Below are 57,671 nucleotides of genomic sequence, written 5' to 3' on the forward strand. Positions count from 1 at the left end.
GTTTGATTTCCCTAGAAATGGTTGAAGGTGAACGATTCAGTCTCCAAGCGATATAACGTTTAGAAAAACCTTCACGTAACAATGTATAAATCTGATATCGTTCTTCTTGGGTAAGATGAGTATAGTTCATGATGCAACTTTGACTTTGGTCGGTCGGAAGCAAAATGCTAGCTCATCTTGCTTCTTTCCAATAATTTAATCTCTGTTGCACTTCATTTGAGAATCTAAGTTTCTATAAAGCATTGTTATAAATAAAGATTGACTCTCTGCTACTTTTTTGTACACTGCGTTGCAACTGTCATAGAACAGTCATTATTCTTATAACAAAGAGAGAATCTCTAAAATGCTTAAAAAACTTGCGCTTACTACAGCACTGATTGCGAGCTTCGGGACTGCACATGCTTACCAAGGTGAAATTGGTGGCACCATTGCTGTCGTTGATCCTGATCATGGGGATACTGCAACAGGTTTTGGTGTAGATGGCATCTACTACTTCAACCCTGTTCAAGTCAAAAACAATCCGCTGAATGAAGCTGCTTTTTTAAACCGCTCCAGTAATCTCAATGGCGCAGTTTCTTATATTGACTATGATATCTATGAAGTCACTGCTTTTAATGTTGGACTCGAATATTTTGTGCCAAACTCAGATTTTTATATCAACGGGAATATTGGACAAACCAAACATGAAATGGATGATGTTGAAGATCTAGATACAACAATTTATTCTGCTGAGCTTGGCTACCTTCCCGTTCCAGGCCTATTGGTTGCAGTCGGTTTATTCGGATATGATAATGATTATGGCGACGATGTAGACCCAACCTTACGTGCAAAATATGTCACCCAAGTCGGCACCTACGACATGAATTTTGAAGGTGGTGCATCTTTTGGCGATATTGATGCTTATAACTTAGCTGCTGACTTATATTTAGATAAAACCTTGAGCGTTGGTCTCGGTTTTTCTGATACAGACGAAGAAGATGCTGACGTATTTACCATTCGTGCGAAAAAATTCTTCACACAACAGGTTAGCCTAGAAGGTTCAGTTGACTTTGCTGATGAAGGCAATATATTCGGTTTACGTGGTGCTTACCGCTTCTAATTGAAACAAAAATGTATTTAAAAAAACCGCTCTATAGAGCGGTTTTTTAATGTTGTTCTAAATACAAAATGCGAAGTTGTACACTGACATTGCCACGAAATTCATTTTTATCCAACTCATAGACCAAACGAACTTGATGATTCATCTCATTAAACTGGTATTTGTCCGCTGCATTAAAAGCAATAGCATCAACCACCTGACCATTATCTAAAGCAAGGCGTAATTTTAAATGCACTTCTTTCAACCAACGGAAATCTAAAATCTGAAAATTTCCTTCAAAAATCGGGGCTGGAAACTTTTGCCCCCATGGGCTGAGTTGTTGCAAAATATCGACCGTCTCAACCTGAATATTTTGCGCAGGGAGCTCACCATCAGTCCATAAAGTGGCTGTAAATAAACGTTCATCCTGAGCTGCCATCAGTGCTTCAAAAGCCTGTTTAAACTCTTCAAAATGGCTTTTTTGAATGGTTAATCCTGCTGCTGCTGCATGACCACCAAAGTGGCTGACCAAATATGGATATTGCTCAGCAACACACTCAATGGCATCTCGAATATGAATCCCTTCTATCGAGCGCGCTGAACCTTTGATATGTATCCCGTCTTCATCTGCTGCAAACACAATACTTGGACGGTGAAACTGTTCTTTTAAGCGCCCCGCAACAATGCCTATCACCCCCTGATGCCAATGTGGCTCGAACATCAGTAAGGCCGCAGGTAAAGCCGTATCATCCAGTTGAATCTGATCTAAGGCTGTTAAAGCCTCCTGCTTCATCGTCGCTTCAACCTGACGACGCTCCACATTCAACTGATTCAGTTGCTCCGCCAATGGATAAGCTGTAGCAAAGTCCTGTGCCAATAGACATTCAATCCCAATATCCATGGTTTCCATACGACCTGCCGCATTAATACGTGGTCCCAGTACAAATCCCAAATCTTGCGCTTTTAAAGTTGTAGCCTCTCGCCCTGCAATCTCGAGTAATGCACTGATGCCGGGACGACATAAATGCTGCTGAATTCTCTTCAGCCCGACATCGACCAAAATACGATTATTGTAATCAAGACTGGCAACATCGGCATAAGTTCCCAAGGCCACCAAATCCAGATACTGACTCATGACGGCCGAAGACTTATTGAGTTTTTTACGATAGCTCGATAAGTTGGCTAAAACATAAAAGGCAACCCCCACACCAGCCAAAGCTTTACTTGGAAAACCACAGCCCAACTGGTTTGGATTGACTACCGCTTCAGCATTCGGTGTGGGTTTAGTGGTCAAGTGATGATCTGTAATAATCACTTGCATACCATGATCTTGCGCTTGTTTCACACCGTCATGGCTGGAAATACCATTATCAACCGTAATCAATAAATCAGGTGTAAAGGTGGTAAATGCCAAATCTGCAATCGCTGGGGTTAAGCCATAACCATATTTAAAGCGGTCTGGAACCAGATACTCTACCTGTGCCCCCATCTCACGCAAAGCCAAGACCATCAAAGCCGTACTGGTTGCACCATCTGCATCATAATCGCCGACAATGACGATTTTGTGATGCTGATCCATTGCAGCATCTATCAACTGAATAGCTTCGTTTAAGCCTTTCATATTAGGTGCTAGTAGATGCTTAAGCTTTAATTCCAGTTCTTGTGCTGACGCTACACCACGACGAGCTAAAATTTCTGCAATAAACGCAGGAACATCCTGAAATAATTCAGGACGGCTAATGAAGGGTCTTTGCTTAATTTGAATGGATGACATTTATGGCATCAAACGCTTCAACACCCAAACATCGTGCTGTTTTTCATAACTTAAGCGGTCATGCAAACGGTTCGGGCGCCCCTGCCAAAACTCATAGTAGTCTGGCTCAAGACGGTAGCCACCCCAAAATAGTGGTTTATTCAGTTCCGATTTACCTTCAACTTGACTTTGCAATTGCTCAAAACGTTGTTGCAATACCTCACGACTTTCAATTACGCCACTTTGGGGTGTACTGATATGTGCCGCAATTTGGCTATCTCGTGGACGCTTATGATAGTAGTCTGTCGATTCCGCTTCAGAAATTTTGACCACTTTACCCCCAATGCGAATTTGACGCTCCTGCTCCTGCCAATAGAACAGTAACTCTGCATACGGATTTTCAGCCAAATCATTGCCTTTTTGGCTATCATAATTGGTATAAAAATCATATCCAGCTTCGGTTGCACCTCGTAAGAGAACAGTCCGCACATGTGGACGACCCTGCCCACTCGCTGTTGCCAGCGACATCGCATAAGGCTCATGCAATTGTGCTTCTAGTGCATGGTTGAACCAAAGTAAAAACTGGGCATGTGGATGGATTTCTACTCGTGCTTCGTACAACTCACCTTTTTGGTAACTTAAACGAAGTTCGCTGAGATCTTTAATTAAATCAGTCATTTTTCAACTCCTTTCTAAGCTGCATTCGCACGTACGGCATCAGCCAATGTATGAGCTAAAGTACTAACTTCATCCAAATCATCCCCTTCCACCATGACACGAATCACAGGTTCAGTCCCTGACTTGCGGATCAACAAACGACCACGACCTTTGAGTTGTTGCTCTGCTTTATCAAATTCAGCCACCAAAGCAGGCACTGCATAAGGATCAAACATCGCCTCTAAACGGACATTCACCAACACATTCGGTAGAAGTTTAAATTCAGCAACCAGTTCATGCAGGGCTTTCTTCTGCTCAACCATCACCGTCAACACTTGCAACGCGGCAATGATGGCATCGCCTGTCGTACTTTTATCTAGTGTTAAAATATGTCCAGATGGCTCACCGCCAATAACCCAACCTTTTTCCTCTAGACCTTGTAGGACATAACGATCTCCCACTTTGGCACGTAATAATTCAACACCTGCTTTTTCTAAGGCAAGCTCTAAGGCCATATTCGACATCAGAGTACCCACAATTCCTGCTGGCTTTTTCTGCGTTTGCGTTGCGAGGATATAGAGGACATGATCTCCATCAATCAACTTGCCTGTTTTATCCACCAAAATAACCCGATCTGCATCACCATCAAATGCAATACCCAAATCAGCTTTATGCTCAACGACAGCTTTTTGTAAGCTTTCTGGATGGGTCGAACCACAACCCTTATTGATATTTAAACCATTTGGTTCATTGTGAATAGCAATGACTTTCGCACCCAATTCACGAAAAACTGCTGGTCCTACATGATAAGCAGCCCCATTGGCACAATCCACCACAATCGTTAAGTCATTTAAATCGTAGTGGTATGGAAAGGACGATTTACAAAATTCAATATAACGACCTTGTGCATCATCAACGCGAACACTTTTACCTAGGTTTTCAGTATCTTCAATGAAAATATCATTTTCTAATTCAAGGTTGATTTCTTCTTGTAGCGTATCTGGGAGTTTCTTCCCTTCACTGGAAAAGAACTTAATCCCATTATCAAAATATGGGTTATGCGAAGCAGAAATGACAATCCCTAAATTTGCATGTAGAGCACGAGTCAAATGAGCAATAGCAGGGGTTGGTAGAGGCCCCAATAAATGTACATACACACCCGCAGCATTAAGACCCGATTGAAGTGCAGATTCCAAAATATACCCAGATAAACGCGGGTCTTTTCCCATGACCACCACCGGTTTAGCTTTTTTACTATGACGCTTAATCACTTTACCTGCGGCAAATCCTAACTTCAGCGCAAATTCAGGAGTAATAGGGAGAACGCCAAATTTTCCACGAATACCGTCGGTACCAAAATAACTCATGTATGTCTCACTTCTTAATGGGTGATTTGCATCATCCTTTTTCATTGTGAAATACTTTACACCAAAACGAAAAAGCCGTCATTTTTATGACGGCTTTTACATTAAACAATTGGTATAGCTGAATTAGCCAACGCGGTAGTTCGGTGCTTCTTTGGTAATTGTCACATCATGGACATGTGACTCAGACATGCCCGCAGATGTAATTTTCACAAACTTCGCATTTTGACGAAGATCTTCAATCACAGATGAACCCGTATAGCCCATAGAAGAACGTAAACCGCCCATCATTTGGTGTACGATGTTACCCATCGGGCCTTTGTATGGCACACGACCTTCGATCCCTTCTGGAACTAACTTTTCGGCACCTGCTTTAGAGTCTTGGAAATAGCGATCCGCAGAACCTGTTGCCCCTGCCATCGCACCCAATGAACCCATACCACGATAGGCTTTATAGTAACGACCTTGGAAGAATTCAACTTCACCTGGCGCTTCTTCAGTTCCTGCAAGGAGTGAGCCAACCATAATCGTGCTCGCACCAGCGCCAATCGCTTTTGCCATATCGCCAGAGAAGCGGATACCACCATCTGCAATCAATGGAATTTGGTCTTTCAATGCATTGGCAACGCTATCAATCGCAGAAATCTGCGGCATACCAATACCAGCCACAATACGAGTGGTACAGATTGAACCTGGCCCAATACCGACTTTAACTGCGTCAGCACCTGCATCCAATAAAGCCAAAGCGGCATCGCCAGTGGCAATGTTACCGCCAATCACTTGGACTTGCGGGTAATTCGCTTTTACCCAACGTACACGCTCGATTACACCCGCAGAATGACCATGTGCAGTATCCACGACAATCGCATCCACACCCGCCTCAACCAGTGCTTCAACACGGCTTGGTGTTTCTGCACCTGTACCAACTGCAGCACCCACACGTAAACGGCCGAGGTCATCTTTACAGCTGTTTGGATAACTTTCCGCTTTACGGAAATCAGTAACCGTAATTAAGCCTTTAAGTTCGTTGTGTTCACCCACAACCAAAACTTTTTCAATACGATGCTTTTGCAATAATGCTTGAATATTTTCTTTCGATTCACCTTCACGCACTGTCACCAAACGATCTTGGCCCGTCATGATATTGCTTACAGGTTGCTCAAGGTTCGTTTCAAAGCGTGTATCACGACCAGTCACGATACCAACTACTTTGCCATCCTTCACAACAGGTACACCGCTGATATTGTTGGCTTGAGTAATCGAGATCAATTCACGCACTGTGGTTTCAGGTGTTACAGTGATTGGATCTTTCACCATTCCTGCTTCAAATTTTTTCACACGACGGACTTCTGCAGCTTGTGCAGCAATATCCATGTTCTTGTGTAAAATACCAATACCACCGTTTTGCGCCATCGCAATCGCCATACGCGATTCAGTCACCGTATCCATTGCTGCTGACACAAGTGGGATATTTAAATTAATGCCGCGCGTGAATCGTGTCTTTAAAGAGACATCTTTTGGGAGAACAGTAGAGTAGGCAGGGAGTAATAGGACATCATCAAAAGTTAACGCGTCTTGAACGATGGTCAACATAACAGTCTCACTGGTAATTTCCGTGCGCTATTATAAACAAAAATAGCCTTAAATTTCATTGCAATTGCAAAAATTATTTTTTTGTCTTAGAAAAGAATATGATAAAACACGTATTTTATTTTTGAGCTATCATTTTCATGCTTATTTTTTTATTTCTTCTTTTGCAAAGGATTTAGGTCATATTTAAAAATGAAAAAGTAGAGCCTTAGCTCCACTTTTTGCAATTAGCATACCTGATTAAACCCTTCATCATTGACCGATAAGCCTGCGTCTAGTTGCACAAAAGGAATCATATTGTGTGCACGTCGTGCTTTGTTGCATTGATCGTCAGCAATCTGAACTTCTTTACATGATGAACTCCGTTGTTCATACATACCACAACTCACCTGCTCACCAATGGTTCCATCTAGTGCAATACAACGCGGGTTTGCTTGATTCGTTCCCACCATACATGAGTACACAGCCGTCACAGGCTCGACATAGTGCTCAGGCATGGGAATACCTTCGGCCCAATAAAATGAGACTCTAAAAAAGGCACAACATGCCCCACAGCTTAAACAGGCATCTTCCGTCGGAACTTGAGACAACATCCTTTATATTCTCGTTTTCAAAAAACTTTTTTGGAAGAAAATATTAAAAAAATTGTGGTCGCCAAACAAGCAAAATTTACGACTATTTTGTCACTTAAGTGGGACAGGTAAATACACTCTCGTCCATCAAATCTGTGCCACATTCCAAACCTTCAATCCAGTCTAAGAACTGATGGATCTGCTCTTGACCAATAAAAGGAGTCCCGTGTTGTGGTACGATCATTTCGATATCCATCGTGCGGACCATGTTGACCCATAAACGGATCACTTTGTTATTACACATATAACGCTGATGGAAGCCTTTCATTTTAGGAATATGTGCAGCAAAATTTTCCAAAGGTTTAGATGCATCATCCACCATTGATGCCCCCATATCACCTGAAAACAAAATCTTGGCAATCGGGTCATAAAACTGAAAATTGCCTACCGAATGTAGAAAATGGGCAGGTACAGCAATAATGGAAGATTGACCTAAAGTGATGACTTGACCATAATCAGGCAATTCCACCAACCGGTCTAACCAGTTGCCTTTCATCCGCTCACTCATAAATGCAGAGTTCAAATGCGGTAAAAAACGTGCCCACAGTTTAGAAGCCACAACTTTTGCCTCGGTATACACTAACCAACGTGGCATTGAAGTGATAATGTCCGGATCTTGATGTGAAGCCATGACATAATCAAGATTGGTCAAACGAGTATATTTATTCAACTCCATCGTGAGTGGTACATAGGTTAAATCCCCACCCGGATCTAACACTGCAGCACGTTCATGGTCAATAATTAAAAACTGGTTCGCCTGAACGCCTTCACCTTTAACCAAACTGGTAAAGCTAATACATTTATGTGTGCCATCATCATATAAAACCTGTGACGTTGTACGGTCAAATGCCATACCAATCCCCTCAAAATACTGTTTTTCTTAAACGACTTTTTAATGCCTACAACATATATGGATTTACACAAACTTACAATGCATTTGCGACCAATATCATTTGATATATCAATAAATTGAGGATGGTTTAACAATAAAAAATCCCGATTTTTTAAGTCGGGATTGGTGATTTTTATAGTGAATTAGAAGAAATAATGCTGTACTAGTGTAGAAATACCCACAACTAAAAAAATCGCTGCACCAATTTTATGAATCAACGAAATCGGTAATTTATCTGCCAATTTATCGCCAATAAACACAGCGGGTGCATTGGCCAACATCATACCGAAAGTCGTACCCAACATGACCCAAAAAATACTGTCAAAACGTGCAGCCAAAGCTACTGTCGCAATTTGAGTCTTATCGCCAATTTCCGCTAAGAAAAATAAGATAAAGGTTGCGCCAAATACCCCAAACTTTTGCCATTTATTAATGCTTTCAGTTTCGTCCCCCAATTCATCGGGGATCAACATCCAGATCGCCATCCCAATAAAGCCAAGTGCAAGTATCCACAATAGAATTTCGGGGCTAAGTACTGTCGTAATCCATTGGCCCAACACCGCAGAGATACCATGATTGATCGTCGTCGCAAGTAAAATTGCAATTAAGATCGGGATGGGTTTACGGAAACGCGCTGCAAGTAAAAGCGCAAGCAATTGGGTCTTATCACCCATTTCAGCAAGGGCAACAATTGAAGTGGAGATGAGGAATTCATACATAGTTGAATGCTCTGGCTAGCAAAATATACCGATGACCTACCCCTCCTGCTAGCCAAAATCAAATAGATTGATGCAGAGTGGTAAATCAAAGGTCTTGCCAACAAAAGCACGACTGAAAAGTCGTTTTTGGTTCTTTGCTATGATGACCATGTTCTGTTGAACAATTATGTTGATCATCACCCCTTTACTTTGCGTAAAGAGCGGCTACTCCCCAATGAAGTGATAGCATTTTACCAAACAATCAGAACTTTTTGAATCTCTATATCCAAATTTTTTGGTAAGTCCACATCAACACACGAGCAATACCCAATATAAAAGCTAAATTTACACTTAAACAAAAAAAACCAAAAATACCCCAGCCACTTGCACCACCAACACTTTGGGCTTGATACTCCATGGCCAAAACCATAGTCGCCGCAAGCACCTCCAACCCCATGACGATATACATCACCCAGTCTGATGAAAAATCTAAGAAACTTACCCACAAACCCATTAATACAAAAACAATCAATAATATAGGCAATACAATTCGATAGATAACCAGCATCCTTGCACCTCATCTCAAATAGAATCTTTATCAGTCTAAAATTATTTTAAAAGAAAGCCTGAATCAATAAAATCACACTTATTATTATCCCAAAACATAAAAACCCCGCCTAGGCGAGGTTTTCTAAATTTAAATCATATCAGATCAACAAGCTACGGATGTCTTTTAGTAACTTGGTGAGTTTATTGGTAAAGCGTGCTGCATCTGCCCCATTGATCACACGGTGATCATAAGACAAGGACAATGGTAACATCAGCTTAGGATCAAAACCTTGCCCATTCCATACCGGTTGCATCGTTGCAGGTGAAATACCCAAGATTGCAACTTGCGGCCAGTTCACTAATGGCGTAAATGCTGTGCCACCGATTGCACCGAGACTTGAAATGGTGAAGTTTGCGCCTTGAAGATCTTTCGGCGAAAGCTTCTTATCACGGGCTTTTTGACCCAGTACACCGAGCTCCACCGCAATTTCTTTGATAGACTTTTGGTCTGGATTACGCAGTACAGGAACAGTCAAACCATCTGGTGTTGCTACAGCAATGCCCATATGAATTTCATTACGCAACAGTACAGATTTGCCATCATCAGCCAAGTGACCTGCAAAATCACGCTCTTCTTTCAACAGGTGCGCAACAGCTTTAATAATGAAAGCCATAATGGTCAAGCTAATGCCATCTTTCTTAAAGTTGCCTTTAAGATCATTACGCCAAGCTTCAAGCTCAGTAATATCCGCCAAATCAAACTGAGTGACTTGTGGAATATAGTTGTTTAAAGACAACTGAGGAATAGAGACTTGTTGCAGACGTGTCAGCACTTTCTCTTCTACACCACCAAACGCACTAAAGTCCGGCAGTTTCGGTAAGCCCGCAGTGGCAGCAACCGCCGCAACAGGTGCTGTTTGCGGTGCTGTCAAGCGACCTTTCACATAAGCAAAAATGTCATCTTTCATTAAACGTGCATGTGGACCAGAGGCTTTGACTTCTGCCAGTACTACCCCCAACTCACGCGCCAATTTACGTACCGCAGGACCCGCATAGACTTTAGCATTGGCTGCATTTTGCTCTTTGGTCAGCTTATCTGCGCCTTGAACTAGTGGTGCAGTCTGTACAACAGGCGTCTCTACTGGCGCAGTTGTAACTTGAGCAGTTATAGGTTTCGCTGGTGTCTGAGCAACAGCTTGAGCTACTGGTGCAGAGGCTTGCCCCTCAGCTTCAATAGTCACCAAAGCCACGCCTTCTGAGACATTTTGACCCAATGCAACATGAATCGCTTTAATCACACCTGCTGTCGTACTTGGTACTTCAACCGTTGCTTTGTCTGACTCAACCACGATGATACTCTGGTCTTTTTCAACCGTATCACCGACTGACACCAAAATTTCAGCAACAGCCGCTTTGTCTACACCCAAGTCAGGCACTGCAATTTCAACTGCACCTACAGGCGCAGCAGCAACTTGTGGTGCCGCTTCAGCAGGCTGAGCTTCAGTGGCTTGAGGCGTTGCAACTTGCGTAGGCTCAGCAGTCGCTTGTGTAATTGAAACTGCTGTTTTTACAGTCAGAATCACCACACCCTCTTTAACACTGTCACCCACTTGAATGCTAATTGATTGCACTGTACCTGAAACCGTACTCGGGACTTCAACGGTGGCTTTGTCTGATTCAACCACAAGGATGCTTTGATCGACAGCAATCTCATCGCCAACCGACACCAAAATTTCACCAACAGTTGCTTTTTCTACACCGATGTCTGGCACTTGCACATCAATCACTTGTGATGCTGTAGTCGCAGCTGGTGCAACCGTTTCAGCAACAGCAGGGACAGGCTTTTCTTCAGCTTGTACAACTTCAGCCTGTGCTTGTGCCGTTGGCGCTTCAGTTTGTCCCTCGGCTTCTAGCTCAATCAGTGCTGCACCTTCGGCAACCGAGTCACCTAAGTTCACCAAAATACTTTTCACCACACCTGCTGAAGTGCTCGGCACTTCAACAGAGGCTTTGTCGGATTCCAGTAAAATAATGCTGTCATCGACACTAATGCGATCGCCGACTTTCACTAAGATTTCAGCGACGGTCGCCTTATCTACACCAATATCAGGAGTCGTAATTTGCATGATTATTTCTCCTCTTTGTAGTCTGCAACGGCGTGAATCTCAGGTGTTACTTGCGGTGCCCACGCCACAGGACGATCCGTATCTAATTCAAAATTAGAAATCGCATCTTTGACTAAACGTGCATCTACTTCACCTTCATCAGCCAATTTCTTCAAGGTAGCAACCACAATGTGCGCCGCATCTACACCGAAGTAGCTGCGTAAGTTCGCACGTGTATCAGAACGACCGTAACCGTCTGTACCCAATGCTACAAATGGACGACCATCTGGTAAATACGCACGGATCTGTTCGCTATAAGCACGCATATGATCGGTTGCAGAGACTACAATACCCTCTTTCCCACGCAACTGCTGAGATACCCAAGACTCTTTCACATCTTCAGTCACAGGGTGTAGGCGGTTGTATTCTTCACATGCCATACCATCACGTGCTAATTCGTTGAAGCTGGTCACACTCCACACATTTGAGTGAATTTGGTATTCATCACGTAAGATTTTCGCAGCCTTGATGACTTCACGCAGAATTACGCCTGAACCCATGAGCTGAACCGTAGCTTTTTCATCTTCTTGGAACAAGTACATACCACGTTTGATGCCTTCCTCAGCGCCTACTGGCATTTCAGGATGCTCGTAGTTTTCGTTCATGACTGTTAAGTAGTAGAACACACGCTCTTGGTTGACATACATACGTTGTAAACCATCATGCACAATGACCGCTAACTCATAACCGAAACATGGGTCATACGACACACAGTTTGGAATGGTGTTGGCTAAAATGTGTGAGTGACCATCTTGGTGTTGTAAACCTTCACCGTTTAGCGTGGTACGGCCCGCTGTTGCACCCAATAAGAAACCTTGCGCTTGTGCATCACCTGCTGCCCATGCAATGTCACCAATACGCTGGAAACCAAACATTGAGTAATACATGTACATTGGAATCATTGGCAAGTTATTGGTTGAATAACTGGTTGCCAACGCCGCCCACGCACTCATCGCGCCCGCTTCGTTGATCCCTTCTTGTAACATGTGACCGTCTTTGGCTTCACGGTAATGCATCAATTGTTCTTGGTCTTCAGGTGTGTATTTTTGGCCGTGTGCGGCATAAATACCCAACTGACGGAACATACCTTCTAAACCAAAGGTACGCGCTTCATCAGGAACGATTGGCACAACACGGTCTTTAATCGCTTTTTCTTTCAAGAGTGAAGAAATCAAGCGCACCATTACCATAGTGGTTGACTGTTCTTTACCTGCTGAACCTTTTAACACCGCATCAAATACGGACAATGCAGGAATCGCGAGCTGTTCACTTTCTTTACGACGTGCAGGTAAATATCCCCCCAAAGCTTCACGACGTGCTTTCATGTATTTCAATTCAGGAGAGTTTTCGCTTGGACGATAGAATGGAACTTCTTCTAGCTGCTCATTGGTAAATGGCAAGTTAAAACGGTCACGTACATATTTCAAAGAGTCAATCTGCATCTTTTTGATTTGGTGCGTCTTGTTGACTGCTTCAATTTCTTCAGACAAACCATAGCCTTTCACCGTTTTCGCAAGGATGACCGTCGGCTGACCTTTGGCTTTCATCGCTTCTGCATAAGCAGCAAATACCTTGTACGGATCATGACCACCACGGTTGAGGTTATCAATATCCTCATCACTCAGGTCTTTGATTAATTCTTTTGCTTCAGGATACTTACCAAAGAATTTCTCACGGGTGTATGCACCACCTTTGACTTGGTAGCGTTGGTAATCACCATCCACCGCTTCTTCCATTACCGCTTTTAAAGCGCCTGTGCTGTCTTTAGCAAGTAACGGATCCCAATGACGACCCCATACCACCTTAATGACACGCCAGCCCGCACCACGGAATAAAGATTCTAGTTCTTGAATGATTTTACCATTACCACGTACTGGGCCATCCAGACGTTGTAAGTTACAGTTCACCACCCAGATCAAGTTATCTAACTTTTCACGACCAGCCAATGAAATTGCACCTGTACTTTCAGGCTCATCCATCTCGCCATCGCCTAGATATGCCCAGACTTTACGATCTTCTTCTTTAATTAAACCACGGTTCATCAAGTACTTTTGAATATGTGCTTGATAGATCGACATGATTGGCCCTAGACCCATAGATACCGTTGGGAACTGCCAATAATCAGGCATGAGGTATGGGTGCGGATACGAAGGTAAACCAATCCCACCAACTTCACGACGGAAATTATTCAAATGCTCTTCGGTTAAACGACCTTCAAGGAATGAACGTGCATAAATACCCGGTGCACAGTGACCTTGATAATAAATCATGTCTCCGCCAAAGCTGTCATTATTGGCACGGAAAAAGTGGTTAAAACCGACATCATATAAAGTTGCTGAAGATGCAAAGCTGGCCAAGTGACCACCTAAGTCATCACCCGTTTTGTTGGCACGAAGTACCATTGCCAAAGCATTCCAACGAATCAACGCACGGATACGACGCTCCATGTCTTGATCGCCTGGCATTGCAGGTTCTTCAGCCACTGAAATTGTATTTAAATAAGGCGTGTTTAAACGCTGAATAGGGACATGTTTAGCGATTGCTTGTTGATACAGTTTTTCCAGTAGAAAAGCTGCACGCTCAGTCCCCATGTGTTGTAAAACGGAGTCAAACGCATCTTGCCATTCTTGCGTTTCTTGCGCGTCAGTATCACCATAAAACGCCATAATTCACCTATTTCGATATCCTAATCTTATGAGCTAATATGTATCATACTTTCGTCCTATAAGAGTATCGCTACAGCTGAATATGGCCCACCCCTACTATTTAGCAACTAAATAGTCATTGACCATTCGTTACCCAAGTTAACAAAAAACCGCCAATTTGGGCGGTTTTTTATACATTTAATGCGATTTTTTGATGCTAATTTAGGTTACGTCAGACCTGTATTCCTTTTCAAACATCAGACCAACGGTAAATTCGGATCATCGTTCAAAACGGATTAAGGCAACATTGCGAGATAAGTCGATGGGTTTTTACGTTGACCATCTTTAACTACTTCATAGTGTAAGTGTGGGCCAGTACAACGACCTGTACAGCCCACATTCGCAATATGCTCACCAGCGTCTACACGGTCACCAACACGAGCGATTAAACGTGAAGCATGTGCATAACGTGTGATATACCCGTTACCATGGTTAATTTCAACATATTGCCCATAACCTGTACCCCAACCTGACTTGGTCACAATCCCTGGGCCTGTTGCGTAAATTGGAGTACCACTTGGTGCAGCAAGATCAAGGCCTGAATGACGTTCTGCACGACCATTCATCGTACGACCGCCATAGTTTGAACTGACCCGTGCGCTTGGTAATGGATGTGCAATTAGCCATGAATGAGGGTTGTTTGAAAAACCTTTTGAAGAAGATTCTGAGCCGTATTTTTTAGCCAGGGAAGCATTGTTAAGCTCAACTGTTTTCTCACGGAGCTGCACTGACATTTTCGTTTCAGCAGGAAGATCAATATCATCTGCAGTATAAGCACCTTCTGACAAAGTGCGTGTCAGTTGCTCAATTCGATCCGAAGATGCGTTATTTGTATTGAGCTCAACTAAATCGGCGAAGGCCACAGACGCAGCCGATGCCGCAAAAGAAAAAGCCAACAAAATACGTCGCATATGCATAAAAAAACCTCTTCAAACTGTTCTTACAAACATTTCTTGCGTGATCTCGTCCTTGATATCTACTGAAAAGAACGCATAAGATTAAGACATCAACATGAAGGAAATATGTATGTCCGAACCAGTGAATCTCTTTCAACAAACAAGAAAACACATAAAAACAGGAAACTTAACGTTTCTCTCAAAGCAAGTTGCTGCATGGCAGAAACTCACTAAACTGATCCAACCTATCCTACCGCAACCAGAGCAGTGGCAGGTTGTTTGTTATCAATATGGTATTTTGACGATTACCGGCGAAAATCAAGCGATGATTAGTCAACTTGGTTACCTTCAAAAACAATATATTGCACAACTGTCGCAACTTGACGAGTTTAAGGACTTACAAAAACTCCAAGTTCGTTTGAGAATCCCATCCCAAACACCCGCAAAAATACAATCTATTTCAAGATCGCTCAGCACCGAAACTCAAGATCTAATTCGAGGTGCTGCTGACTTTGTGAGCGACCCTAAGCTTAGCCAAGCAATGCGCCGTTTGGCAAGCAAAAAAAAGTAACCCAGCTTTGAATACGGTCTAAACCCAATTACTTAAATGTGAAATACATCACAATATCAAAAGTTACAATATAACATCACATAGCAAAGACAATGACTTAAGTCACACTCACGTATGGAATTGGACACTGATCTTCGTCATCAAATGTTACAATTTCATAGCTACTTGGGTCACTTTTAACATTGCGTAATAACTGATTATTCAAAGCATGGCCTGACTTATATCCATCAAATTTAGCAATAATTTGGTGACCAAGCAGATAAAGATCACCGACGGCGTCTAATATTTTGTGACGAACAAATTCATCCGAAAAGCGTAAACCTTCTTCATTCACTACACCCGTTTCATCAACCCCAATTGCATTATCTAAACTGGCCCCCAAAGCCAAATTATTGGCCTTGAGATAATCCAAATCCTTCATAAAACCAAAAGTACGGGCTTCACTGACTTCATAAACGAAGGTTTCAGTTGAAAAATCAATAGTGGCTGATTGATATTCTTTCTTAAAGGCGGGGTGATCAAAATCAATAGTAAAATTCAGTTGAAACCCTTTATGTGGGCTGAAAATGGCGCGTTTGTCGTCAATGAGTGCTTCAACAGGCTTTAGAATTTTTATAAATTTTTTAGGGGCATCTAGTTCTTTTAGGCCGCCTTGCATGAGCAAGTAAATGAAAGGGCCAGCACTACCATCCATAATTGGCACTTCAGATGCAGACACTTCAATAATCAGATTATCAATGCCCAGACCAGCTATCGCACTCATGACATGTTCAATGGTACCGACCTTGGTATCCTCTTGAACCAAGTTAGAACACATAAATGCTTCTTGAATTAGCATTGCATTGGCAAGAATGTCTACAGGTGGGTTAAGATCAATACGACGAAATACAATTCCACCGTCCGCATGATGTGGCACAAAGTTAATTAAAACTTTTTGCCCACTATGCAGACCAATACCGCTTGCTTTTACGACACGTTGTAAAGTTCTTTGTTTCAACATGTTTCATATCATCTCACCACTAAACCGCTATACGTTAGCATATTTAGCCATTGATAAAAAACAAAAAGGTAGTCAGAGACTACCTTTTCTTCAAATAATGCGGAATTACCACACGGGCAAGCACTACTTACGTTGTTGATTTTTCAAATAATCTTGAATACTCATTGGTGTTGGGCGCGCCGCACTCACAGCAGATGCAGAATTTGCTGTCGCAGCCGCATCTTGGTTCTGACGCTGGATTGCTGGTACATCATCATCTTCAACTACCGCTTGCGTTGTATGCCCATGTTGTGCTACTTGCACATGTGCATTTGGACGTTTCACGGGCTCAGCAGAATCTGCTGAATTTCGAGTCAAGCCAGTTGCAATCACAGTGACACTGATTTCATCACGCGCATCTGGATCAAATACTGTGCCGTAGAACACTTGGCCTTCGTCTAGATCGACAATTTGGTTCACAACATCGGTAATTTCTTCGATTTCACCAAAGGTGACATCATCGCCGCCCGTTACATTGATCAGAATACCTTTGGCATTCATGATGGTCACATTATCTAGCAACGGGCTACGGATCGCTTGTTCAGCCGCTTGACGTGCGCGGTTCTCACCACGCCCTAACCCAGCACCCATCATGGCATAACCACGTGTGCTCATCGCTGTTTTCAAGTCAGCGAAGTCAAGGTTAATATGACCTGGGCGTACCACCAAATCAAAAATACTACGTACCGCATTAAGAAGAACATCATCGGCTTTTTTGTAGGCATCTTTCATTGAGATGTCACGGAAAACTTTTAACAAGCGTTGGTTTGGAATGATGATTAAAGAATCTACATGCGCTTCTAATGCTTCAATCCCTTGCTCAGCAGATTGAAGGCGACGCTTACCTTCAAAGTTAAATGGTGTCGTTACCACGCCTACGGTTAAGATACCCATTTCTTTGGCAATTTCAGCAACCACTGGTGCTGCACCTGTACCTGTACCACCGCCCATACCCGCAGTCACAAACACCATATCAGTGCCTTCAAGGTGCTGACGAATCAAGTCACGGCTTTCTTCAGCCGCTGCTTGACCCACATTCGGATTGGCACCAGCACCTAAGCCACGAGTACTTTGTTCACCCAACTGGATTTTGAATTGTGCATTCATACGGTCTAGCGCTTGCTTGTCCGTATTGGCACATACAAATTTTACACCTTGAATGTCTGACTCAAGCATGTGTTGTACGGCATTACCACCTGCACCACCAACACCAAACACAGTAAAACGGGCTTGACCGTTGCTATCGGTTTGATCATCTTCTAAAAATTCAAATGAGGCCATGACCTATAGATTTCCTAATTCGTTATTGGCAGTCACTTAAGCCCGTATACTGCCTTGATCTTAATAAACAAAATTGCTTTTAAGCATGCTGTGCAAGCCATAGCTTGTCAAGTTTAAGCGATGCGTTGTACAACTTCTTAACAATATTCCAAAAAAATTCAACTTAAAAAACAGATTTCAGCTTGTCATTGAGTCCAGACCAAGCACGCCCAACGCGTTTGAATAGCGATAGTTTTTCTGTATCTTCAGGCTCAACAATCGTTTCTTGTGTTTCACTTTGACTAAACATCAACAAACCCGCTGCTGTGGCATACTGCGAACGACGTAATGCTGCAATATTTTGCTCGTCTGCTGTCACATGCACAGGCGGATTACCCAAATGTGCTGATACGCCCAACATACGACGTGCCAACGTCACCATGCCTTCAATTTGGTTGGCATCACCGGTTAGGACCACACCATGATACAAACCATGGATTGCACCATTCCGCTCAAGTTCTTGGCGTACTTGACCTAAGATTTCCTCATAACGTGCAACCACAATCTCAGTCAACTCAATACGGCTAATCGTTTGCGGACCATCAATCCCTTGAATCTGAATCATATGGTCTGGTTTAACCGATTTAATATCAACACAACCATAGAGTAGTTTAATTCGTTCCGCTTCTTCAGTGGTTGTTTGTAACACAGCAGCAATATCTCGGGTGACATGCTCACCACCACGCTGTAAAGTATGCGTCAGTGCTAAACGCCCATCTAAATACACCGCAATGTTGGTGGTACCTGCACCAATATCCACTAAACAGACGCCATACTCTTTTTCATCTTTGAGCAGACTTGCTTCTGCCGTTGCCAAACAAGATACGACCAACTTTTCCACCCCGATATTGGCACCTTTAAGTGCGCGATCAAGGTTTTGCATAGTACTAATTGGTAACATCATCAGTTGATAATGACCAATCATACTATGTGCAGACATACGTATTGGGTTCTGTACCCATTCTGGTGAGTCATCTAGCTCAAAGCCCAACGGAACCGCACTGACCAGATAATGATCCGAGGTCATGTGGCTAGCTTTGGCCAACTCTAATGCACGAACCACTTCACTTGTTGTAATTGTATGGTCAGTATTTTCAACTGGTGTTCGTCCCGACGCATAAAAGCTCTTTAACTCTGCACTGGGAATAGATACCCATGCGGAATGGACACGGCATTCGGCCATATCTTCTGCTTCTTGCACGGCATTTTTTATTGCTGTAATGACTTTATCAAGACTTACAATTTTTCCTTTATTCATGCCTCGGTTACGAGCAGTTGCCATTCCTATCACTTGGATATTATCTGGCGCATGTACCTTACCAATCAAAACTGAAACTTTGTGCGTCCCAATGTCAATCGCAACAACTGAGGGAACCGCTTCATTCATTATTTACTACTACCATCACATGTTTGTTTAATTTATGGCTTTATGCCTCTGTTTTAAAGCCAAGTATTATGGCTTTGCTGCCACTCCACCTGCAATGCTTGTGTCATCAATCGTTACAACAAAATGACCATTTGCTATCTTTGGTGCAGCAGTATTCTTCCATTGAATGGCTAAGCCATTCCGATAACGCAAATCAATAGCGGATACTTTGTCCCAAACTGGCTTCAAATCACTTTGAGCCAAATAACTCAAGCGTTGTAGTTTACTCATGGTTTGATCCTGATCTACGATAACACGTAAACCCGAATCGAACTGCATAAACCAAGTCATCCGCTCCGTTAAATATAATTCTTTTAAACGGAGGTTGACTGGTTGGAATAACTGATTAATTTCATTATAACGGCGCATCATCATTTTTGATTGACTGATTGGGCCATGCAATAACGGTAAATTTTGATTATTTTTCGGTGTCACTTCGCTAAACACATCACCACTATCACTTAAGAGACGCCCTGTCCCCCAACGTGCAATAGCATGCTTTGGCATGACACGAACGCGAATCGCATTCGGCCACGCACGCGAAACCACCACACGATCAATCCAAGCCAACTCTAAAGTTCGATCGCGAATGTCTTCTAAATCTGAGGTGAAATAGTTATGGGTGATGGTCGGTGACACATGCCCCATAACCTGACTCTTTTCCGCATCAGAACGCACACCAACCACATCGAGTTCAGCCACACGTGCATCTGTCATGACTTGATATAAGCCATAAATACCAACCAACAAGACCGCTATTGCAACGACCAACATCACCCAACCACCAAAATTCGCAAGCTTTTCCTTACGCGTTGGTGGTTTATCGTGTATCGACGTAATCGCTGCGCGTTTGCGGCGCATAGAAGCTGGTAATTGCGCCATTTAGTGAGTCGCACCTGTCAGTGTTTGCTCTAAAATTTGCACACAAAGCGCATCAAAGCTGTAACCCACTGCATTTGCCGCTTTCGGCACCAAAGAGTGACTGGTCATACCTGGTACAGTATTCACTTCAAGGAGCCAAAAGTTGCCTTGCTCATCTTGCATCGCATCAATACGGCCCCAACCACTTGCACCTACCGCTTGGAATGCACGAAGGCAAAGCGCTTGCAACTTTTGCTCTTCTTCAATGCTTAAACCGCACGGAATTCCGTATTCCACATCATTACGTTGATATTTTGCTTCATAGTCATAAAACGCCACATCCGCAGGCGGTTGCAGGCGAATCACAGGCAACGGTTGACCGTTTAAGAATGAAATGGTGAACTCACGTCCCGTAATCCATTTTTCAGCCATCACCACAGCATCGTGTTGCGTCGCTTTGGCAATTGCAGCCGCCAAATCTTCTGCTTTTTCAACCTTACTCATGCCAACACTTGAGCCTTCATGTACTGGCTTGATAATCAACGGAAGCCCCAAGCTCGCCACCACTTCAGCCAAATCTGACTCTTGGCTAATAATGCGATAAGGTGCTGTAGGTAAGTCTGAACCCTGCCAAACTTGCTTGGTTTTCACTTTATCCATTCCGATTGCAGAACCTTGCACACCAGTTCCCGTATATGGAATATTCAACCACTCCAAGACGCCTTGAATTTGACCATCTTCTCCACCGCGACCATGCAACACAATAAACGCACGATCATACCCCACCAATTCGGTCACACTACGTTCTTGCGGGTCAAAAGCTTCAGCATTCACGCCCGAACGAACCAATGCGTCAAGTACAGCAGTACCACTATCTAGAGAAACCTCACGCTCAGCAGATTTACCACCAAGCAACACAGCAACTTTGCCGAATTTTGAAGCATTTGACACGTTGATATCCTTAAACTTTATAACTGTTTTATTGATTGAGTAATCACAAAGCGTGATTATTTTAAATACAAATGATTGTTTGCCAGCTCAATCGAGATAGCACCCACATTACCTGCGCCTTGCGTCAATAACAAGTCATCTGCTTGTAACACTTTTTTCAAGGCATGTTGCAGATTACCTTCAACGGGATCAATCAAGATCGGCTCTACATCGCCACGTAACCGAATACTACGTGCCAGTGAACGACTATCTGCACCGACAATCGGTTTTTCACCCGCAGGATAGACCTCAAGCAGCAACAACTGATCGACATGTGACAGTACATCCACAAAGTCATCGAAACAGTCACGCGTACGGCTAAAACGGTGCGGTTGGAACATCATCACTAAACGACGGTCTGGATGGCTTGCACGTGCAGCTTTAATGGTTGCTTCGACTTCTTTTGGATGGTGACCATAGTCATCCACCAATTTCACATTGCCACCTTCAATGTCAAATTCGCCCTGTACTTGGAAACGACGACCCACACCGCTGAAACTTTCCAACGCACGAGCAATCGCAGCATCAGATACACCTTCATCGGTCGCAATCCCAATCGCTGCTAGTGCATTTAAAATATTATGCAAACCTGGCAAATTGATGGTTAAACGCAAAGGCTCACGATCTTTACGCAAGACGGTAAAGTGCGACTGCATACCTTCTTGTTCAATATCAACGGCACGAATGTCATTGTCTTCATTAAAACCATAGGTGATCAATGGACGACCAATACGCGGCATGATTTCACGAATGTTGGCATCATCGCCACACACCACAGCCAAGCCGTAAAATGGAAGTTTTTGTAAGAACTGTACAAAAGTATCTTTTAAAACATCGAAGCTACCGCCGTAAGTGTCCATGTGGTCTGCATCAATGTTGGTCACGATGGTGGCCATCGGTTGCAAATGCAGGAATGAGGCATCTGATTCATCCGCTTCAGCCACGATAAAACGACTCGCACCGAGCGCAGCATTCACACCAGTACGGTTCAATAAACCACCAATCACATAGGTTGGATCAAGGTTTTCTTCTGCCAACATACAAGTGACTAGGCTTGTGGTCGTGGTTTTACCATGCGTTCCCGCAACAGCAATCCCATGACGGTAACGCATCAGCTCACCCAGCATTTCTGCACGGCGGACCACTGGTGTACGGGTTTCAAGTGCTGCTTTGATTTCAGGGTTTTCAGCATCAATCGCAGTTGACACCACAATCACGTTGGCACCTTGAATATTTTCAGCCGTATGACCGATATAAACTTTGATGCCATTTTCTTCAAGCTGTGCTGTTGTCTTTGACGCCTTGATATCCGAACCTGAGACTTTATAGCCTTGGTTCTTGAGCACTTCTGCAATACCACACATGCCCGCACCACCAATTCCAATAAAATGGATGTGCTTAATACGACGCATTTCTGGCACTTTAATAAGTTTTTTTGCTTGATCAGCAGGTGTAGATGGTGACATAAAATACTCGGTTTACAATGCTTGAATTAAACGAACCACTTGTTGGGTTGCATCGGGTTGTGCTTGCTGACGTGCTTTCACTGCCATTTCAGACAATAACTGACGGTTCATCAAGGGTAATAATAATTCTTTTAAACTTTCGGACGTCATACTTGCTTGTGGGCAAATTTTGGCTGCACCGATATTGGCTAAAAACTTTGCATTGGCCGTTTGGTGATCATCCACTGCACTCGGCAGCGGAACAAACACTGCAGCCACACCAGCAGTGGCAATCTCAGTCACGGTTAACGCCCCAGCACGGCAAATAATTAAGTCAGCATCGCTATAGGCTTGAGCCATATCTTCAATAAAAGGTTGAACCTCAACTTGAAGCTGTTCAGGTGCATCGGCATAGCGCGCTTGTGTCGCCTCTGCATGGTTTTGACCACACTGATGATAAACGCTTAAAGGCACATTGAGTTGCTTCAAGGCTTCAGGAATGCGTTCATTTAATGCTTGTGCGCCCAACGAACCGCCAACAATTAAGATACGCAGTGGCACGCCAGCTTTTTGACGCTCTTGATAGCGCCAAGACGGATTTAAAATTTCCGTAATTTCTTTGCGGACTGGATTACCCGTGGTCACAATTTTATCTTGTACAGCAAAGGTATTTGGAAAAGCTTGACATACTGTTTTTGCAATACGTGATAGCTGCGTATTGGTAAAACCCGCAATCGCATTTTGCTCATGAATAATCACTGGAATACCCAGTGCACGCGCAGCCAATCCACCCGGTCCAGCAACATAGCCCCCAAAGCCTGCAACCGCATCGACTTTGAGCTGCTTCATATAGCGCATTGCGCTTAGCGTGGCTTTTAAAATTTTAAAGGGTGCCAATACTTTGCGGACTAAGCCATTGCCACGCACACCTTGAATGTCAATTTGATAAATCGGGATATCGTGATTTTTAAGTAGGCGATTTTCCATACCTGTAGGCGTAGCAAGCCATGAGACTTGGCAGCCTTGTTGCTGTAATTCCTTAGCCACAGCAAGTGCTGGAAAAACATGTCCACCCGTTCCGGCAGCCATCATCATTACATGTTTCGGCTTTGTTTGTGTTGCTTCGGTCACAGTCTAATTCTTCAATTCTAAAATATGGAAACAAAATTCAATTTTAAGCGATCAATTGTAATCACAAACGCATAACCGCGAAAGATTATTTACTTTTTTTCAACAGGCATTTGATTGTTTTTTTCTACTGATTTTCGAGTTTAAACTAGATTTGTTATCAGATATACATTTTTACTCAAACTACCACACACATTTAAGCTCGACAGCACCATGTTTTATATCTAAAAATAAAACATTGAAGATGATTTTAATCAATTATTTAATATAACTCTAAAAGAATGGGAACCTCATTTTTAGCAAATAGAAATACCCTCTGAGCTGAAACATTTGAACAGAATGAAAATTTGTAATGCCATGTAGCACTGTGTGATTTATCTTCAACCCAATTTATACACTTTGCGGTAAGCCATGTCCTTATTTCAAAACTTCCCTATTCATTGAAATAAAAAAGGAACCTTTTCAGGTTCCTCTTTCTGTCGATTTAGCTGGCTTTACCTGCTTCCAAGACATCAAATAAAGTATCGGCAATCGAAGTACCAAATTGTGCATCAATCTCACGAATACAGGTTGGGCTAGTCACATTAATTTCGGTCACATAGTTGCCAATCACATCGAGTCCAACAAAAACCAATCCTTTTTCACGTAAGAAGGGTCCCACTTTCGCGGCAATCGCCTTATCATTTTCAGTCAAGGGACGGGCTTGACCCAAACCACCTGCAGCCAAGTTCCCACGCACTTCACCGTTTTGCGGAATACGCGCCAAACAGTAGGGAATCGGTTCACCATTGATCAGCAAGATGCGTTTATCTCCTTCAACAATTTCAGGAATATACCGCTGCGCCATAATCGGACGTGTACCCATTTCAGTCAGCATTTCTAGAGTTGAGCCGATGTTCACACCATCTTGATATAAGCGGAAAATTCCCATGCCACCCATCCCATCGAGGGGCTTCACAATCACATCACCATGTTCTTTGATAAATTCACGGATCAGGCTTTGTTGTGAAGTCACCAGTGTAGGAACTTGAAGTTCAGGGAACTGCGTAGCAAACAGTTTTTCATTACAATCACGTAAGGACTGTGGTTTATTGATAATCCACGCGCCTTCACGTTCCGCTTGTTCCAAAATATAAGTGGTATACACAAAGTTCATGTCGAACGGTGGATCTTTACGCATCAAGATCACATCGTAATCCGCCAAGGACTCTTTTTGTGGTTCGCCCAAATCATAATAATGATCGTAATCTTCAAACACTTTTAAGGGAGAAATCAGACCAAAGGCTTTGCCTTGGTCGATATATAAATCGTGTTGTAATGCATAACCCAGCTCGTGCCCGCGACGGCTTGCTGCCCATAACATTGCCATCGTAGAATCTTTTTTCAGATTCACCGTTTCAATCGGGTCCATCACTACCAGTACACGCATAAGTCTCACGCTCATATTTTTAAAACTTGGCAAAAAGTATAGCGAAGTTTTCAGCTTTGGGCACAACAAGTTGTGTATTAATTAAATATTAAAAAATCTATTTTATTCAATTAGCTACAATACATTAGCATTATTAAATAAATTCAAAGTGCTTACTTGGTGGAAAGAAACAGTAAATCTACTGCTATTTCCACCTTCCTCGCAAATGGCTTCAACTTAAGCCAAAAGGCGTTGAATATCCTGAGCAATTTTTTCAGGTTTAACGATCGGCGCATAACGTTTCACCACCTGCCCTTTTTGATTAATCAGAAACTTGGTGAAATTCCATTTGATCCTTTGGCTGCCTAAAATGCCTTTCGCCTCAGACGTTAAATACTGATACAGCGGATGCGCAGTAGGACCATTCACATCAACCTTAGCAAACATCGGGAAAGAAACCCCATAATTACGCTGACAAAAACTGCCGATCTCTTCATTACTCGCAGGGTCTTGCTGCGCAAATTGGTTACATGGAAAACCTAAAACTAAAAGACCTTGTTGTTGGTAGTCCTGATATAACTGTTCCAAACCTTCAAATTGTGGGGTTAAACCACATTGGCTAGCGGTATTCACCACCAATAAAACTTTGCCCTGATAGTCGGCTAGATTTTTTTGCTCGCCTTCCAACAGCTCGGCCTGAAAATCATAAATTGTCGTCATTACATCTCTTCCATTCATCAAAATATCATTCGTTAAAGTCGCTTCAAGGGTTGACCTATAGCGGCAAATAATATTGCACACAATTAACTTGTGTGCAAGTTTATTACACGCAATATACTTCCACCTCCATTTCATTTATACTGTTTTCTAAATACCAATCCTCAAGGACATGCAACATGGCTGACACCCCACTTTTAGAAAACCGCGTGTGTTTTGCCATGTATTCCGCAACCAATGCCATGGTCCGTCAATACCGCCCACGCCTACAAGCCTATGATCTGACCTATCCGCAGTTTATTGTTTTATTGGCTCTATATGAGCAGGACAATGTGACGTTGACTGAAATTGGACAAAAAACTTTTTTTGACTCAGGCACCTTAACCCCCATTATTAAGAAGCTAGAAGAAAAACAATTTTTAAAGCGTGTCGCAGTCAAGGAAGATGAACGTATGAAAAAAGTCGTGCTTCTGGAAAAAGCACTCCTAGCTAAAGACAAAATTATGGCGATTCCATTTGAACTGGCATGTTCTTTAGGTCTAGATCCTCATGATTTGGCGACTATCCATCAACTGTGTCAGCGTTTTTTAAATGGTTTGGAACAGACCCAACACGCTGGTCGAGATGCTTAATGCAACAAGCGATTATTGGTTTTCATCTCGATGAAGAGCATCATTGGGTAGCTGAGCTTGCCTGCGGTCACACACAGCATGTCCGCCATACGCCACCATGGCAAAACCGCCCGTGGGTACTAACTGAGCACGGACGCCAAGAAAAAATCGGCGTTCTTTTAAACTCTAAGAAATGTCTGGAAAATCCTGTTCAATAACGCTTTTCCAATGTCCTTCTGATTTTAAATTTATTACTTATCAACTAATTAAAATAATTAAACAGCACCTTTAGCCATTCTTTTAAACCCAATCCAATTATGTAGGAAAAATGAATTTTCCACGAAGTCTTGTTCATTTTTAGTAAATGATTATAATTCTCACTTTTATTACCCATTTAATCTCTCTGAGCCTTCCCCATGACCAAACTTCAAGCCTACCCACTCCGTGGCTCCGCTCTATTCAAATATAGCTTACTCAGCTTTATGATTTTAAGTGCACATGCAGCCTATGCAGATGAAGCAACACTACAAAATAATGAGAACCCACCCTCTCAAGCGATGACAAACAAATCGGGCACAGCAGCAGTTCTACCCACCTTAAAAATTGAGGCAATGAGTGAACTTGATCCAATCAAAAGCTATGTCGATTATGATCAGGCCAATGTCACCCGTAATGGTCTAAAGAAAAAAGACATCCCTCAAACCATTGACACCATTGATGTACAGAAATATAAAATCTACGGCTCTAATGACCTCAGTGTGATGCTACAAGGCACACCAGGGGTATCCACCAGCTACGATATGCGCGGTGATGGCATTACCCTTCGAGGTTTCTCTGCCGACTCGGGTGATATTTACCGTGATGGAATTCGTGAAAGTGGTCAAGTCCGCCGTAGCACAGCCAATATTGAACGGATCGAAATTTTAAAAGGCCCTGCCTCGGTGTTATATGGTCGTAGCGCGGGCGGTGGTGTAGTCAACATGGTCAGTAAATACGCCAATTTTGACTCGAAAAGCTCAGTCGGTACCTATGTCGGTTCATATGACACTTATGGCGCGACAGCAGATATTAACCAAGTATTAAATGACAATTGGGCTGTCCGTTTAACAGGTGAATACGGCGAAGCAGATAGTTTCCGTTCAGGCATCGACAGTAAAATTGAGATGATCTCGCCAAGTTTCACGTATAAAAATGATGAGGAAACCCTCACGTGGACCACACAATATACCTATGACAAATTAGGGCGAGTACCTGACCGTGGTCCAAGTTATAGTATCTTGCCTAGTGGAACATCCATTAAAACAGGCTTTGCACAAAATGGCGATTATGTCGACGATGTATTACAAGTCATTCGCTCAGATTTAAGCTATGAATTTGCGCCAAATTGGATTTTCCATTGGGCTGCAAGCTATAGACAAGCAGAACAAAATTTTGATCATTTTTATTTAGGTGGATACTGTGCAACAGCAACTACTGTAATCCGTAATGCAGGTACATGCCAAGGTCATGTAGGTGACATCTCTCAAATTTATTATTGGCAACAAACAGACAATAAAACTACCAGCAACACCTTTGATATTAAAGGTGAATTCAATACAGGATCAATTAAACACAATCTTGTATTCGGCAGTGACTGGAGCTATGAACAACGAGAACCACGTTTAGCCAATACCAACCAAAACGGTTCTGCAATTTATGGTTATGTAGACCCAATCACAGGTGAGCGCCAATCTAGTCGTGGTACAGGCCCACTTAAAATCAGTCAACACAATTATAATCAAGGCACAAGTTTAGGCTTCTTTGCCCAAGACCTAATCAGCTTGAATGAACAATTCAAAATCATGCTTGGTATGCGCTACGACAGCTATGATTTTTCTACCACCAATAAACTACCAAATGTCGCTGCAGATAAACGTAAACGATCTATTAATGATGATTCATTTAGCCCAAATGTCGGCGTAGTCTGGCAACCGAATGAACATCAAAGTCTGTATGCATCATACAGCAAAAGTTTTGCGCCCTTTGGCGGCTCTATGGGTGTCAATCCAATTTCATCAGCAAGCCAAGATATGAACATCTTTAATGCTGAGCCACAATATAACGAACAATACGAAATGGGAGTCAAAAGTGATTGGTTCGATGAACGCCTCAATACCCAGTTCTCTGTTTATGACATTCGTAAAAAGAATATCCGTTACCGTCCAGACCCAGATGTTCCAGACGTATGGGCTGTGGGTGGCGAACATCAATCCAAAGGCTTAGAATTTAGCTTTATTGGTCGCGTATTGGATAATCTTTTTGTCCGTGGTGGTTATGGTTACACCGATGCTCAAGTCAAAAAGGACAAAGAAAAGCCTGAAAATGTAGGAAATACTCTTTCTAATACCTCTAAAAATACAGGCAACCTGTTTGTGCGCTACTTACCTACCGAAAAGCTCTATGGTGAAGTTGGTGTAACGTATGTTGGCTCTTACTATCCAAACATCAACAACTTGACCAAGATGGATGGTTTCAATCGTGTCGATGCTGCCATTGGGTATAGTGCTGATCCATGGAACCTAACCCTAGCTGTCAGCAACCTGACCAATAAAGAATACTGGCGTTCAGACTCTATGCCAGGTACACCACGTAGCTTCTTGATGCGTTTAAACTACCAGTTCTAAACTGCCTTCAATAAAGTTTTAACTCAAGCGGAACAGGTCACTGTTCCGTTTTTTTATGCTTGCCGAAGGACGACTGAGCCAATCCATACACACTTTGAGCCTTTTGTTATAAAGCGCAAGAAACGGATTTTCAGGCCTCACTCGATTTGTTACTGTTTTCTTAAGTTAAATGATTTCCGTGAGTAATCATGACAGAACATACCAACTACACACGTGTGGCAAGGGCGATTGAATACATTGAACAAAACTTCAAACAGCAACCCAGTTTGACCGAAATTGCAGAACACGTACATTTAAGTCCTACACATTTTCAACGCATATTTACCGAATGGGCAGGCGTCAGTCCAAAGAAATTTCTGCAATATATTAGTGTGGAATATGCCAAGTCGGTTTTGAAAAATCACACAGAACATAATATTTTTGCAGCAACCTTTGACACTGGCCTTTCTAGTACCAGCAGATTGCATGATTTATTTGTCCAAATCGAAGGTATGACGCCCGCAGAATACAAACATGGAGGTGAAGCACTCCACATTCACTATAGCTTTGCCGAAACCATTTTTGGCTCAGTCATGATTGCCTCAACCCCTAAAGGCATTTGCCATATGGCCTTTACCGAAACAAATCAAGATGCATTGATCTATCTAAAAACACAGTTCCCACGCGCGACATTTATTGAAGATCAGGATGAATTACAACGTAAAGCGCTCGCAATTTTTCAGCAAGATCAAAACAGCCTATCAGAGATTAAACTGCACCTGAAAGGCACTGACTTTCAGCTCAAGGTTTGGCAAAGTCTGCTTAAAATCCCCATGGGACGGCTCAGCAGTTATGCAAAGATTGCTCAAGAGATTGGGCAAGAACGTGCTTCACGAGCGGTCGGAACAGCCATTGGCAACAATCCTGTTGCCTTTTTAATTCCCTGCCATCGGGTCATTCTGTCTTCAGGGCAACGTGGTGGCTATATGTGGGGAACAACACGTAAAACTGCGATGATTGGCTGGGAAGGTGCGCATAGCCAAACATCAACCGAAAAAGAGAGCGAATAAAAAAAGGAAGCAGTAGCTTCCTTTTTTTATTTCAACGTTCAGACGCCATATTTCACACGGTAGGCTTCCATTTTGGCTAACGCTTCAGTCTCACCTTTAGCCTCTAAATAATTCATCAAATCTTTCATGGTCACCAATGCATGTACAGGAATTTCCAACTCTTTTTGCACTTCTTGGATCGCAGACAAATCACCTTGACCTTTTTCTTGACGGTCTAATGCCACTAACACGCCTGCAATCTGCGCACCTGCATTTTTCAAAATGGTGACCACTTCACGGATCGCTGTGCCCGCAGTAATCACATCGTCAATAATCCAGACTTTTTTGCCTGCAACAGATGCACCAACCAAGACCCCGCCTTCACCATGATCTTTGGCTTCTTTACGGTTAAACCCCCAAGGCACACTCACACCATGGTTTTGCGACAACGCCACAGCTGTCGCTGCAACAAAAGGAATTCCTTTATATGCAGGACCAAAAACCACCTCAACATTGTTGCATTCTGTCAGTTTGGTTGCATAGCCAGAAGCCAAGAGAGACAAGGCTTCGCCGTCATTGAGTAGACCTGCATTAAAAAAATAAGGACTCACACGACCCGATTTTAAAGTAAACTCACCAAATTTAAGCACGCCACGTGATAATGCGAGTTCGATAAAAGCTTGAGGGTTAAATGTCGCTTGCGTTGTCATGCGGTGCTCCGAATTTTCAAATTGAGGTAAGACTTGCGCATGATACCAAAGAGTAGCTATCCAAGTGATCAAAAAATTTTACGTGTGGTTTCAATTAACGTAAATGGTCTACGTTCTGCAGAAAAAAAAGGGATTTTTGATTGGATTTCCACATCAGATGCTGATGTGATTTGCATGCAAGAATCTCGTATCACCCACGAACAATGGACGGATAAATTTAAACCTGAAGGTTGGCATACCCACCTGTTCCCTGCCGAACGTCCAGGTTATGCAGGCACTGCCATTTATAGCCGTCTACCCTTTGTTTCAGTCACGGATGGGCTTGGTTTTGAATTGGCCGATTCTCAAGGTCGCTTTATTTCCGCTGAATTTGACTTAGGTTTAGACCAAACCGCACATATTTGTTCACTCTATTTACCCTCGGGTTCTTCTGGCGAAGAAGCACAAGTACGTAAAGATCACTTTTTAGAAGAATACAAACAAATTTTGAAACAATGGCGTGAAGAAAATAAGTCCGTGATTGTCTGTGGTGACTACAACATCGTGCATAAACGCATCGACATTAAGAACTGGTCAGGCAATCAAAAAGCCTCAGGCTGTTTACCGCATGAGCGTGCTTGGCTTGATCACATTTATGATGAACTTGGCTATGTCGATACTTTCCGTGAAGTTCGTCAAGAAGCAGAACTTTATTCATGGTGGTCAAACCGTGGGCAAGCCCGTGCCAAAAATGTGGGTTGGCGGATTGACTATCAAGCTTGCTCCCCTGACTGGAAAGCCCGTACAGTCAATGCTTGGGTCTATAAAGAGACTTGGTTTAGCGATCATGCACCCGTTATTATTGACTATCAAATCTAGTGAAATATCCACTTTTCACCCATACTCAGTGAACAAGTGTTTACTGAGGATGGGTTTTTAACTTACATTATCTGCCGTTTTTTGAGTCTTTTTCTGATCAATCAATCAGTGCATTATGTTTCCACGGCAAAGGGACGATGTCAGGATGACAGCACAAGGACAGGAAGCCGTAGGATGAAATTGAACAAGCTATAGTTTTAGTTTGCTCTCAAGGATGTGACAATGGACGTTGTAATGAGACCCGCATGATCAGGATGATTAAATGCGGGTTTTCTCTTTTTTAGTCTCTTCTTTTTTAATTATTATTCTTAGATTAGTATTTTAACAATTCTCTTCTTCTTGATTTCTATTTTAAATACCTTTTATGACAAACACATGACGTTTTCAGATTAAAACACGGCACTAGAGCCATCCTCTTTTTTCAGCTACTCTAAACCCAGATTAAAAGCAAAAAGGGTTTCCCATGTTGAAGGTTTATGGCATTAAAAATTGTAACTCGATGAAGAAAGCATTCGACCTACTGAGTGAATTAGGTTTGGCCTATGAATTTCATGATTATAAAAAGCAAGGGATTGATGCTATAACCGTAAAAACATGGCTGGATCAACTAGGTACTGATGTCGTTCTGAATAAAAAAGGCACCACTTGGCGTAAACTGACCGAAGCAGAACAACAGACCGCTTTAGCTTCAGAGCAAGGGTTGATTGATGCACTCACCACTCACCACAGCCTGATTAAGCGCCCTGTCATTGCGACAGCAAATGGTTTCGTTGTGGGTTTCGATGAAGATGCAATTCGCGCCTTAAAAGCATAACAAAAACAAAAAAGCCGAGCAATTGCTCGGCTTTTTTAGACTATATATTAATTCACACGAATCCATGTTTGGTTACGACCTAAAGCAGCAACGCCAAGATAACCACGGAGTTCAAGCTTTTTACCCCCCGAAGTTAACTCACCTTTTAAGCTGTAAGTTTTACCATTTTTCGGATCCAAAATTTTACCATCATCGTATTTTGTACCACCGACATTTTTTAGACCATGTACGATTGTCAAACCTTTCAATGATTTGTTTTTATACGGACCTTCACATTTCGTACATGCATTTTCTTCACCAGGTGTCAGAATGCTTTGAATACTGCCAGTTAAAGTTCCATTTTTCTGCTCAGTGAATTTCACAACCGCACGCGGTTGCTTTGTTTTGTCATCAATCGTTTTCCAAACTGTGCCATTAAGTGGATCTGCTGCGTGAGTTAGAGCGGCCAATCCCAGTACGCTTAATGCAAGTGCAATTTTTTTCATTTTTTGTCATTTCCCTAGTCTAGTATAGACGACTATCATTATTAAAAAGTCACAACAATTTTTCAATTTTTCAATGTGACTAATTAGTGTAACCTTGTAAATTATGTTGGTAAATACACAAACTCAAGGTAAAACAAATAATAAAATGGAATAACTATGAAGATTGCCGATCCATGGAAACAAATTATTACAGAGCAGTTTTTAAAAACCACGATTCGAACCCCGAGTCGATTTAGCCTCCCTCCCAGTAGTCAGCGTTTTCTCATTGAGCAAATGTGTCGTGCATTCCCACTCAATAAATCCGTTCAAATTCGCCCTCTGCGTCTTGCAGGCTTGCGTGCGGAAGAACTGAAAGCTGAAACCGAGGCCACTCAGCTCATTTTGCACATTCATGGCGGGGCTTTCTTTTTAGGTTCAATGAATACCCACCGCGCATTTGTCTCAGACCTTGCTGCAAGCACGCACATGCAGGTGATCCATCTGGATTATCCTTTGTCACCTGAGCATCCTTATCCTGAGGCCATTGATGCACTATTAGATGTATACCAAGTTTTATTAGCACAAGGGATACAAGCCAAAGACATTATTTTATCTGGCGATTCTTGTGGTGCAAATCTAGCATTGGCTTTAGCACTGCGTATTCGCGATGAACAACTCTCACAGGTTAGTGGACTGATTCTACTCTCGCCTTTCTTGGACTTAAGTTTAACCAGTGAATCTATTCGCTATAACCGCCAGTTAGATGCGCTGTTATCCATTGAAGCCCTTGAAACAGGCATCGAGTACTATCTACCCAAGCAAATTGATTCTGCTGACCCACTTGTCTCTCCATTATTTGATGATTTATCCGATCTGCCTCCGACTCTCGTGCAAGTCGGTTCAAAAGAAATTCTGTTAGATGATGCACAACGGTTTAGAGATAAAGCAACAAAAGCCGGTGTGGACGTGACCTTTAAACTCTACACGGGCATGTGGCATAACTTCCAAATGTTTAATGCATGGTTTCCCGAAGCCAAAATGGCCTTGGACGATATTGCCACTTTTGCTCAATCACTCGACCAAGACTAGATATCATTAGTTCAATAAAAAAAGGTCAGCCTGAGGCTGACCGAGTGAGGAATCATGAAACTGCTTTTTATTGTGATTAGATGGTTTTTACCTGTGCCAATGCTGCTGTAATGGCTTGATCTTTCAACTCTGGCCCCATATTCACACCCTCTGCACGAATGATTTCAACATCTGTCACACCAGTAAAGTTAAACACTGTTTTCAAAAGACCTTCTTGGAAATCAACAGGGCTGTTGTCGCCATAAACACCACCACGACTACTGGCGATATATGCTTTTTTGTCACCAGCCAAACCTACAGGACCATTTTCTGTATATTTAAAAGTACGACCAGCAACACTAATGCGGTCAATCCATGCTTTTAATGTTGAGGTAATCCCGAAGTTATACATTGCTGCACCAATGACCACGACATCTGCATCGAGGTACTGTTGAATAATGCGTTCACCTAAAGCCGATTGCTCTGCATTTTGCCCCATCAAGATTTCTGCATCTAAATGTGGAATTGGTTGTGTCGCCAAATCCAAATACTCAACTTGGGCTTGAGGATGCTTTTCTATAAGTTGCGACACAATGGCTTGGCTTAACTGACGAGACACAGAAGCATCAGACATAATACTTGAATCAATGTGTAAAACTTTCATGGGATATTCCAGACTAATCTTTCTTTAATAGGAGCATATTAAAAGAATTGCCCTACCAGAATAATGCACTTCAGTAAAACACTATGTTTCAAAAATAGAACACTTTTCCCTTTTTGTAGGGATATTTTTACTATGATTTTAGGTGCTATCTTGTATTTCAATTTTAAAATTAATGATAATGATATTTAAATTAAAAAATAATACGAAAATAAAAGGATAAGAATATTGAATGAATTCACTAGCCGTTGCCTCTAAAAAATTAACGAAAAATAAACTTTCTCGCTATCTACTTGAAGAGGAAGTCATTATGAATTGGAGTACATTGAAAAAATGTATTCTGATGCTTATTTTAGCCTGTACCATCCATATTGCTTGGCTAGGCTGGGATACGTTTATTCTAATGAACCCTCAATACTGGCAGGTGGTTAATATCGAGTTTGTTCGCATTCAATTTGTGCTGAATTCTATTTTTTGTTTGGTGCTCTTAGGGCTGATTTACCCCTGCTATGCTTTACAGGATCGCGCATGGGTGCAACGCTTTTTACCTTATGTCGCCATCGGTATCTTTGTGATTTCACTTTGCCAAGACAGCTATTTTGTTGGGGTTTTAAGCCCAATGACCATGATTGCCTACATTTGTTTACTGACGCTGGGTTTAGTGCTGTTTAAACGCAAAATCATTTATATGATGCTGATTCCTGCCACGAGTTTTTTAGTTTTTTCAGGATATCTGAGTTTTATTGACGTTGTCCCTTACTCCCCTCTTTTTATCATTGATGGGAAGCTTTTTCTTAATGGCTTCTGGTTATTTTCGATGTTGTATTTCATTACTCCGATCTTAATCACTTGCTTAATTTTATTTGAAATTTTACTTAGCCAGTGGCGTCATCGTGAACAACAGATCCAAAGTTTAAGTCAGATTGATCCCCTCACCAACACGCTTAACCGACGCAGTATTAGCCAAAACTTAGAAAACTTACGTCATGAGAAACATTCTCCTTATGCAATTGTGCTACTAGATCTCGATCTGTTTAAAAATATCAATGATCAGTTCGGACACCATATGGGAGATGCAGTTTTAATTGCAGTCGGTCAAAAATTGAGTGAGCATTTACGTGAACAGGATATCGTAGGTCGCTATGGTGGCGAAGAGTTTATATTAATCTTAAAGCGTTCTTCGCAACATCGTGCGCGCCGTATTGCAGAACGTTGTCGGGCAGCCATTGAATCTTTGGTTATTGAAAATGAAGATGGACGTTCGATTCGTATCACTGCCAGTTTCGGTATTGCCCTATCTGCACATAAATTAAAACCCCAACAATTATTAAACCAAGCTGACAAAGCACTTTATGCAGCGAAAGCCGGAGGACGGAATCAAATTAAATGCTATTTTGAAATCGGTGCTTCTGAAATTGAATACGAGTCCAAATGCCGTGATAACCCTCATATTTCACGTCACTAGACAGCTTCTTCTAATCCAGAATGGATCCAAGCACTGACAGCAGGATGCTTGATTATCTGTTGCATATACTGCTGGCTTTGCTCAGATACGGGCAATGCATAACTCTTGAGACGCATCACCACAGGTGCATAAAAGGCATCGGCTATACAGAAATTGCCAAATAAAAAAGCATGCGCGTCTGCACGTTTAGCCCAAATGTGTTCAATCCGCGCAACATCTGCTCTTAATGCCGCATGCTTCTCCCAAAGTGCTTGACCTTCGGCTGTGCTGTATTGCATCTGAAGATTCATTGGGCACAATTCACGCAGTGCCATAAAACTACTGTGCATTTCACCACTGATACTTCGTGCTTGCGCTCTTAACGCTTTAGCTCTTGGCCAAAGTGCTAAGTCTGGATGTTGCTCAGCCAAATATTCACAAATCGCTAAAGAGTCCCAAATTCTAAATTCTCCTACATCTAAAACAGGTACTTGAGCATTGGCATGAATATGGGATAGTTGCTCTTTAAAACTGGGGTTTGTCGCATCAAAGCGAACGAGTACCTCTTCAAAGTCGATGTTAAATGCGGTTAAAACCAACCACGCTCGCATTGACCAACTGGAGGAGTTTTTATTGGCAATATATAAACGTTGCATCACCCTTCTCCCTCAGGTTTAAAAACGTTGTAATTGAGCTAAAAGTTCAGCCTCAGTAAATGCACCTGTTAAACGTAAACCGCGAATTTCTTGTTGTGAGGCATCTAAAAATAAATAGGTGGGTGGCCCTAAAATATCCCACTGGTTTAACAGCACTTGATGGGTTGCATCATAATGACTCAAATCCAGTTTAATTAAATAATACGGCGCAAGTGCCTGTTGTACTGTGGCAGATTTTAAAATACGGTGTTCAATCGGCTGACAGGCAATACACCAATCCGCATAGACATCAATCACGATTTTTTGGCCTTTCGGTGCTTGTGCTAATAACTGCTGAAACTCTGCCGCCGTACTTGCGACATGCCAATGCGCAGAGTCTGTCACTGGTGACTCAAAAAAACGTTGACTCTGTTGATATTGGCTATAGCTAATATAAGACCCGCCAATCAGCAACGCCACGATATATAACACACGTAACTGGGTTTTATTCCACATTAAACGATATAACACATAGCCAATAAAGCTTAAGCCTAGGACTAAACTTAGCAGTTGCATCCATGTCTCAGAAAGCATTGGGCGAATAAAATACAGCGCCAAAGCCAACATAATAAAAGCAAATAACACACGAATTTGATTCATCCATAACCCTGCACGTGGCAAGATTTTAGCCCCCAATATACTGGCAAGCAGAAGTGGCGTTCCCATCCCAAAGCCTAAAGTGAACAATAAAACTGCACCTTGCCACTGGCTTTGCGTTTGTGAAATGAACAATAAAGCACCAGCCAAAGGGGCTGTCATACAAGGGCCAACCAACAAGGCAGAAATCATACCCATGATTCCCGCACTGAGCAGACTGCCCCCTTTTTGCATGGACTGAATATGATCAAGTTTATTGACCAGCACTTGAGGCAGTTTAAGCTCAAATAGTCCAAATAAATTTAACGCGAATAAGACAAAAAGCAGGCTAAAAGCAATGAGGGTTGAAGGCTGCTGCAACCAACGCTGAAAATTCAAACCTGCGGAGGATGCAACCAACCCCAAAATGGCATAAACCATCGCCATGCTGCAGACAAAGACCAAAGCAATCATCCATGCTTTAAGACCTTTACTGTCTCGTATAATGAGAGAAGTTAAAATCGGTAACATGGGTAAAGAACACGGTGTAAACGCGAGCAGGATGCCGAGCCCAAAGAACAGCAATAAGCCATAAGCCAACGAACTCTTAGCCAATTCCTCTGACCACATTTGGTCTTGGGCTGCGGAATCATCAGCGCTTAATGTTACTTGTTCAGATGTCACATTTGTCTCTAAGGACTGCGCTTGAGTATTCGACTGCGCTGCCAAATCTAACAGCCGTTTTGAACCACTGGCCTGATCTTGCAGGCTGATCAAGCCATTAACATCAGTTTTAAATTCAATGGTTTGCGGTGGATAGCAAATACGATCTTTGGCACAACCCTGCCAAGTCACCTGATAGGTTTGCGAAGCTTGTGTATTTAAATCAAATTGTACGTGTTGATAATAAACTTGGGTATGCCCATAATTTTCATCATATAAATCATGGGCTGGAGGTAGCTCTAACTTAAGCACCTGTCCTGCCTGTTTCACTTCAAATTTGTGCTGATAGATATAATAGTGTTCAGGGATATCCCAATGCAGCTGAGCGCTATGCTCAGTTGTGGACTCCACTGTAAATGGAAACGCATCCTTGGCTGAAAGCAGTGGAGTTTCTGCATGAACGTTTAGAATACTGGCCCAAATACACAGATTGATAATCAATACTGATAGCACCAGATACCACGTTCTTCCGTTCTTCCCCTGTTCCAGATGAAGATGCTTTTCCATAATGTTTTCTTTTTCTAATTAAAATAAATATGAAACGCCAAGGGCTGAGTAATAGCTTTTATCTGAACCATCTAAGTCAACGCCAACACTTGCATCCAGTTGCATCCGCTGATTGACCGCATACATTAAACCTGTACCCAGCGCATATTCATTGTCTTGGCTTTCTGCTTTACGGTAAACCAATTCAGAGAAGCCACTGAGTTTATCGGTAAATTGGTACTCGAGTGTCGGAATTGCAGAAATTGCCCAATCACTATTTTGAACTTCATAACGCATGGTGATAGATGTTGTCACGAGATCGCTATAATCATAAGACACAGCAGAAGTCAGGCTATAAATATCATCTTCATTGGTGAAACCATCATTGCCTGTAGCAATAACCGCTTCCGCTAATACGGCCATGCTCAAACGTTCATCATCCAGTGGAATAGCCGCTTTTACACCCACACTGACATCACCCAAACCATCTGTTTCAGACTTGTTTCCCGCCACTTTCACTTGCTGCCACGACGGACCTGCCCAACCCAATTGTAATTCGATGTTTTTTGCTAGACCTGTGCGGAACAACATATCTGCATTTAAGTTGGTGGTTTTTACTTTTTCCCCATCGGCAGTGGTGGACTCAACATAATTTGCATTGGCTAAGCCCTGCTCCCATGCCAACTGACCCACAGGCGTAATGCCAGTACCCATACCCGAGCCAGGGCGGTCAAAGGAAAAATCTGCAGCCATCGCATTCATACTGAATCCAGCTGTGACACATAAACCCAAATGTTTTAATTTCATCATGATTTTCTCGCTGTTTAGGCTAATTCTTTTGACATTTTTGCACCGTGCTGACGAAGCAACTCTAAAGTTTGCTTTTCTTCAGCTAATGCTTCGGCCCAGTTAATTTCATCAAATTCACAATCAAAGAACAAATCGCTAATCGAAGATAAAATAGTCAAACCATCTTCATCTTTGGTGTTTGGATCGACTTTCTCATCCAATAAGCGTTTGACTGCGGGCGCACATGCAGCACTTGCAGCATCCCAAAGTGGGCCATAAATTTCCTCTGTATCCCACAAATGTAAATTCGCTTTTGCTTGAATTAACTGTTCTAAAATCTCTAAATGTACCGCTAGGCTATCTTGCTTTTCTTGTTCTGATAAAGGTGTACCCGCTTCATACGCTTCGCAAATTGCTTCCCACCATTTAAATAAGCCATCTGACCAAACTGAAATCACAGGTCCTTTTTCAGAGTCAATAAAATTTGGATTTAATCCATCTGCTAATAAACGTTGAACTTGCTGAAGATCTAATTCTTCAAGTGCTTGCACGAAAGCTTGTTGTTGCGCGGTTAACATGGAGAGGACGCTCTTCAATTCAGTTTTATTCTATTATGCCGAATAAACGGAACATTTGTTATCCGTAATGTTGGATAAAAGTGAGTGCCAAACATGAAAAAAGCCCCAAATCTGGGGCTTTTTAAAATTCCGTGAGGTTTATTCTTCCTCATCCTCTAGGCCATCATCCTGATCTGCATAAACAGGTTGCCCAGCACGTGGTTTATCATTCCTTTCAAAGGTATGTTCTAGGCTACGTTTGAGGCGATCAATCGCACCATGAATCGCCGTATCGACATTATGACCTTTATGATTTACAACCACGGGTTTTAAACCTGCAGGACGAGCTTCAATCATACATTGAATGTCGTCATCTCCGCCTTTATGGCTATTGGCATCACTCAGATGCACTGAAAAATGGGTAATACGTTCACTGTGACGTTGGAATTCTTGATTGAGCTCTGCACGTACATAACTAATTAAACGGTCACTATTTTGAATGTTTTTATCTGTACGGATTTCTATGTTCATAAAATAACATCCTCTCTTTATTTGACTCTTTTCTGTGCAAAACTTTTTTATCTTGGCACACTTGTAGCTTACTGTTTTAACAGCATACGACCATCTTCAATTTCTATTGGAAAGCAACCTCCCCTGATTGAATGATGAACACTTTTGAGTCTGCAGATCTGTGTCCTTCTACTTTGAATATCGGGCCTAACTCAAAATTATGCAAGTGATATTTTAAAAAAAATATGAAAAGGATAATTATTGTGACAAGCACTTACTTACGTGGCCAAGAACTCATTGATTCTATTCAAACTTCTGCCTATTCACGTGACCTAATTGGCTATGCAGGAACCCCACCACACGCTCACTGGCCCAATCAAGCACGCATTGCACTACAGTTTGTTTTGAACTATGAAGAAGGGGCTGAAAACCATATTGAGCATGGTGATGCTGGTTCTGAGCAGTTCCTATCTGAGTTGGTCGGTGCAGCGAGTTTTCCTGCTCAGCATCGCTCCATGGATTCCATGTATGAATATGGCTCACGAGCAGGTTTTTGGCGCATCCATGCGGAGTTTCAAAAACGTGGACTCCCGATGACCATCTTTGGGGTAGGTATGGCACTGGCACGTAATCCACCTATTGTCGAAGCAATCAAACAAGCCCAATACGATGTGGTCTCTCATGGACAACGTTGGTTGCACTATCAAAATGTCGATATTGAAACCGAGTATCAACATATGGATCAGGCCTTGAGCGTACTTGAAACATTATTGGGTCAAACTCCCATCGGCTGGTATACGGGCCGAGACAGCCCCAATACACGTCAATTGCTCGCAGCGTTTCCACAGATTCAATATGACTCGGACTACTATGGCGACGATTTACCGTTTTGGACCACATTAACGCAAACCGATGGCACCACACGTCCGCATCTGATTATTCCTTATACACTTGAATGCAATGATATGAAGTTCAGTTCCGCTGGTGGCTTTAGTACAGGAGAACATTTTTTCCAATATTTAAAGGACAGTTTTGATGTGTTGTATAACGAAGGTGAAAGCAGTCCGAAAATGATGTCGATTGGTATGCACTGCCGTCTTCTCGGTCGTCCGGGTCGCTTTAAAGCCTTGCAACGCTTTCTCGATTACATTCAGAGCCATGAAAAAGTTTGGATCTGTCGTCGCTCAGAGATTGCTGAACATTGGTATCAACATCATGCCCCTAATATGTGAAGCATCATGTAAATAGGAGCCTCTTTTGGGCGTTTATTTAGCTATTTTTGGGTGTAAATTTGTCTGTATTTGGCACTGATATTGCAAAGTTTTAGCTATTCTTTTTAAACATCAGGTCAAAATAGTGCATCTGAACGAATTTAATCAATCCCCCCCTGCCGAACTCGAAAACCGATTAAAACACTGCGTGCCTATTCAAAGTTGGGGGCAAGCCATTATTGCAGCCCGCCCCTTTTCATCTATACAAAAGGTACTTGATTACGCAGCTCAACTTAGCCAGACATGGACATGGGACGAGGTTCAATCTGCTCTAGATATGCATCCAAGGATTGGAGAGAAGCGAGCCAAAACTGAACTTAGCCCAACCGAACAAGCTTTTTCAGAACGTGAACAGGCCCAACTCCAAACCAATAAAGAGACTCAACAGGCATTGCTCACCGCCAACATCGCTTATGAAAAAAAATATGGCTACATCTTCTTAATCAAGGCGTCAGGTTTAAATGTGAATGATATTTTAACGGCACTGAACTATCGACTAAAAAACGACCCTGAAACGGAACAACGCATCGTCAAACAGCAGTTATCTGAAATTGCTATCCTTCGCCTTACACAGGAGCTTACCGCATGATCAGCACCCATATTTTAGATACTGCTTTAGGTCAACCTGCAACTCAGGTCGATGTGAAATTATTCAATCATGTTGGCGAATTATTGGCTTGTGCACAAACCAATATAGATGGTCGTATTCAAGCAGCAGATTTTGGCTTAGAAGCACTCATTTCTGGAGAGTATGCACTTGAGTTCAATACAAAGGATTATTTCGAAAAACAAGGTCTTGAAACATTTTTCCCCAAAGCTGTGATTCATTTTTATATCCAAAATACCGAGCAACACTATCACATTCCTCTGCTGATCAGCCCTTTTGCTTATTCCACTTACCGTGGAAGCTAAGCACAACACAAACCAACATAATATGGGGGAAAACAACATGACAAAACTCAATAAAAGCCTCTCTCCAGAACATGAGTATTTGGGGGCGACTAAAAGTGTAGCTTACGGTTTGCAACATGTTCTCACTATGTATGGTGGAATTGTTGCACCCCCACTGATTATTGGTACTGCAGCAGGCTTAAACGCGGCACAGATTGGTTTACTCATTGCTGCGGCGTTGTTTGTCGGCGGTTTAGCCACTATTTTACAAACCATAGGGGTGAAATACATTGGGGCGCAACTTCCTTTGGTGCAAGGCGTTTCTTTTGCAGGGGTCTCTACCATGGTGGCGATTGTCACTACTGGTGGAGGGCTGCCCGCAGTTTATGGTGCAGTCATCGTTGCATCATTGATTGGCTTTTTCTTAGCCCCTTATTTTTCCAAAATTATTCGCTTTTTTCCCCCTGTCGTCACAGGTTCCGTCATCACCATCATTGGTTTATCCCTCCTGCCTGTCGCTGTCCGTTGGATGATGGGTGGCAATAAAACGGCACCGAACTGGGGAAGTATTGAAAATATCAGTTTGGCTCTCCTAACTTTAGCAATCGTGATTGGACTGAATATGCTTCAAAGCCCGACCATGCGGCGGTTGTCGATTCTAGTATCAATCATTCTAGGTACATGCATCGCCTATATTCTAGGTTTTGGTGACTTTAGCCACATCACCAATGGTGCTTGGATTCAAGCCCCGAGTGTTTTTGCTTTTGGGCTTCCTGTTTTTGAATTCACCGCAATTCTTTCAATGCTGATTGTGACTTTAGTCATTATGACGGAAACCACTGCCGACATTATTGCAGTAGGTGAAATTGTTGGAACGAAGGTTGATGCTGAGCGCATTGCAGCAGGTTTACGTGCAGATATGCTATCGAGTGCGGCAGCACCCATTTTAGGTTCCTTTATGCAAAGTGCTTTTGCGCAAAACGTCGGTCTGGTTGCCATTACAGGAATTAAAAGCCGATTTGTAGTGGCTGCAGGTGGTGGCATTTTAGTGATCTTGGGGTTATTGCCGATTATGGGGCGCTTGATTGCGGCTATTCCATTCCCAGTTTTAGGTGGGGCAGGTTTAGTTTTATTTGGAACAGTAGCTGCTAGTGGCATCCGAACATTGGCTAAAGTTGACTATAATGAGCAAAAAAATCTAATTATTGTTGCAACTTCAATTGCAGCAGGCATGATTCCAATCATAGATTATTCTTTCTTTATAAACTTCCCCAAATGGGTGCAAACCCTGTTCCATTCTGGGATCAGTTCGACCTGTATCATGGCGATATTATTAAATTTATTATTCAATCATCTTCCTTCTTCAAAAAGAAAGTCTGTCACTAAAAATAAAATACTTCAGGAAGCCCACCACTAAACCATTTGGTAAAAAAAGTGTAATAAATAACCTTTTTTTATGATCCATCTCCATCACGTTCGTCAAATTTGGCTTTATTTTTGCTTAATAATCGGTATCCTTGTATCCGATTTTTTGGGGAATATTCATGAAACTGACTCAAATTGCTGCTTTCGTAGCATTATCTTCTGCTGCGGCAATTTCTCAAGCTGCGCCGATCTGGCAAGACTTTAGCCTCACTGCTTTATACGGTGAAAACTATGCGCATCCTGTAAATATGGATGACAATAACCAGCAAACAACGGCTACTGTCGAATATACAGCTAAATTGAAATATGGTGACTTTTTCGGCTTCGCTGACCGTGCTCACAATGATTTCGAAAACAGCACATATTTCGAGCTTTCACCTCGCCTAAGCTTAAGTGCTGTTACAGGAACTAAACTAGAAGCTGGTCCAATTAAAGATATTTTAATTGCGGGAACATGGGAAGCAAACAGCTCGAACTACCCAGGTGCAGACTTCAACAACTACCTCTATGGTATTGGTTTTGATCTGGCTATTCCTTATTTCCAATATGCACAGTTGAACTTCTATAAAGCGGATAATGAGAAAGGAACAACTGATGACTACCAAATGACTGCTGTCTATGGTATTCCAGTGAAATTAGGTTCTGAAGATTTCCTTGTTGATGGCTTCCTTGACTGGTCAACAGGTGAAAATGCAGGTCATGCAAGTGAATTAAACTGGACAACACAATGGAAATGGAATGTTGGTAAACACATTTCTCCAGATACACGTCTTTATGTGGGTGTTGAACACTCTGTATGGAACAACAAATACGGCATCAAAGGTTTAGACCAAAATGACGTTAGTGCATTAATCAAATACCACTTCTAATTCACTTTTGTGAATATCCAAAAGCAAGACTTCTGTCTTGCTTTTTTTTATGTAAAAGCAGCATGATAAAGCTCCAATACAACGACTCAGCCTTCCATGTCTTTTATCATCCGCCCTGCTACTGAACACGATTTGCCTGCCATTCAAAATATTTACAATGCTGAAGTTCTACATGGTATGGCAACGTGGAATGAACATGCATATGATTTAGCGCATTTTCAAAAACAGTTACAACACTTTAAAAATCAGCAATTTCCATTTTGTGTAATGGAAGACCAAGAGAAGAAGGTGATTGCAGGATTTGCAGACTATGCCACTTTCCGTAATTTTTCAGGCTATCGTTTTACCGTTGAGCATTCTATTTATATTTCACCCAACTATGCACGTCAGGGTTTAGGTAAACAACTTTTAGCCTATTTGATTGAACAAGCAAAAATGCAACAAATGCATGTCATGGTTGCAGGAATTGACCATGCCAATCTTGCATCAATTGCATTACACGAAAAATTCGGCTTCGTACAAACAGGCTATATGCCACAAGTGGGACAAAAATTTGGCCAATGGCGTGATCTAGTACTGATGCAATTGATGTTAAATCAGTGAGATTGGCGTTAAATTGTCACTGGTTACACTGATCACAGCGTAATTATGCTTTGCTGCTTGTTCATAAAAATTTTTGAGTTGAGCAAACAGCAAGCTCAACTCCGCAAATTGCAGTTCTATCGACTCAGTCCGAATCCCATGTTCCTGCTCTAGGCGCTTTAAACAAGTAGTTTGCATATGCTTTTTAAAGTCATCAATATCGAGTTTCCCTAATGCTTCTTCGACTTCAACTACACGAACTGCCGTGTTATAGCGCACCTCTGTGAGTTGTTTCTGACGTTCCGATAAATGATGTTCAGCTTGTACACTCAAAGCCAGTAAGGAAGTTCCAGACTTAAAACTCCCCTGCAACAACGTTTGTAAGATCTTCCAGTTTGAGCCTAAAAGCAGACGTGATTCAAGCTGTTGCGAATCCAATACATCTTGCACATCAGTCGACTCTAAAATCAGCATTTCTAAAGCATTGGGTTGAATACTTAATAATAATGTGTCCATATGGCTGCTCTTATTGTTGTTACTTTCCATTAGCTTAACGCGTCTGAAATCCAACTGCTCAATCAATTTGTATGAGTAATTTTCACAAAAACGCAAAGGACAGTGGTCCTTTACTCCGAGCTTAAATACGCCACAAAAAATATCCCCTAATCCAGCGGATTACCCACAATATTACTAATAATTCCCTTCATGATATGAGGGCCTTGCTCAGTACGTAAGTCCTCATACCATGCCTGGGTTACACTTTCATCTTTCATATGGGTCACATCACAACGTTTACGTGCGCGTAGCACCATTTCTCCTGTACGTTCATTGCGTTTATTTTGATAACGACGTAACGAGTCTTGTAAGCCCAAAGTATTAATTTGTAGTGCGCGTGCCAAATAAATGGCATCCTCCATCGCCTGACAACCGCCTTGCCCAATATCAGGCGTTGTACTATGTGCTGCATCTCCGACGATCACCACACGACCTTTATAGAAGTCAGTAAATGGCTCAATATCATGAATTTCGACACGATTAGTCTGCTGTTCATTCATTGCATCAATGAGGCTTTGCACAGGCGCACACCAATTTTGAAAATACTCTTTCAACTTTTTTTTATATTGATTTCGATCATTTTCCAAACCAACTGGTAGAGGCACATCAAAAAAGAAATAGAAGCGATTGTCAGAAACTGGCATAAGTGAAGCACGCTTCCCTTCGCCAACAAATGTCGTCCATTGATCTGCTGGTGCTAAATCACTAGATATTTCAACTAAACCATTCCAGTTGACGTAACCAGCGTAACGGCGCTCAACTTGATCACCAAGAACATACGCTCGAGTCAAAGAGTGAGTTCCATCTGCTCCAACCAATAATTCTGTTTGGATTTCTGTTCCATCTGCAAAGCGAACTGTGACCATATCATTGTGCTCTGCTAAAGACAGCATTTTTTTACCGAGCTTGATATCCTGACGCCCAAATTCATCCATCAACATGTTTTGTAGTTCGGCACGCGAAACAGGATACGGTCGCTGTCCAACCTCTTCAATCAAAGGATACAAGCTGAACTGGGTCATGACATCCCCCGTTAAACCATCAACATAAGCCAAATGGTCCATCTGCCCACCTAGGCGTGCGACTTGGTGGGTTAAGCCCAAATAATTCAGGCACTTCACACCATTTGACCACAATGAAATGGCTGCACCTACAGGTAAAATATGCTCTGTTTGCTCATAAATGGTGACTCGATGCCCAAATTTTTTCAATGCGATTCCTGTCGTTAAACCACCCATCCCTGCACCAATAATTGCAATTTCCATCTGTTCCTCTTTTTCAAATTTGTATCATTCAGATTGAAAAAGCGAAAAGCATGCCATCTTTGAGCCCTTCATTTATGTCCATCAAAAGTTGGCATAAGCTGTGCTACATAAAGGAAAGAAAGTAATTTCATTTTCGTAAAATTGGCAGATAAATTTCTTTATTTTTAAAACGAAAAATCACCTATTGATGACCCTAAACACGGACCTATTTCATGGCAACCTTATTTGCACCTAGCTTTGAGCTTCCTACGAATATACAACAATTGACCAATCTGGCAGATCTGCGTATTGGGGCTGAAGTGATTGAATGCTCGGATGATTTTTTTGCTGAAGCCAAACGCATGTTGCAATTTGACGCTCCAGTTTTTGTGGAGGATAAATTTGACGATCACGGAAAATGGATGGATGGTTGGGAAACACGGCGTAAGCGCCATGCAGGTTACGACTGGGCCATGGTCAAACTTGGAGTCGCAGGAAAAATTAAAGCTTTTGATATCGACACGACATTCTTTACTGGCAATTATCCTGCTTCCGCGGCTATTGAAGCCTGTTATGCACCAAAGGGTAACTTTGAAGATGTAGAATGGCACCAAATTTTACCAAACAGTATATTGGGACCTAGTCAGCACCATATTTTTGAGGTCAAAACTGAAATGGTGTATACCCATATTCGTTTAAACATTTATCCTGATGGTGGCATCGCGCGTCTTCGTGTTTATGGTGATGTGCAAACCCAAATTACCGACCACAATCAAATATTAGATCTGTTGGCATTGGAAAATGGAGGACGCGTCATTGCATATAGTGATGCCCATTTTGGACATCCCCGTAATTTAATTAATCCTGGTAGAGGGATCAATATGGGCGATGGCTGGGAAACTAAACGTCGTCGGGCACCTGGTTTTGACTGGTGTATTTTAGCCTTGGGGCAAGCAGGCTCTATTGAAAAAATTGAAATTGACACTGCACATTTTAAAGGCAATTACCCAGCTGAAGTTTCAGTTCAAGCCATTTATATTGAAGATGCTACCGACCCACAACTGATTCCACAAAGTATGTTTTGGCCCTTTTTATTAGAGGCGAAAACCATGCAAATGGATCATATCCATTGTTATGCCAATGAAATTTTAACACAGAACAAAGTGTCCCATATTCGTGTCAATATGATTCCCGACGGTGGTATTAGTCGCATTCGCCTATGGGGTAAAATTGTCTAATTTATATTCAAATTGACATGATTAGCTCAATTATTATTTTAGATTTATGCTGCTATATTTTCATATATGCATCAATTTTGAAAATACAGTTTTCATTTGGAAGAAACCCATGCCCCATCATATTTTGATTCAACCGATTAGCAATGAAAATTTTGCCGAGTTTGGTGATGTGATTAGCTGCCGAGGGCATGATTTTTTCCATATTAATGATGCACACACTGAGCGCTATCATGCCTTGGCTGAAACTGAAATTATGGGCCATGCAAAAGTTGGTATTAGTATCTTTCGAAATATCCAGACCACTACACTTCCTGTTGAAATTTCAATGTTGGAACGTCACCCCAAAGGCTCTCAAGCGTTCATCCCGATGCACGGTCAAAAATTTCTAGTGTTGGTTGCGCCAAGTTTGGATACGGATCAACCTGATATTTGTAAATTACAGGCTTTTATTACAGATGGTTCGCAGGGTGTGAATTATCATATAGGGACATGGCACCATCCACTTTTAACACTGGAATCTCCTAGTGATTTTGCCGTTATTGATCGAATTGGGACTGGACATAATTGTGATATTTTTCAGTTTCCATCACCTCTCTTTATCGAAGAGTCGGGAAACCCCTAAATATTGTCCCTTTACTTTGAATAGCTCCCTATGTTCTATTCAAAGCATAACGAAAATGGGATCAAATCATGCTCAAGTATCCATTCTTGATTGGACTTTTGACTGTAAGCACACTCGCTTCAGCAGATGAGACCTTTGAACAAGAACTTCGCCAAGGTTGCGCCAAAGTCAAAATCTCTGCCAATGCTGGTAAGAAATTTTATGATCAAAAACAATATCAAAAAGCGTTAGAGCAATTTCAGTATCAAGCGACGTGGTCTTCTTTTTGTTTAATGAATCAACCCGAAAGTGGTGTATCCCTTACTGAACGTGATGTCGAAATTGCCAACAACAATGTCGGTTTAAGTTATAGCAAGTTGGGAAAACCGCTTTGGGCTAGAGCGTGGTTTTTGCATGATGCTAAGTCTAAATCTAGTCAATTTAATTTAAAGCAACTACCACCGCCTAAAAAATCAGCAACACTAGCGGGCAAATATGTACAGTATGCAGGCTTTGGGCAGTGGAATCAGATTGAGGTAAAACCGCTTAAGCATGTATATCAAATTGAATTTAATGGTCTTTATATGGGAATACGCAGTCTCATCTATGGACCCAATATGGGTGAGTTTGAAACCACCATGCCGTTCAATCGAACTCAAGCGCAATATCAGGTCGATGACTGTAAAATTAATTTAAAGTTTGCCTTCGATCCCAAAATAGGACATACCATCCGTGTCAGCGAAACCAATACCATGAGCTGTGGTTTTGGGCACAATGTTTCAGCAAACGGTGTATTTCTAAAAGTAGAATAAGATCCATATCTAACATTCAATGTACTAACCTCCCCTTTAGCAGGGAGGCTTTTCGTCACTTGTTCAACAGAGGGGAAAATAACGAGACTTAAATCGCCACCAATTCTCGAATACCTTTTGCAGGCATTTCACTGCCTGCCCCTTGTGCAATCACTTGCCCACGGGCCATAACGGTATATGTATCAGCCAATTCTTCGGCAAAGTCATAAAACTGCTCAACCAAAACCACCGCCATCTCACCACCATCCGCCAGTTTACGAATCACTCGGCCAATGTCTTTGATAATAGAAGGTTGAATGCCTTCTGTGGGTTCATCCAATATTAACACCCGCGGTTCTGACGCTAAAGCACGCGCAATCGCCAATTGCTGCTGCTGTCCACCCGATAAATCTCCACCACGACGATGTTTCATTTCATCTAATACGGGGAATATTTCATACAAATGTTCAGGTACTTTTCGGGTTTTAGCCCCCTTAAACTTGGCCATGCCAATCAGGATATTTTCTTCAACAGTTAGGGTCGAAAAAATATCACGGCCTTGTGGCACGTAAGCCAAACCTGCACGAACACGTTGTTCAGGATTCATCTTCGAGATGTCCTTACCATCAAGTAAAATTTGGCCCGACTTGATCGGTAAAATCCCCATCAGACATTTCAGTAAGGTGGTTTTTCCAACACCATTCCGCCCCAACACCACCGAGCACTCTCCCACAGGGGCCTGAAATGAAACATCTCTTAAAATATGACTGCCACCGTAAAACTGATTGACGTCTTTGACTTCTAACATGGTCGGCTCCTTAACGTCCTAAGTATTTCTCAATCACATCTTCATTGGCCTGTACCTCTGCCAATGTGCCTTCAGCTAAAATCGACCCTTGAGCCAGTACCGTCACTTTTTCACTGATGGTGTCGATAAAGCTCATATCATGTTCAACCACCACCAAAGTGTGATTTTTCTTCAACTCTAAACACAGCTCAGCCGTGCGTTCTGTTTCGGCATCAGTCATGCCTGCCACAGGTTCATCAAGTAAAATCAGCTTAGGACGTTGCATAAGCAACATGCCGATTTCCAACCATTGCTTTTGTCCATGTGACAACAGCCCCGCAGGTTTATGTACCCACTCTTCTAGCCGAATTTGCGCCAAAGACTCATCCAAAGCCAACTGCGCATCTGGATCCAGTTTACTGAAGAAGCTTTTTTTGACGCGCTTATCTTTTGGCGCCGCGAGTAGCAAGTTTTCCATCACTGTAAAATTTTCAAATACCGTTGGTTTTTGAAATTTACGACCAATGCCTGCTTCTGCAATTTGCTCCGTACTCATCTTGGCCAAATCATAGTTTTGCCCAAAAAAAGCTGAGCCTTCGGTCGGTCGGGTTTTGCCTGTAATCACATCCATCAGTGTGGTTTTACCTGCTCCATTGGGTCCAATGATACAGCGTAGCTCCCCTTCTTTGATGTACAGCGACAGATCATTTAAGGCCCGAAAGGCATCAAACCAAACACTGACTTTTTCCAAGTACAGTGCAATCCCGTGGCTAAAGTCAGCGCCTTGTTCTTTGGGACGTCCATAGCCGTCTGAAGCATGGCCACCATGAGGTTGTATTAGCTCACTCATTCGCTACGCTCCTTTTTAAAACGGTCAAACAGACCAATGACACCTTTGGGTAAGAAAATGGTGACCACAATAAATAAAGCACCCAAGATTAATAACCATGCTTCTGGATAAGCCACGGTGAAATAGGTTTTCACGCCATTAATTAACCCTGCACCCAAAATTGGGCCAATCAAAGTCCCACGCCCACCCGCAGCCACCCACACCGCCATTTCAATCGAATTGACGGGGTTCATTTCACTTGGGTTAATAATACCTGCTTGGGGAACGTATAAAGCCCCTGCAATACCTGCAATGACCGCCGACAGCACCCATGCAGATAGCTTGTACCAAAGTGTGCGGTAGCCCAAATACTGTAAGCGATTTTCGCTGTCACGGATTGCTCCCAGTACACGGCCATAAGGTTTATTCATAAGATGACGCAATCCCACAAAGCACAACAGCAGCACAACAGCGGTGAGAAAACAGAGTGTGGCACGCATAGATGCTGAGGTAATGTCCATGCCAAAAATGGTTTTAAAGCCTGTAAAACCATTATTTCCACCAAAGCCTGTTTCATTGCGGAAGAACAACAGTGCCGCCGCAAAAGTCATAGCCTGAGTAATAATCGAAAAATACACGCCTTTAATTTTGGAGCGAAACGCAAAGAAACCAAAGATGAAAGCCACCATACCAGGAACCAACACCACCAAGGCCAAAGCCCATAAGAAATGATTGGTACCCACCCAATACCATGGCAGTTCAGTCCAACTTAAAAAACGCATAAAGTCAGGAAGTGCGTCCCCTGCAGATTGGCGCATCAGATACATGCCGAAAGCATACCCCCCCAGCGCAAAGTACAAGCCGTGACCTAAACTTAAAATGCCTGCATAGCCCCAAACCAAGTCCAGTGCCAAAGCTACCAAAGCCAAGCACATGATTTTACCAATCAGGGTGACCCAATACGCAGAAAGATAAAATGCCGAATCAGCAGGAAGTAAATGTAACCATGGGAGCAATAACATGACAGCAAAACACGCCGCTATTGCCATTGCACTGATAGGTTTATCAGATAATAAAGAATTGATTTTCATGAGCTTACTCCACAAAACGGCCTTTGATGGCAAACAAACCTTGTGGACGTTTTTGAATAAACAAAATCACAAGAACCAGTAGAATAATTTTCGCAAGAACAGCGCCCATGCCAATTTCAAGAATCGTACCACTGATACCCAAACCGAGTGCTGCCAGTACCGCTCCCCAGACTTGTCCTACACCACCAACAACAACGACCAAGAAAGCATCAATGATATAATTTTGACCTAAATCAGGCCCAACATTACCTACTTGCGCTAAGGCACAGCCTGCCAGACCAGCTAGGCCTGAACCCAGTCCAAAAGCCATCATGTCAATACGACTAGAACGAATGCCTACAGCTCGTGCCATTTGGCGGTTTTGCGTCACGGCACGAACAAACAAACCAAAGCGTGTTTTATTGAGCAGGTAAACCAACAGCAGTAGCACCGCAACCGTAAATACAATAATAGCAATCCGGTTATACGGCAGCATTAAACTTGGACTCAGCGCAATACCGCCCGATAACCATGAAATATTGGAGACTTCGACATTTTGCGCACCAAAAATCATCCGTACCAATTGCATCAAAATCAGACTGACGCCAAAAGTCGCCAACAGCGTTTCCAGCTGACGACCGTATAACGGTCGAATTACCGTCCGTTCAATCAACATGCCAATCAACGCACTTACCACAAAGGCTGCAGGAATAGCTGCAATTAAATACCAATCAACATAACTGCCTAAGTAAGTTTTAAACAGGCTTTGCACCACATAGGTGGTATAAGCCCCAATCATAATCAATTCGCCATGTGCCATATTAATCACACCAAGCAGGCCATAAGTGATGGCTAAACCGAGCGCTGCTAGCAGTAAAATGCTGGCTGTACTAAAACCAGAAAATACATGTCCAGCCCATTCACTGGCTTGGATGCGGGTTTTAATCTGACTTTTGCCATCCGCCAAAATAGCTTTGAGATCTGGATTCAGATTAGGCTGGGTGAGGGTTTGTTCTACTAAGGCTAAAACATCGGGGCGATTTGACTCAGCGAGTACTTTTGCTGCTTGAATCTGTACCAACACATCTGGATTTTCAAAATCTAAACGTGCTTTGAGCTGTGCTAAGCGCTGTTTGACTTTGTTATTTTGCTCTTTCAAATAGAGCTGATTAATCTGTGCAATATTCAATTCGGACAGGTTATTTTCTAAAATATCAATCGCTTCTAAACGTTGAGAAAAGTCTTCAGATTTTAATTTTGCTTGTGCCTGACCAAAGTTTAAAGCTTTACGTAAAGTATTGACCAATGTCACTTGAGATAAATCACCCGGCCAAGTTTCAATCACTTGCTCATCGGGATAACTCAATAATTTCTCATTATTTTTTAAAATATATGTCGTGCCTGCACTGTCTTTGTATAACTCATCATTTTCAATAAATGCAACGAGACGATCAAACTCTTCAATCGTGCCCGGCCACTGGCTCAGCATGGCACGACGCTCTGCAAATTCTGCTTTAACAAAACGTTGAATGGCATCATTAGATGCTGATGCACTTTGTGTAGCAGAAGCGGGTTCAGTATTTTCAGCCCAAACACTGTTACTCATGAGCTGTGCCATTGAGCAGAGTATCGCGACACAAAAAATCTTTGGATTCATAAAATATTCCCTTAAGGTTGCTTAAAAAGTCCCGTATCGGGATGTTTTTATTTAAGAGCCCACAGCCGAAGCTATAGGCTCAGTACTTAAGACAATTATTTAGGAATGTATGGGCTCCAAGGCTCTGCTTTAATCACACTTGGTGTTTTGTAGACCACATCAAACTGACCATCTGCGCGAATCTCACCAATCATGACTGGTTTATGTAAATGATGGTTTTCTGCATCCATTTTTAAGGTATAGCCAGAAGGTGCTTTAAACTCTTGACCAGCCATTGCTTCACGAACCTTATCAACATCGGTCGTTCCTGCTTTTTCAACAGCTTGCTTCCACATATTGATCCCCACATAGGTGGCTTCCATCGGGTCATTGGTCACGATTTTGTCTGCATTCGGCAGTTTATATTCCACCGCATACTGCTTCATTTTATTGACAAATTCGGTATTGGTTGGGTTCTTCACTGACATAAAGTAGTTCCACGCCGCCAAATGTCCAACCAATGGCTTGGTATCAATACCGCGGAGTTCTTCTTCACCCACAGAGAAGGCCATGACAGGAATGTCAGAGGCTTTGATACCTTGGTTCCCCAATTCACGGTAGAACGGCACATTTGAGTCGCCATTGATGGTTGAAATCACTGCTGTTTTCTTACCCGCAGCGAATTTCTTCACATTGCTCACAATAGTTTGATAGTTACTATGACCGAAGGGCGTGTACTCTTCCATGATGTCAGCATCTGCCACACCTTTGGACTTCAAAAACGCACGTAAGATTTTATTGGTGGTACGTGGGTAGACATAGTCTGTGCCCAATAAAACAAAACGCTCAGCTTTACCGCCCTCTTCGCTCATCAAGTATTCCACCGCAGGAATCGCTTGTTGATTTGGCGCAGCGCCCGTGTAAAAAATGTTTTTAGACTGTTCTTGCCCCTCATATTGCACAGGATAGAACAGTAAACCATTTAACTCTTCCACTACGGGCAAAACTGACTTACGAGAAACGGATGTCCATGCGCCAAAAATTACTGCCACTTTGTCTTGGGTAATCAGCTGACGTGCTTTTTCTGCAAATAAAGGCCAATCAGATGCAGGATCAACCACCACAGGTTCTAATTTCTTACCGAGTACACCGCCATTGGCATTGATTTCATTGATGGTCATCAATGCCGTATCTTTTAAAGACGTTTCAGAAATGGCCATCGTTCCTGAAAGTGAATGTAAAATCCCGACTTTAATGGTGTCACCACTCGCTGCTGTGGCAACAGGTTCAGATGCTGCTGTGCTCGCTTTATCTGCAGGTTTTGAACAACCTGTTAAAGCAATACTCCCCATAATTGCTATTGCAAGGAATGTCTTCGTTAATAATTTTTGTTGGAACATCTCATTTTCTCCAAACTTGAAACTTAGGGTGCATTTTTCAATGCATGATTGTTATTAGCGCTATAGGTGCCAATTCAATTTCTATGCCAAGCAGGTCTAAATGAAGGTTTCAACACTCTTTAAAACACATATTTTTTAATATTTATCAATACCTTAAATAAAACAAAAAATCACACTACGCACCCTAAATTTACCTCATTTTGTTGTTTTTATGCATACAAGCTTGTATACAACATTTGTTCCAAATCAATCCATCTTGCCCACTATTGCCCTTTTATTTTAAGATTTGTGCACAAATTAGGCGCACCCGAAGATTAAATATGCCCATAAAAAAGCACCCTCTAAGTTAGACTAAATGTGTCCAACTTTCGGGGTGCAGTTCAATATGCGGGCTTTTGATGTACTTATAATAAATTTAAATGTCAGTTGTAGGATAACTTTATAAAAAATGGCCTAGTATCCGCTCAACTAAGCCTTTTGAAGCATAAGTCTATAAATTAAATTGTAGGATAAGATTATAAAAAGCCACTTTTTTGTGGCTAATTTCAATGCCAACTCACTTTACAATTTTATGAGCGTATTTCAATGCATAATCTTTGCTCAAAGCTCTAGCATCAGCTAATGCATTGTGAGGAATCATAGATTTCTTCGTAGTGAGTGACAAATCGAGTAAGAAACCTAATACTGGAACATTGATACATTGCCCTTGTCCTAAGAGCAAAATACGGTTAAATAACTCTATATCTGAAGGATAGTCAGCTACGATAGTAATGTGCGTCTCTCCTTGAGAGTCCACTTCCCATAAGAAACTGCATAACTTATTAACTAATTCCCACATAGGAATAGCTGATTGCCCTAAAATTGGCATTACGTGTTGTTCAACGAAGGGACTAGGATTTTTACAGCCCACCACCTCATAAAACTCATATTTACCGTCACCAGACACCAAACCTAATGAGATCAACTCACCTGTACCTTGATCATGCCAGCCATTAAATTCACAATCCAAAAATAAATACATTTATCATCTCACGATACATAAACACAATTTAGAACACCCTCAGATATACCGTGAATACCATATCTATTAGTCTTATACTGATACTTACTCTCTTTTAAACGTAAGATAAGTAGATAGCTTCATTGATACATGTCGTATCTTTGCCAAAATATTGTATGAAAGTAGAGAAGTTTTATACTAAAAATTCAAGCCAATTTAAATTTTATCTGGATATTCAACTTTGTTGAAATTCTTAACCGCGTTATTTAATTGCTCAAATAATATAGCGTACTTTATTTCTAATTCATTAATACATTCCGTATCTTTGCCATAATATTGTAGAAGATAAGATAAACGTAGTTTTGTAGTTGTACAAATATCAAAAATTATTCTTGCTGTATGCCCTAATGTCACTGCTTCACGTCGATCATTTCCTCGGCCTCTTCTCTCCCATACCATTCCTATTCCATCTGCATCTTTATGTAATAGATGACTACTTGCCCCATAACTATAAGTAAGGCCACTAAGGAATTCGAGTTGAGCCTGCTTAGAATCTTTAAAATATTTACAAATACCAGAGAAAGACCATTGCTCTTCCATAGCCTTTCTTTGCTTTTTATTATATTTGCTTCTAATCAGATTTATTTGGGTTTCATCTATAATTTGCTCTCTGAGAGCTTCCCATTCTTTATCTTGCTCTGTTTCTTCAAGTTTTGAAAGTAAAAAAGAGACTCTTTCACTACGTTTGATATCTGAAAACATAGGTAAAATTAACCAATACTCTTCAACTTTTTTCACAACTTCTTCAGGAGAGCCTAATAATATATAAATATATTTGAAAGAACCTTCTAAGATCGAGCGACACAATATGTCAGCATCCCATTCCTTACCTTCCATAAGTAGTATTAATACACTTTCGGAGGTTAAATGACAGTCAATAA

General features: G+C 42.1%; 57 protein-coding genes and 1 riboswitch (1 of these 58 running past the window's edge). Of the genes, 19 read left to right on the forward strand and 38 right to left on the reverse strand.

Features of this window, described 5'->3' with window-relative positions:
- A partial coding sequence (locus tag B9T36_RS14870; RefSeq protein ID WP_139841371.1) for a helix-turn-helix domain-containing protein occupies positions 1 to 130 on the reverse strand: 130 nt, incomplete at its 3' end.
- A gap of 213 nt (positions 131 to 343) precedes the next feature.
- Between B9T36_RS14870 and B9T36_RS14875 the strand changes: the two genes are divergently transcribed.
- Positions 344 to 1,099: a putative porin gene (locus B9T36_RS14875; RefSeq protein WP_086210249.1), complete on the forward strand. Its 756-nt coding sequence runs from the start codon at positions 344 to 346 to the stop codon at positions 1,097 to 1,099.
- Between the two features lie 46 nt (positions 1,100 to 1,145).
- Here the strand turns inward: B9T36_RS14875 and recJ are convergent, their stop codons facing one another.
- The 11 genes from recJ to B9T36_RS14935 all read right to left on the reverse strand — a co-directional run bounded on the left by recJ (position 1,146) and on the right by B9T36_RS14935 (position 15,000).
- Positions 1,146 to 2,852, reverse strand: a complete 1,707-nt coding sequence (recJ, locus tag B9T36_RS14880; RefSeq protein ID WP_086210250.1) for a single-stranded-DNA-specific exonuclease RecJ — start codon at positions 2,850 to 2,852, stop codon at positions 1,146 to 1,148.
- Complete coding sequence (gene pdxH, locus B9T36_RS14885) at positions 2,853 to 3,509, reverse strand: pyridoxamine 5'-phosphate oxidase (protein WP_086210251.1); 657 nt, start codon at positions 3,507 to 3,509, stop codon at positions 2,853 to 2,855.
- A gap of 14 nt (positions 3,510 to 3,523) precedes the next feature.
- Positions 3,524 to 4,855 carry a phosphoglucosamine mutase gene (gene glmM, locus B9T36_RS14890; RefSeq protein WP_086210252.1) on the reverse strand — a complete coding sequence of 444 codons (1,332 nt, stop codon included), beginning with the start codon at positions 4,853 to 4,855 and terminating at the stop codon, positions 3,524 to 3,526.
- Between the two features lie 123 nt (positions 4,856 to 4,978).
- Entirely contained in the window at positions 4,979 to 6,445 is a 1,467-nt protein-coding gene (gene guaB, locus B9T36_RS14895) for an IMP dehydrogenase (RefSeq protein ID WP_063454399.1), read from the reverse strand.
- Positions 6,446 to 6,669: 224 nt separating this feature from the next.
- Complete coding sequence (locus tag B9T36_RS14900; protein ID WP_086210253.1) at positions 6,670 to 7,035, reverse strand: YkgJ family cysteine cluster protein; 366 nt, start codon at positions 7,033 to 7,035, stop codon at positions 6,670 to 6,672.
- Positions 7,036 to 7,129: 94 nt separating this feature from the next.
- Positions 7,130 to 7,927 (reverse strand): MBL fold metallo-hydrolase, encoded by a 798-nt coding sequence (locus B9T36_RS14905; RefSeq protein WP_086210254.1) that lies wholly within the window; start codon positions 7,925 to 7,927, stop codon positions 7,130 to 7,132.
- A gap of 182 nt (positions 7,928 to 8,109) precedes the next feature.
- On the reverse strand, positions 8,110 to 8,685 hold the full coding sequence (locus tag B9T36_RS14910) for a TMEM165/GDT1 family protein (protein ID WP_086210255.1): 576 nt from the start codon (positions 8,683 to 8,685) through the stop codon (positions 8,110 to 8,112).
- Between the two features lie 84 nt (positions 8,686 to 8,769).
- Positions 8,770 to 8,910: riboswitch (yybP-ykoY riboswitch) on the reverse strand.
- 34 nt (positions 8,911 to 8,944) lie between these two features.
- Positions 8,945 to 9,232 carry a hypothetical protein gene (locus B9T36_RS14920; RefSeq protein ID WP_086210256.1) on the reverse strand — a complete coding sequence of 96 codons (288 nt, stop codon included), beginning with the start codon at positions 9,230 to 9,232 and terminating at the stop codon, positions 8,945 to 8,947.
- 139 nt (positions 9,233 to 9,371) lie between these two features.
- On the reverse strand, positions 9,372 to 11,339 hold the full coding sequence (locus B9T36_RS14925) for a 2-oxo acid dehydrogenase subunit E2 (RefSeq protein WP_086210257.1): 1,968 nt from the start codon (positions 11,337 to 11,339) through the stop codon (positions 9,372 to 9,374).
- A 2-nt stretch (positions 11,340 to 11,341) separates the two neighbouring features.
- Positions 11,342 to 14,044 (reverse strand): pyruvate dehydrogenase (acetyl-transferring), homodimeric type, encoded by a 2,703-nt coding sequence (aceE, locus tag B9T36_RS14930; RefSeq protein WP_086210258.1) that lies wholly within the window; start codon positions 14,042 to 14,044, stop codon positions 11,342 to 11,344.
- Between the two features lie 275 nt (positions 14,045 to 14,319).
- Positions 14,320 to 15,000 carry a M23 family metallopeptidase gene (locus B9T36_RS14935; RefSeq protein ID WP_086210259.1) on the reverse strand — a complete coding sequence of 227 codons (681 nt, stop codon included), beginning with the start codon at positions 14,998 to 15,000 and terminating at the stop codon, positions 14,320 to 14,322.
- Positions 15,001 to 15,109: 109 nt separating this feature from the next.
- Between B9T36_RS14935 and B9T36_RS14940 the strand changes: the two genes are divergently transcribed.
- Positions 15,110 to 15,550 carry a DUF721 domain-containing protein gene (locus B9T36_RS14940; RefSeq protein WP_086210260.1) on the forward strand — a complete coding sequence of 147 codons (441 nt, stop codon included), beginning with the start codon at positions 15,110 to 15,112 and terminating at the stop codon, positions 15,548 to 15,550.
- Between the two features lie 97 nt (positions 15,551 to 15,647).
- Here B9T36_RS14940 and lpxC read toward each other — a convergent pair whose 3' ends face one another.
- The 9 genes from lpxC to B9T36_RS14985 all read right to left on the reverse strand — a co-directional run bounded on the left by lpxC (position 15,648) and on the right by B9T36_RS14985 (position 25,887).
- Positions 15,648 to 16,550, reverse strand: coding sequence for a UDP-3-O-acyl-N-acetylglucosamine deacetylase (gene lpxC, locus B9T36_RS14945; protein WP_086210261.1), 903 nt, complete (start codon positions 16,548 to 16,550; stop codon positions 15,648 to 15,650).
- A gap of 123 nt (positions 16,551 to 16,673) precedes the next feature.
- Positions 16,674 to 17,870 carry a cell division protein FtsZ gene (gene ftsZ / locus B9T36_RS14950; RefSeq protein WP_086210262.1) on the reverse strand — a complete coding sequence of 399 codons (1,197 nt, stop codon included), beginning with the start codon at positions 17,868 to 17,870 and terminating at the stop codon, positions 16,674 to 16,676.
- A 163-nt stretch (positions 17,871 to 18,033) separates the two neighbouring features.
- Positions 18,034 to 19,296, reverse strand: a complete 1,263-nt coding sequence (gene ftsA, locus B9T36_RS14955) for a cell division protein FtsA (RefSeq protein ID WP_086210263.1) — start codon at positions 19,294 to 19,296, stop codon at positions 18,034 to 18,036.
- Between the two features lie 66 nt (positions 19,297 to 19,362).
- A complete protein-coding gene (locus B9T36_RS14960; protein WP_086210264.1) occupies positions 19,363 to 20,217 on the reverse strand; it encodes a cell division protein FtsQ/DivIB in 855 nt (284 codons plus the stop codon).
- The gene (locus tag B9T36_RS14965; RefSeq protein ID WP_086210265.1) at positions 20,218 to 21,147 is read right to left on the reverse strand and encodes a D-alanine--D-alanine ligase; all 930 of its coding nucleotides are present in this window, start codon (positions 21,145 to 21,147) and stop codon (positions 20,218 to 20,220) included.
- 56 nt (positions 21,148 to 21,203) lie between these two features.
- Positions 21,204 to 22,652 (reverse strand): UDP-N-acetylmuramate--L-alanine ligase, encoded by a 1,449-nt coding sequence (gene murC / locus B9T36_RS14970; protein ID WP_086210266.1) that lies wholly within the window; start codon positions 22,650 to 22,652, stop codon positions 21,204 to 21,206.
- Positions 22,653 to 22,664: 12 nt separating this feature from the next.
- On the reverse strand, positions 22,665 to 23,762 hold the full coding sequence (gene murG / locus B9T36_RS14975; protein WP_086210267.1) for an undecaprenyldiphospho-muramoylpentapeptide beta-N-acetylglucosaminyltransferase: 1,098 nt from the start codon (positions 23,760 to 23,762) through the stop codon (positions 22,665 to 22,667).
- A gap of 481 nt (positions 23,763 to 24,243) precedes the next feature.
- Entirely contained in the window at positions 24,244 to 25,188 is a 945-nt protein-coding gene (gene gshB, locus B9T36_RS14980) for a glutathione synthase (protein ID WP_086210268.1), read from the reverse strand.
- A gap of 216 nt (positions 25,189 to 25,404) precedes the next feature.
- Entirely contained in the window at positions 25,405 to 25,887 is a 483-nt protein-coding gene (locus B9T36_RS14985) for a glutathione peroxidase (protein ID WP_086210269.1), read from the reverse strand.
- 176 nt (positions 25,888 to 26,063) lie between these two features.
- Here B9T36_RS14985 and B9T36_RS14990 point away from each other — a divergent pair, with 176 nt between their 5' ends.
- The 4 genes from B9T36_RS14990 to B9T36_RS15005 all read left to right on the forward strand — a co-directional run bounded on the left by B9T36_RS14990 (position 26,064) and on the right by B9T36_RS15005 (position 30,207).
- Positions 26,064 to 26,516 (forward strand): MarR family winged helix-turn-helix transcriptional regulator, encoded by a 453-nt coding sequence (locus tag B9T36_RS14990; protein ID WP_086210270.1) that lies wholly within the window; start codon positions 26,064 to 26,066, stop codon positions 26,514 to 26,516.
- On the forward strand, positions 26,516 to 26,713 hold the full coding sequence (locus tag B9T36_RS14995; RefSeq protein WP_086210271.1) for a DUF3565 domain-containing protein: 198 nt from the start codon (positions 26,516 to 26,518) through the stop codon (positions 26,711 to 26,713). The genes B9T36_RS14990 and B9T36_RS14995 overlap by 1 nt, the downstream gene beginning before the upstream one ends.
- A gap of 198 nt (positions 26,714 to 26,911) precedes the next feature.
- The gene (locus B9T36_RS15000; protein ID WP_086210272.1) at positions 26,912 to 29,158 is read left to right on the forward strand and encodes a TonB-dependent receptor; all 2,247 of its coding nucleotides are present in this window, start codon (positions 26,912 to 26,914) and stop codon (positions 29,156 to 29,158) included.
- Between the two features lie 188 nt (positions 29,159 to 29,346).
- The gene (locus B9T36_RS15005) at positions 29,347 to 30,207 is read left to right on the forward strand and encodes a methylated-DNA--[protein]-cysteine S-methyltransferase (protein ID WP_086210273.1); all 861 of its coding nucleotides are present in this window, start codon (positions 29,347 to 29,349) and stop codon (positions 30,205 to 30,207) included.
- Positions 30,208 to 30,245: 38 nt separating this feature from the next.
- On the opposite strand, the gene pyrE is transcribed toward B9T36_RS15005, so the two are convergent.
- Positions 30,246 to 30,896: an orotate phosphoribosyltransferase gene (pyrE, locus tag B9T36_RS15010; protein WP_086210274.1), complete on the reverse strand. Its 651-nt coding sequence runs from the start codon at positions 30,894 to 30,896 to the stop codon at positions 30,246 to 30,248.
- A 39-nt stretch (positions 30,897 to 30,935) separates the two neighbouring features.
- Here pyrE and B9T36_RS15015 point away from each other — a divergent pair, with 39 nt between their 5' ends.
- Both B9T36_RS15015 and B9T36_RS15020 read left to right on the forward strand, forming a co-directional pair.
- Positions 30,936 to 31,754: an exodeoxyribonuclease III gene (locus tag B9T36_RS15015; protein ID WP_086210275.1), complete on the forward strand. Its 819-nt coding sequence runs from the start codon at positions 30,936 to 30,938 to the stop codon at positions 31,752 to 31,754.
- 463 nt (positions 31,755 to 32,217) lie between these two features.
- Complete coding sequence (locus B9T36_RS15020) at positions 32,218 to 32,568, forward strand: Spx/MgsR family RNA polymerase-binding regulatory protein (protein WP_086210276.1); 351 nt, start codon at positions 32,218 to 32,220, stop codon at positions 32,566 to 32,568.
- A gap of 47 nt (positions 32,569 to 32,615) precedes the next feature.
- Here B9T36_RS15020 and B9T36_RS15025 read toward each other — a convergent pair whose 3' ends face one another.
- Complete coding sequence (locus tag B9T36_RS15025) at positions 32,616 to 33,053, reverse strand: DUF2147 domain-containing protein (RefSeq protein ID WP_086210277.1); 438 nt, start codon at positions 33,051 to 33,053, stop codon at positions 32,616 to 32,618.
- Between the two features lie 156 nt (positions 33,054 to 33,209).
- Between B9T36_RS15025 and B9T36_RS15030 the strand changes: the two genes are divergently transcribed.
- The gene (locus B9T36_RS15030) at positions 33,210 to 34,121 is read left to right on the forward strand and encodes an alpha/beta hydrolase (protein ID WP_086210278.1); all 912 of its coding nucleotides are present in this window, start codon (positions 33,210 to 33,212) and stop codon (positions 34,119 to 34,121) included.
- 76 nt (positions 34,122 to 34,197) lie between these two features.
- On the opposite strand, the gene B9T36_RS15035 is transcribed toward B9T36_RS15030, so the two are convergent.
- Positions 34,198 to 34,764 carry an FMN-dependent NADH-azoreductase gene (locus B9T36_RS15035; RefSeq protein WP_086210279.1) on the reverse strand — a complete coding sequence of 189 codons (567 nt, stop codon included), beginning with the start codon at positions 34,762 to 34,764 and terminating at the stop codon, positions 34,198 to 34,200.
- A gap of 229 nt (positions 34,765 to 34,993) precedes the next feature.
- Between B9T36_RS15035 and B9T36_RS15040 the strand changes: the two genes are divergently transcribed.
- Positions 34,994 to 36,226: a GGDEF domain-containing protein gene (locus tag B9T36_RS15040; protein ID WP_171264487.1), complete on the forward strand. Its 1,233-nt coding sequence runs from the start codon at positions 34,994 to 34,996 to the stop codon at positions 36,224 to 36,226.
- Here B9T36_RS15040 and B9T36_RS15045 read toward each other — a convergent pair.
- From B9T36_RS15045 to B9T36_RS15065, 5 genes are all read right to left on the reverse strand, one after another.
- The gene (locus B9T36_RS15045; protein WP_086210280.1) at positions 36,223 to 36,861 is read right to left on the reverse strand and encodes a glutathione S-transferase family protein; all 639 of its coding nucleotides are present in this window, start codon (positions 36,859 to 36,861) and stop codon (positions 36,223 to 36,225) included. The genes B9T36_RS15040 and B9T36_RS15045 overlap by 4 nt on opposite strands.
- Before the next feature lie 18 nt (positions 36,862 to 36,879).
- On the reverse strand, positions 36,880 to 38,706 hold the full coding sequence (gene dsbD / locus B9T36_RS15050; protein WP_086210281.1) for a protein-disulfide reductase DsbD: 1,827 nt from the start codon (positions 38,704 to 38,706) through the stop codon (positions 36,880 to 36,882).
- An 18-nt stretch (positions 38,707 to 38,724) separates the two neighbouring features.
- On the reverse strand, positions 38,725 to 39,495 hold the full coding sequence (locus tag B9T36_RS15055; protein WP_086210282.1) for a transporter: 771 nt from the start codon (positions 39,493 to 39,495) through the stop codon (positions 38,725 to 38,727).
- Positions 39,496 to 39,509: 14 nt separating this feature from the next.
- Entirely contained in the window at positions 39,510 to 40,052 is a 543-nt protein-coding gene (locus tag B9T36_RS15060; RefSeq protein WP_086210283.1) for a hypothetical protein, read from the reverse strand.
- A gap of 138 nt (positions 40,053 to 40,190) precedes the next feature.
- Positions 40,191 to 40,562 (reverse strand): HPF/RaiA family ribosome-associated protein, encoded by a 372-nt coding sequence (locus tag B9T36_RS15065; RefSeq protein WP_086210284.1) that lies wholly within the window; start codon positions 40,560 to 40,562, stop codon positions 40,191 to 40,193.
- A gap of 242 nt (positions 40,563 to 40,804) precedes the next feature.
- Here B9T36_RS15065 and puuE point away from each other — a divergent pair, with 242 nt between their 5' ends.
- The 6 genes from puuE (at position 40,805) to B9T36_RS15095 (ending at position 45,600) form a co-directional block, all read left to right on the forward strand.
- Positions 40,805 to 41,773 (forward strand): allantoinase PuuE, encoded by a 969-nt coding sequence (gene puuE, locus B9T36_RS15070; RefSeq protein ID WP_086210285.1) that lies wholly within the window; start codon positions 40,805 to 40,807, stop codon positions 41,771 to 41,773.
- Between the two features lie 124 nt (positions 41,774 to 41,897).
- Entirely contained in the window at positions 41,898 to 42,401 is a 504-nt protein-coding gene (gene uraD / locus B9T36_RS15075; protein WP_086210286.1) for a 2-oxo-4-hydroxy-4-carboxy-5-ureidoimidazoline decarboxylase, read from the forward strand.
- On the forward strand, positions 42,398 to 42,724 hold the full coding sequence (gene uraH, locus B9T36_RS15080; protein WP_086210287.1) for a hydroxyisourate hydrolase: 327 nt from the start codon (positions 42,398 to 42,400) through the stop codon (positions 42,722 to 42,724). Before uraD ends, uraH begins: the two co-directional genes overlap by 4 nt.
- 37 nt (positions 42,725 to 42,761) lie before the next feature.
- Entirely contained in the window at positions 42,762 to 44,120 is a 1,359-nt protein-coding gene (locus B9T36_RS15085) for a nucleobase:cation symporter-2 family protein (RefSeq protein WP_086210288.1), read from the forward strand.
- A gap of 127 nt (positions 44,121 to 44,247) precedes the next feature.
- Positions 44,248 to 44,997 (forward strand): outer membrane protein OmpK, encoded by a 750-nt coding sequence (locus tag B9T36_RS15090; protein WP_086210289.1) that lies wholly within the window; start codon positions 44,248 to 44,250, stop codon positions 44,995 to 44,997.
- 96 nt (positions 44,998 to 45,093) lie between these two features.
- The gene (locus B9T36_RS15095; RefSeq protein WP_086210290.1) at positions 45,094 to 45,600 is read left to right on the forward strand and encodes a GNAT family N-acetyltransferase; all 507 of its coding nucleotides are present in this window, start codon (positions 45,094 to 45,096) and stop codon (positions 45,598 to 45,600) included.
- On the opposite strand, the gene B9T36_RS15100 is transcribed toward B9T36_RS15095, so the two are convergent.
- Together B9T36_RS15100 and hpxO are read right to left on the reverse strand one after the other, a co-directional pair.
- Entirely contained in the window at positions 45,589 to 46,095 is a 507-nt protein-coding gene (locus tag B9T36_RS15100) for a DUF1877 family protein (protein ID WP_086210291.1), read from the reverse strand. The two genes, B9T36_RS15095 and B9T36_RS15100, sit on opposite strands and share 12 nt — an antisense overlap.
- A 146-nt stretch (positions 46,096 to 46,241) precedes the next feature.
- Complete coding sequence (gene hpxO / locus B9T36_RS15105; protein WP_086210292.1) at positions 46,242 to 47,399, reverse strand: FAD-dependent urate hydroxylase HpxO; 1,158 nt, start codon at positions 47,397 to 47,399, stop codon at positions 46,242 to 46,244.
- 212 nt (positions 47,400 to 47,611) lie between these two features.
- Here hpxO and alc point away from each other — a divergent pair, with 212 nt between their 5' ends.
- The 3 genes from alc (at position 47,612) to B9T36_RS15120 (ending at position 50,029) form a co-directional block, all read left to right on the forward strand.
- A complete protein-coding gene (gene alc, locus B9T36_RS15110; RefSeq protein WP_086210293.1) occupies positions 47,612 to 48,616 on the forward strand; it encodes an allantoicase in 1,005 nt (334 codons plus the stop codon).
- 109 nt (positions 48,617 to 48,725) lie between these two features.
- Positions 48,726 to 49,238 (forward strand): ureidoglycolate lyase, encoded by a 513-nt coding sequence (locus B9T36_RS15115; RefSeq protein WP_086210294.1) that lies wholly within the window; start codon positions 48,726 to 48,728, stop codon positions 49,236 to 49,238.
- 68 nt (positions 49,239 to 49,306) lie between these two features.
- On the forward strand, positions 49,307 to 50,029 hold the full coding sequence (locus tag B9T36_RS15120; protein ID WP_086210295.1) for a hypothetical protein: 723 nt from the start codon (positions 49,307 to 49,309) through the stop codon (positions 50,027 to 50,029).
- 88 nt (positions 50,030 to 50,117) lie between these two features.
- Here the strand turns inward: B9T36_RS15120 and urtE are convergent, their stop codons facing one another.
- From urtE to B9T36_RS15155, 7 genes are all read right to left on the reverse strand, one after another.
- Positions 50,118 to 50,816, reverse strand: a complete 699-nt coding sequence (gene urtE / locus B9T36_RS15125) for an urea ABC transporter ATP-binding subunit UrtE (RefSeq protein WP_086210296.1) — start codon at positions 50,814 to 50,816, stop codon at positions 50,118 to 50,120.
- Positions 50,817 to 50,826: 10 nt separating this feature from the next.
- Positions 50,827 to 51,645, reverse strand: coding sequence for an urea ABC transporter ATP-binding protein UrtD (urtD, locus tag B9T36_RS15130; protein ID WP_086210297.1), 819 nt, complete (start codon positions 51,643 to 51,645; stop codon positions 50,827 to 50,829).
- Complete coding sequence (gene urtC / locus B9T36_RS15135; protein ID WP_086210298.1) at positions 51,642 to 52,715, reverse strand: urea ABC transporter permease subunit UrtC; 1,074 nt, start codon at positions 52,713 to 52,715, stop codon at positions 51,642 to 51,644. Before urtC ends, urtD begins: the two co-directional genes overlap by 4 nt.
- A 4-nt stretch (positions 52,716 to 52,719) precedes the next feature.
- Entirely contained in the window at positions 52,720 to 54,351 is a 1,632-nt protein-coding gene (urtB, locus tag B9T36_RS15140) for an urea ABC transporter permease subunit UrtB (protein WP_086210299.1), read from the reverse strand.
- 95 nt (positions 54,352 to 54,446) lie between these two features.
- Positions 54,447 to 55,730 (reverse strand): urea ABC transporter substrate-binding protein, encoded by a 1,284-nt coding sequence (gene urtA, locus B9T36_RS15145; protein ID WP_086210300.1) that lies wholly within the window; start codon positions 55,728 to 55,730, stop codon positions 54,447 to 54,449.
- Between the two features lie 556 nt (positions 55,731 to 56,286).
- Positions 56,287 to 56,751 carry a 3'-5' exoribonuclease gene (locus B9T36_RS15150; protein ID WP_086210301.1) on the reverse strand — a complete coding sequence of 155 codons (465 nt, stop codon included), beginning with the start codon at positions 56,749 to 56,751 and terminating at the stop codon, positions 56,287 to 56,289.
- A gap of 195 nt (positions 56,752 to 56,946) precedes the next feature.
- Positions 56,947 to 57,671, reverse strand: partial view of a DUF5677 domain-containing protein gene (locus B9T36_RS15155; RefSeq protein ID WP_086210302.1) — the 3' portion only. Its footprint extends 160 nt past the window's final position; 725 of the gene's 885 nt are visible here — the last part of the coding sequence; its start codon lies off the right edge, out of view; the stop codon is at positions 56,947 to 56,949.

Origin of the sequence: Acinetobacter sp. ANC 4204 (assembly GCF_002135205.1) — a bacterium.
Classification (GTDB): domain Bacteria; phylum Pseudomonadota; class Gammaproteobacteria; order Pseudomonadales; family Moraxellaceae; genus Acinetobacter.

Coding starts and splice junctions, on each gene's coding strand:
- alc (WP_086210293.1), top strand. CDS start 47,612: ATGGCAACCTTATTTGCACCTAGCTTTGAGCTTCCTACGAATATACAA.
- glmM (WP_086210252.1), bottom strand. CDS start 4,855: ATGAGTTATTTTGGTACCGACGGTATTCGTGGAAAATTTGGCGTTCTC.
- B9T36_RS15030 (WP_086210278.1), top strand. CDS start 33,210: ATGAAGATTGCCGATCCATGGAAACAAATTATTACAGAGCAGTTTTTA.
- urtC (WP_086210298.1), bottom strand. CDS start 52,715: ATGAAAATCAATTCTTTATTATCTGATAAACCTATCAGTGCAATGGCA.
- lpxC (WP_086210261.1), bottom strand. CDS start 16,550: ATGTTGAAACAAAGAACTTTACAACGTGTCGTAAAAGCAAGCGGTATT.
- B9T36_RS15035 (WP_086210279.1), bottom strand. CDS start 34,764: ATGAAAGTTTTACACATTGATTCAAGTATTATGTCTGATGCTTCTGTG.
- urtD (WP_086210297.1), bottom strand. CDS start 51,645: ATGAGTGAGCTAATACAACCTCATGGTGGCCATGCTTCAGACGGCTAT.
- B9T36_RS15005 (WP_086210273.1), top strand. CDS start 29,347: ATGACAGAACATACCAACTACACACGTGTGGCAAGGGCGATTGAATAC.
- ftsZ (WP_086210262.1), bottom strand. CDS start 17,870: ATGGCCTCATTTGAATTTTTAGAAGATGATCAAACCGATAGCAACGGT.
- B9T36_RS15040 (WP_171264487.1), top strand. CDS start 34,994: ATGAATTCACTAGCCGTTGCCTCTAAAAAATTAACGAAAAATAAACTT.
- B9T36_RS15015 (WP_086210275.1), top strand. CDS start 30,936: ATGATACCAAAGAGTAGCTATCCAAGTGATCAAAAAATTTTACGTGTG.
- B9T36_RS15000 (WP_086210272.1), top strand. CDS start 26,912: ATGACCAAACTTCAAGCCTACCCACTCCGTGGCTCCGCTCTATTCAAA.
- recJ (WP_086210250.1), bottom strand. CDS start 2,852: ATGTCATCCATTCAAATTAAGCAAAGACCCTTCATTAGCCGTCCTGAA.
- hpxO (WP_086210292.1), bottom strand. CDS start 47,399: ATGGAAATTGCAATTATTGGTGCAGGGATGGGTGGTTTAACGACAGGA.
- uraH (WP_086210287.1), top strand. CDS start 42,398: ATGATCAGCACCCATATTTTAGATACTGCTTTAGGTCAACCTGCAACT.
- B9T36_RS15095 (WP_086210290.1), top strand. CDS start 45,094: ATGTCTTTTATCATCCGCCCTGCTACTGAACACGATTTGCCTGCCATT.
- guaB (WP_063454399.1), bottom strand. CDS start 6,445: ATGTTGACCATCGTTCAAGACGCGTTAACTTTTGATGATGTCCTATTA.
- urtE (WP_086210296.1), bottom strand. CDS start 50,816: ATGTTAGAAGTCAAAGACGTCAATCAGTTTTACGGTGGCAGTCATATT.
- pyrE (WP_086210274.1), bottom strand. CDS start 30,896: ATGACAACGCAAGCGACATTTAACCCTCAAGCTTTTATCGAACTCGCA.
- B9T36_RS14920 (WP_086210256.1), bottom strand. CDS start 9,232: ATGCTGGTTATCTATCGAATTGTATTGCCTATATTATTGATTGTTTTT.
- B9T36_RS14900 (WP_086210253.1), bottom strand. CDS start 7,035: ATGTTGTCTCAAGTTCCGACGGAAGATGCCTGTTTAAGCTGTGGGGCA.
- B9T36_RS14925 (WP_086210257.1), bottom strand. CDS start 11,339: ATGCAAATTACGACTCCTGATATTGGTGTAGATAAGGCGACCGTCGCT.
- B9T36_RS15090 (WP_086210289.1), top strand. CDS start 44,248: ATGAAACTGACTCAAATTGCTGCTTTCGTAGCATTATCTTCTGCTGCG.
- B9T36_RS14990 (WP_086210270.1), top strand. CDS start 26,064: ATGGCTGACACCCCACTTTTAGAAAACCGCGTGTGTTTTGCCATGTAT.
- urtA (WP_086210300.1), bottom strand. CDS start 55,730: ATGTTCCAACAAAAATTATTAACGAAGACATTCCTTGCAATAGCAATT.
- B9T36_RS14960 (WP_086210264.1), bottom strand. CDS start 20,217: ATGGCGCAATTACCAGCTTCTATGCGCCGCAAACGCGCAGCGATTACG.
- B9T36_RS14875 (WP_086210249.1), top strand. CDS start 344: ATGCTTAAAAAACTTGCGCTTACTACAGCACTGATTGCGAGCTTCGGG.
- dsbD (WP_086210281.1), bottom strand. CDS start 38,706: ATGGAAAAGCATCTTCATCTGGAACAGGGGAAGAACGGAAGAACGTGG.
- urtB (WP_086210299.1), bottom strand. CDS start 54,351: ATGAATCCAAAGATTTTTTGTGTCGCGATACTCTGCTCAATGGCACAG.
- B9T36_RS15100 (WP_086210291.1), bottom strand. CDS start 46,095: ATGGACACATTATTATTAAGTATTCAACCCAATGCTTTAGAAATGCTG.
- B9T36_RS15115 (WP_086210294.1), top strand. CDS start 48,726: ATGCCCCATCATATTTTGATTCAACCGATTAGCAATGAAAATTTTGCC.
- gshB (WP_086210268.1), bottom strand. CDS start 25,188: ATGCGTGTACTGGTAGTGATGGACCCGATTGAAACGGTGAATCTGAAA.
- pdxH (WP_086210251.1), bottom strand. CDS start 3,509: ATGACTGATTTAATTAAAGATCTCAGCGAACTTCGTTTAAGTTACCAA.
- murC (WP_086210266.1), bottom strand. CDS start 22,652: ATGTCACCATCTACACCTGCTGATCAAGCAAAAAAACTTATTAAAGTG.
- aceE (WP_086210258.1), bottom strand. CDS start 14,044: ATGGCGTTTTATGGTGATACTGACGCGCAAGAAACGCAAGAATGGCAA.
- B9T36_RS15065 (WP_086210284.1), bottom strand. CDS start 40,562: ATGAACATAGAAATCCGTACAGATAAAAACATTCAAAATAGTGACCGT.
- B9T36_RS14910 (WP_086210255.1), bottom strand. CDS start 8,685: ATGTATGAATTCCTCATCTCCACTTCAATTGTTGCCCTTGCTGAAATG.
- B9T36_RS15150 (WP_086210301.1), bottom strand. CDS start 56,751: ATGTATTTATTTTTGGATTGTGAATTTAATGGCTGGCATGATCAAGGT.
- B9T36_RS15055 (WP_086210282.1), bottom strand. CDS start 39,495: ATGATGAAATTAAAACATTTGGGTTTATGTGTCACAGCTGGATTCAGT.
- B9T36_RS15045 (WP_086210280.1), bottom strand. CDS start 36,861: ATGCAACGTTTATATATTGCCAATAAAAACTCCTCCAGTTGGTCAATG.
- B9T36_RS14940 (WP_086210260.1), top strand. CDS start 15,110: ATGTCCGAACCAGTGAATCTCTTTCAACAAACAAGAAAACACATAAAA.
- B9T36_RS15060 (WP_086210283.1), bottom strand. CDS start 40,052: ATGTTAACCGCGCAACAACAAGCTTTCGTGCAAGCACTTGAAGAATTA.
- B9T36_RS15120 (WP_086210295.1), top strand. CDS start 49,307: ATGCTCAAGTATCCATTCTTGATTGGACTTTTGACTGTAAGCACACTC.
- B9T36_RS15085 (WP_086210288.1), top strand. CDS start 42,762: ATGACAAAACTCAATAAAAGCCTCTCTCCAGAACATGAGTATTTGGGG.
- B9T36_RS15025 (WP_086210277.1), bottom strand. CDS start 33,053: ATGAAAAAAATTGCACTTGCATTAAGCGTACTGGGATTGGCCGCTCTA.
- B9T36_RS15020 (WP_086210276.1), top strand. CDS start 32,218: ATGTTGAAGGTTTATGGCATTAAAAATTGTAACTCGATGAAGAAAGCA.
- B9T36_RS14905 (WP_086210254.1), bottom strand. CDS start 7,927: ATGGCATTTGACCGTACAACGTCACAGGTTTTATATGATGATGGCACA.
- B9T36_RS14985 (WP_086210269.1), bottom strand. CDS start 25,887: ATGACGACAATTTATGATTTTCAGGCCGAGCTGTTGGAAGGCGAGCAA.
- B9T36_RS14935 (WP_086210259.1), bottom strand. CDS start 15,000: ATGCATATGCGACGTATTTTGTTGGCTTTTTCTTTTGCGGCATCGGCT.
- ftsA (WP_086210263.1), bottom strand. CDS start 19,296: ATGAATGAAGCGGTTCCCTCAGTTGTTGCGATTGACATTGGGACGCAC.
- B9T36_RS14995 (WP_086210271.1), top strand. CDS start 26,516: ATGCAACAAGCGATTATTGGTTTTCATCTCGATGAAGAGCATCATTGG.